Origin of the sequence: Sphingomonas sp., assembly GCF_036402235.1 — a bacterium.
Classification (GTDB): domain Bacteria; phylum Pseudomonadota; class Alphaproteobacteria; order Sphingomonadales; family Sphingomonadaceae; genus Sphingomonas.
The window spans coordinates 1-55,155 of sequence record NZ_DASWTG010000031.1 but is presented as its reverse complement, the minus strand read 5'-3'; the positions used below and the strand labels follow the sequence as shown (position 1 = coordinate 55,155).

Here is a 55,155-nt window from a genome sequence, read left to right as displayed (position 1 = left end):
GGGGTTTCGCCCGCTTCAAATCGCGGGGGGATGGCGCTTCGGCGAACGACTTGAGCGCTGGCTGGAGGCCGAGCGCGGGCAGATCGTGCTGTGGATTCCGGTGATGCTGGGCGCAGGAATCGCCGCATGGTTCGCACTGCCCGATGCGGGCCGGTGGAGCGCGGTGATGCTCGGCGGACTGGGGGTCGCCGCAGCCGGACTGGCGCTGGGCGGCGGCGGGCGTGCCGCGCGCTGCGCGGCGGTGGCCGGGCTGCTGGTGGCGCTGGGCTGCGCGCTGATCTGGTGGCGGGCCGAGCGGGTGGCTGCGCCGGTGCTGGCGCGCGCCGCGATCGTCGCGTTCCAGGGCAAGGTCGAGCGGGTCGAGCAATTGCCGGCGCGGGACATGGTGCGGGTGCGGATCGCGCCCGAGGCCGGGGCCGGCCTGCCCCCCGCGGTGCGTGTCAACCTCGATGCGAAGGACGTGCCCGCGGGCCTCACGCGCGGGGCGGTGGTGAAGCTGCGCGCGCGCCTGATGCCGCCCGCGCCGCCCGCGGTGCCCGGCGCCTATGATTTCGAGCGGGTGGCGTGGTTCGACCGGCTGGGGGCGAGCGGGCGCGGGTTCGCGCCGGTCGAGATCGTCACGCCGGGCGAGGCGAAGAGCGGGCTGCGCGAACGTCTGACGGCGCATGTCCAGCGCCAGATCGAGGGAAGCGCGGGCGGGATCGCGGCTTCGCTGGTCACCGGCGATCGCGGCGCGATCTCCGAAGCGGATGGCGAGGCGTTGCGGCGATCGGGGCTGGCGCACCTGCTGTCGGTGAGCGGGCTGCACGTCACCGCGGTGGTCGGCGCGACGATGCTGCTGGTGCTGCGGCTGCTCGCGCTCAGCCCCGCGCTCGCGCTGCGCTGGCCGCTGCCGGTGGTCGCGGCGGGCGCCGCGGGGGTCGCGGCGGTGGGCTACACGCTGCTGACCGGGGCGGAGGTGCCGACGGTGCGGTCGTGCATCGCCGCGCTGATGGTGCTGGCGGCGATGATGCTGGGGCGCGAGGCGATCACGTTGCGGCTGGTGGCGTTCGGCGCGCTGGCCGTGCTGCTGCTGTGGCCCGAGGCGCTGATGGGGCCGAGCTTCCAGATGAGCTTCGCCGCGGTGACCGCGATCGTCGCGCTGCATGAGAGCAGACGGGTGCGCGGCTGGTTCGAGCGGCGCGAGGAGGGATGGGGCCGGCGGTTCGCGCGCGGCGCCGGATCGCTGCTGCTGACGGGCCTTGTCGTCGAGATCGCGCTGACGCCGATCGCACTGTTCCACTTCCACAAGTCCGGCGTCTATGGCGCGCTGGCGAACATCGTCGCGATCCCGCTCACCACCTTCGTCATCATGCCGCTGGAGGCGGCGGCGCTGTTCCTCGACACGGCCGGGCTGGGCGCGCCCTTCTGGTGGCTGGCGGGGAAGGCGCTGGGGCTGCTGCTGTGGATCGCGCATGCCGCGGCGAACGCGCCCGGCGCGCTGGCGATGCTGCCGGGGATGCCGGGCGGCGCCTATGCGCTGATGGTGGCGGGGGGATTGTGGTTCGCGCTGTGGAAGACGCGGGTGCGGCTGGCGGGGCTGGTCCCTGCGGCGACGGGCGCGGCATGGGCGCTGGCGACGCCGATGCCCGACTTGCTGGTGACGGGGGATGGGCGTCACCTGGCCCTGCGCACCGCGGGCGGCGAGATCGCGCTGCTGCGGGATCGCGCGGGCGACTATGTGCGCGACATGCTGGCGGAGAATGGCGGGGTCGATGCCGAGCTCCCCGCGCTGGCGGAGCAGCAGGAGGCGCGATGCAGCCCGGACCTGTGCCTGATCGATGTCGAGCGTGAGGGGCGGCGCTGGCGGATCGCGGCGACGCGGAGCGGCTATCTGGTGCCGTGGCGCGAGATGATGGCGGTGTGCCGCTCGGCGGACATCGTCGTCGCGGACCGGAGGCTGCCGCCGGGTTGCCAGCCCAAATGGGTGAAGCTCGACCGTGCGATGCTGGCGCGAACGGGCGGGGTGGCGATCACGCTGGGCACGCCGCCGCAGGTGCGCACGGTGCGGCGGGCAGGCGCTCGGCATCCGTGGATCGAGGCGGAGCGGGTGGCAGCAAGGCGCGATTGAGCGAGCCAACGCCGGACGGTCCGAGAAGTTGACGATGTTACGCGAAACGCGATTCATTCTGTCAACTTGGTCGCCTCTGTGAGGCGGGTGTCAGGCAGGGCCGACCGCGCGGATCGACGACATCAAAGAGCGGCTGCGGGGCAGCCCGACGACGCAAGCAAATCAATTCCAACATTGCAAGCGGGCAGCTGTTGGATGGCTAGCGGGCATAAGTCCCTCTCCCTTTGGGAGAGGGAGGGAGCCGACGCAGTCGGCGGAAGGGCGAGGGCAGGGCGCTTGTCTCTCAACCTGCCCTCACCCTTCCCACCGCTTCGCGGCGGGCTCCTTCCCTTTCCCAAAGGAAGAGGGAAGCAACATCCGCTATGGGGTCGCGAGCTGGCGTTCCCCTTTATCCGCCATCTCGGGTCTCGCGCCGGGAGCTGCCCGGAGGCGATCTGGCGGCGCGAGGCGCTGCCGAGTCGTTCGCGGCACCGTGGATCCCGGCACAAGGCCGGGATGACGGGTCGTTTGCGATGCCGGCGACTTCTCCTCCGCTACCCCATCCCCGGATAGCGCGCGAACTCCGGCAGCGTATGCGCCTCCTTCATCCACTCAATGCGCTCGGCGACCTGGATATGCGCGCCGGCGGGCAGGGCGTCCGGGTCGTCGAGGGTCGCCGCCTGGGCATCGACGATGCCGGGCAGGTTCTGCGCATTGCGATAGAACAGGCCGGTGCCGCAGATACCGCAGAAATAGCGGCGGCCATGCTCGGACGAGGCATATTCGCGCGGCTCGCCCTGCGTCACGGTCAGCGCATCCTCCTGGAACATCGCCCAGCCGACCATCGGTGCGCCCGATGCGCGGCGGCAGTCGGTGCAATGGCACAGGGCATGGTGCATGGGATCGCCGTTGAGGGCGTAGCGGATCGCGCCGCAATGGCAGCCGCCTTCTAGGGTGGTCATGGCTCTCTCCTGTCGTTCGTTGCGGGACGAAGCACAGGATAGACGCGGCGCACATGCCCTCAATTACCGGTGAGGTAATCGCGCGCAACCATGCCACCCGGCACCGCCCGGCCCAACCATCAATGGAAAGGGCGGCCGGAGCCGCCCTTACTGGTTCAGTAGCGCCGCAGCAGCCCGGCGAGGCGGCCCTGCACCCGCACCTGATCGGGGCGGTAGCGCTGCGCGTCATAGGCGCGGTTCGCCGGATCGAGCCGGACCATGCTGCCCTCATTGCGGAAATATTTGAGCGTCGCCTCATTGTCCTCGATCAGCGCCACGACGATCTCGCCGTCGCGCGCGGTCTCCTGCCGGCGGATCAGCGCATAGTCGCCGTCGAAGATGCCGGCCTCGACCATCGAGTCACCCGCGACCTCGAGCGCATAATGCTCACCCGAGCCGAGCAGCGCAGCGGGGACGGGAAGCATCGTCGAGCCTTCCAGCGCCTCGATCGGCACGCCCGCGGCGATGCGGCCATGAAGGGGGATCTCGATCACGTCGTTCGCGGGCTGCGGCGCAGGGCGCTCGAGCGTCACAACGTTGCTCTTCGGCGCAGGCGCCGCCTTCTTCGGCTCGCCGCGCTCGGGCATCTTGAGCACTTCGAGCGCGCGTGCGCGATTGGGCAGGCGGCGCAGGAAGCCGCGCTCCTCGAGCGCCGAGATCAGCCGGTGGACGCCCGACTTCGACTTGAGATCGAGCGCGTCCTTCATCTCCTCGAACGAAGGCGACACGCCGGTATCGTTCAAGCGGTCGGCGATGAAGCAGATCAGCTCATGCTGCTTCTTCGTAAGCATCGGGGACGTCCTCCATCCAGAACAGACGCGGAACGTTTACGCCTTGTTCCACCTGTCTGTCAAGCGAGACGCGTTGGTGGTGGTGAGGCAGGTTGAAGCAGGCGCCTCACATTCCTGTTGGTCATTCCCGCGCGGGAATCCATTCATCCCAACGGCGCGGATCGAGCCTCGACGGCAGGACGAATGGATCCCCGCCTGCGCGGGGATGACGGGTAGGAGCGTCGATATCTCCCAAACTACGTGACCCGCCGCTTCGGTCGAGGGCGCCACCGCAGCCCACTCAAAAAAGCGCGAGGATTTCCACCAAGTCGCCGGGATTTGCCGCCGGGGCGTGGGGCGGGCGGACGATCAGGCAATCGGCGCGCGCGAGTGTGCGGAGCATCGAGCTGTCCTGGATCGCCGCCGCCACCACTCCGCCGCTGCGGTGCACCGCGCGCATGTAATCCGCGCGCGGGCCGTTGGCGGGAAGCGGCTCGGCCAGCCTGACGGGGCGGGACGCGGGCAGCGGATCGGCAGCGCCCGAGAGGTGCGCGACCAGCGGAAGCAGGAAGATCCGCGCGGTGACGAAGGCCGAGACCGGATTGCCGGGCAGGCCGAGCACGACCGTTTCGCCCAGCCGCCCGGCCATCATCGGCTTGCCGGGCCGGATCGCCACCTTCCAGAAATCGATGGAGGCGCCCGCCGCGAGAAGCGCGGGGCGGACGAGATCGTGGTCGCCGACCGAGGCGCCCCCGGTGGTGACGAGGATGTCGGCGGTGACGCGCGCGAACGCGGCCGCGAGCGCGTCGGGCCGGTCGGGCAGGATGCCCAGATCCTCGATCTCGACGGGCAATCCTGCCAGCATCGCGGCCAGCATCGCGCCGTTGCTCTCGGGGAGCTGGCCGGGAGCGAGCGGGTCGCCGGGCGCGCGGAGCTCGTCGCCGGTGGCGGCGATGGCGACGCGGATGCGGCGGCGGACGGGCAGCGCGGCATGGCCAGCGACCGCGGCGAGCGCGATGCGCGCGGGGGTCAGCCGGTCGCCGGGGGCGATCAGTAGCTCGCCTGCGCGGAAATCCAGGCCCGTGGCGCGGACGTTGCGGCCCTCGAACGCGGGGCCTTCGCCGGCGAGATGGAGACGGCGGCCGTCGCGCCGCGCCTCTTCCTGCACCAGCACGGTATCCGTTCCGGCTGGCAGCGCGGCGCCGGTGAAGATTCGCACCGCCTGATGCGCGGCGGCGGCGCCCGGGAAGGGGCGGCCGGCGGCGCTCTCCCCGATCACGTCCCACGGGCCGGGCAGGTCGGCGAAGCGGATCGCATAGCCGTCCATCGCCGACAAGGGCTGCCCGGGCTGCGTGCGCGCGGCCAGGACCTGCCCGGCGGCCCAGCGGTCCGTGGCCTCCCGCAGCGGCGCCGTCTCCGCCGCGAGCGCCGGCGCGAGCGCGAACAGGCGGCGCTGGGCATCGGCGACGGGAAGAAGATCGGCCATCGCCGCGGCGTTACCGCGCCGGGGCTCCGGGGTCGAGAGGATCAGCGCGGCGGGCGCGCCGCCTCGGCCAGCCGTGCCATCTCGTGCGGGCGCAGGGGGATGCGGAACTCGGCGACGTGGCGGGTGCCGTGGCACTCGATCACGCGGATCGGCCAGCCGCCGATCCCGGGCAGCGAGAGCCACAGCGAGGAAAGCGGGGTGAATTCGGTGTCGCTCTCGAATTCGACCAGCGTGCTGCTCAGCGTGTTGAGCTTGGCGTTCCACCAGTTGACGCCCGAGCGGACATGGGTGGCGATGTCGAGCCGCAGCGCATCCTTGACCGCGCCCAGCGCCGACGGGGCATGATCCTGCACCACCGCCAGCGCCGGGCCGCGCCGCTGGCTCGCGACCTTGCGCAGCCACGGCATCAGCAATTGCCAGCCAAGCTCCTCGGTAAAGGCGATGCCGGCCTGGCCCTTTTCGGCCCAGCGCACCTCGCCCTGGATCGGGCGCAGGCCGTCAAGGGTCAGCTCGACCTGGGCCCCCGTCGTCAGCAGCGCGCGCGTCTCGACGCCGATGCCGGAGGGGGAGAGGTTGCGCGTCCAGGCGAAATCGACCTGATCGCCATGCCGCACGCACAGCCGCTGGCGCAGCTCGATGCGCGGCATCTGGCGGCGCTCGGCGGGGAGGGCGGCGAGGCAGCGGGCGAGCGCGCCGACGACATCGAGCGGCTCATCGAAGCGGAAGGCGAGCGCGGCAGGGTCGCTGCCGACGATCGCGCCGTCGGCGACCAGCCCGAACGGCAGCTCGATCGTCGCGCGATCGCCATTGGTGATGGGGCCGGAAACGGTGAGCGTCGCGCCGGCGGAGGTGAGACGGTGCACGAAGCAGTTCCGCTCGCCCGCGCTGCCGAGCAGCAGCCGCCCGGGCGAGGCATCCTCGACCGCGCCCGGGGGCGCGTCGAGCTCGCCAGACAGCGAGAAGATCGCTGATCGTGCCGGAAGTGTCATCGGATCCCCACCCATTTGCGAGTGGGGAAGGTGCGCGCATGCCCTTCAAGAATGTCTGAGCGAGCAGGGTGGAGGGCGGGTTAACCTTCCGCGTTCACCCAATTCCCGGATTTGCCGCCGGTCTTGGAGAGCAGCCGGATCCCCTCGATCGTCATGGCTTTGTCGAGCGCCTTGGCCATGTCGTAGACGGTGAGCAGCGCGACGGAGACCGCGGTGAGCGCCTCCATCTCGACCCCCGTGCGGCCGGTGAGCGCGACGGTGGCGGTGGCGGTGACGCCGGAATCGCCGGGGATCAGCTCGAGCTCGATCCTGGTCAGCGCGAGCGGATGGCAGAGCGGGATCAGCTCGCTGGTCTTCTTCGCCGCCATGATTCCCGCGACGCGCGCCACGGCGAGGACGTCGCCCTTCTTGACCAGCCCGTCGCGGATCGCGGCGGCGGCTTCGGGCGACATGACGATGCGGCCGGTAGCGACCGCCTCGCGCTGCGTCTCGGCCTTGGCGCCGACATCGACCATGCGCGCTGCGCCGGTCTCGTCGAGATGGGTGAGGTTGGTCATCCCACCAGCGCCCGCGTTGCCGCCTCGACATCGTCCTGGCGCATCAGCGATTCGCCGATCAGGAAGCAGCGCACGCCATGCGCCGCCATGGCGTCGAGATCGGCGCGCGCGGTGAGGCCGGACTCGGCGACGAAGGTGCAGCCAGGGGGTGCGCGGCCGACAAGCTCATAGGTGCGGTCAAAAGAGACGGAGAAGTCCTTGAGATTACGGTTGTTGACCCCAATCAGCCGCGACTTGAGCGCGAGCGCGCGGTCGAGCTCGGCCGCGTCATGGACCTCGACCAGCACATCCATGCCGAGGCCGATCGCGGCATCCTCGATCTCGGCCATCTGCGCATCCTCGAGCGCGGCGACGATGATCAGGATCGCGTCGGCGCCGATGCTGCGCGCCTCCAGCGCCTGCCACGGATCGATCATGAAATCCTTGCGGATCACGGGCAGGCCACAGGCGGCGCGGGCGGCAATTAGATAGTCCTCATGCCCCTGGAAGAACTGCGTGTCGGTGAGCACCGACAGGCATGCGGCTCCACCTGCCGCGTAGGCGCGGGCATGGGCCGGCGGATCGAAATCGTCCCGAATCAATCCCTTGGAGGGTGATGCTTTCTTGATTTCTGCGATCAGGCCATAGCCCTGTGCCGCCTTTGCATCGAGCGCGGCGCGAAAGCCGCGCGGCGGCGTCTGGGCAAGCGCGCGCGCCTGAAGGTCGGCGAGCGAGGTCGCGGCCCTGCGCCCGGCGACTTCGCCGCGCTTTACCTCAAGGATCTTGTCGAGCGTGTTCATGCCGCGGCGATCCAGCAGTCGAGCAGCGCGTTGGCAAGCCCCTTGTCGATCGTCTCGGCGGCTTCCTCGGCGCCCTCGCGCAGATCGGCGGCCTCGCCCGCGACCACCAGCGCCGCGGCGGCATTGAGCAGCACCGCGTCGCGATAGGCGCCGTGCTCCCCCTGGAGCAGCTTGCGCAGCGCCACGGCGTTCTCGCGCGCATCGCCGCCGCGCAGGCTGGTCAGCGGGTGGGACGGCAGCCCGGCGTCGGCCGGGGTGATGCGTGCGGGCAGGCTGACATCGCCGATGCTCACCACCAGCGAGCCGCCTTCAGGCGAGAGCTCGTCCAGCCCTTCCTCGCCGGCGACGATCGCGGCGCCCTTCACGCCAAGCTGCTCGAGCGCCTCGGCATAGATCGGGGCATAATCGGGCCGGGCGATGCCGATCAGCTGACGCTGCACCCCGGCCGGATTGGCGAGCGGGCCCATCAGGTTGAAGATCGTCCGCCGCGCGATCCGGCGGCGCAGCGGGGCGATGCGTGCCATCGCGGGGTGGTGCTTGGCGGCGAAGAGAAAGGCGATGCCGAGGTCGTTGAGATGCGCCTCGGCATTGAGCGCGGCGCGCTCGAGGTCGAGGCCCAGCGCTTCGAGCGTGTCGGCCGCGCCCGATTTGGAGCTGGCGGCACGGTTGCCATGCTTGGCCACCGGCACGCCCGCCGCGGCGACGACGATCGCGACTGCGGTGGAGACGTTGAGCGTGTGGTGCCCATCGCCGCCGGTGCCGCACACGTCGATCGCATTGGCGGGCGCATTCACCGGGATGACCCGCTGGCGCATCGCGCGCGCCGCCTCGGCGATCTCGATGCTGGTCTCGCCGCGCTCGGAAAGCGCGATCAGGAATGCCTCGATCTCCGGTTCGGAGGCGGTGCCGTCGAGGATGTCGGCGAAGGCCTGCGCCGCGGATTCGCGCGCGAGCGGCGTGGAGGGATCGGGCAGGAGGCTCAAGCGGGTCACGCCGCCTCTATTGAGGGACGGGCGGAGCGAGTCGAGCAAATCCTGTTGCGCGCCGGACAAGCGCGGCTGGGGGCGGTGCATTTCGGCCGCGATGCGGCTATCTTCCCCGGATCAGAGCGGGGAGACCATCGATGGACCTTCGATCGACCGAGCCGGTCAGCTTCCTCTACGCCGCCGACCGCGACCGTGCGCTTGGCTTCTATTGCGATCAGCTGGGATTGACGCTGCGCAGCTCCGACCCGTTCGGGGATTTCATCGCAATGGACAATGCGGTGATCCGGCTGACGGTGATGCCCGATTTCAAGGCCGGGCAACACCCCGTGCTCGGCTGGAACGTAAGCGATATCCGCGCGACGGTTCACGCGCTGCGCGACAAGGGCGTCGCCTTCACCATCTATGACGGCATGGGCCAGGATGAAGACGGCATCTGGACCGCGCCGGGCGGCATGGCGAAGGTGGCCTGGTTCAGCGACCCCGATGGCAATGTGCTGAGCCTGTCGCAGGCCTAGGCCAGCGCCTTCGCCTCGGTCCCGGCGATCTCCGGGACGCGGTCCCGATCTTGCCCGCCGATCAGATCGTCAGCATATCGTAGACGATCACCTTGCGCCACAGATGCCCGCATTTGGCGATGAAATCCTGGTGGATCGGATGGTCCTGATACACCTTCTGGTCCGCGACATTGTCGAACACCATGAGCTCCGACACGTCGAAGCTCGCATCGACGACCTCACGCTGCTCGGTCGATGCGGGGACGCCGATCTGCACGCTGCGGATGACCGGGATCTTCGCGAGCGCCCGCAGGCCCGCGACCAATTGGTCGCGATCCGCCGTCGATCCGGGCCGCTTCAGCCAGAAGAAGACGTGGTGAACGATCCTGGCTTCCGGCGCGGGCGCTGCCGAGGCCGCGTCAGAGGCCATGGCAGCGCCACCCAGCGCAATTGCCTGCACGACATTCCTGCGATTGACTGGCATATCCTCGTCTCATCCTTTCCGGTGCCCCAGCGATCGCTATAGTCTCTGCGCGATGGCCCGGGTCAAGACGGCTGGGGCCTGCGAGAGGCGCCCCGCCTTCGCCCGGATGCCTCCCAGGGAACTCCTGAGGCGCGGGCGATGCCTGGGCAGCGGGCTGAGGCGAGTCAGGCCAGTGCCTTCGCCTCGATCCCGGCGATCTTCATGAAGTTCGCCAGCATCGCATGGCCATGCTCGGTGGCGATGCTCTCGGGGTGGAACTGGACCGAGTGGATCGGCAGCGTGGCATGCCGGAACGCCATGACGCTGCCGTCCTCGGCCGTGGCGTTGACCACCAGCACGTCGGGGATGTCGGTGACGATCAGCGAGTGATAGCGCGTCGCGGTGAAGGGTGAGGGCAGGCCTTCAAACAGCCCGGTGCCGTCATGACGCACGGGGCTGGTCTTGCCGTGCATCAGCCCGCCGCGCACGACCTGGCCGCCGAAATGCTGGCCAATCGACTGGTGGCCGAGGCAGACGCCGAGCAACGGCTTGCCTGCATCGGCGCAGGCGGCGACGAGGTCGAGGCTGATCCCTGCCTCGTTCGGCGTGCAGGGGCCGGGGGAGAGCAGGAAGGCCTGTGCGTTGCTCGCGATCGCTTCATTGGCGGTCAGCGCGTCGTTACGCACGACCTTCACCTCGGCGCCCAGCTCCATCAGATAATGGACCAGATTCCAGGTGAAGCTGTCGTAATTGTCGATGACGAGGATCATGATGGGGCGGGCTTAGCCGCGTCAGTAGCCCGCGTCGAGATCGACGACGTTCTTCATCGTGCGTCCGTCCATGAATGCGTGGGCATTTTCGAGGAACAGCGCGGCGGCGCGCATGAACATCTTGGTCTGCGAGCGGCCCGACAGATGCATCGTCAGGATGGCGTTGGGCGCGCTCCACAGGGGGTGGTCTGCGGGCAATGGCTCGGGATCGACGACGTCGAGGAACGCGCCGGCGATGCGGCGCTTCTCCAGCGCCGCGATCAGCGCGGGCTGATCGACCATGTCGCCGCGCGCGACGTTGATCAGCCACGCGCCGGGCTTCATCGCCGCCAGCTCCGCCGCGCCGATCAGGGCATGGGTATCCCCGGTCGAAGGCGCGGCGAGGACGATCCAGTCATGGTCGCCGATGCAGTCGCGCCACTGGTCCGGGGTGAGGGTGCCGTCACGGCCCGATCGGGTGACGCCGGTCACCTCGACGCCGAACGCCGTCAGCCGATCGCCGATCAGCCGGCCGATCGTGCCATAGCCGACGATCAGCGCCCGGGTTTCGTAGAGCTCGACCTTGCCCGGTGCGTCGGTCGGCCATTCGCGGCGGTCCGCGGTGCGCACCACCTGATCGAAGCGCTTGGCCGCGGCGAGCATCCCCATCACGGCATATTCGGCGACCGCGATGGCGTTGATCCCGACGCCGTTGGTGAGGATCGTGCCGCGTTGCTTGAGCAGGCCCGTGTCGAACGCATCGATCCCGGCATAGATGGTCGAGAGCCATTTGAGTCGCGTGCCCGCAGCGGCCGCCTCGCCGGTCCATTCCGGGCGCTGCATGTCGACCCAGGCGATGTCGGCGTCGGCGACGAGGGCGATCGCCTCCTCGCGGCTGGCGAACCAGTGCGGCTCGATCCCGGCGGGGAGGCCGGCTTCGATCAGCGGGCGGGCGAGGGCGGGCAGGACGGCTTTCATGGGGGCAGCGTAGGAAGAAGTTTTGGTTCACGCAAAGGCGCGAAGACGCTAAGAGAAGAAGAAGTGGGTTCGCGCAGAGGCGCGGAGAGCGCAGAGGTTTCAGTCTCTGCCGCGCCAGCGGCCTCAATCGCTACCGATAAGCAGGCGTCGCCTGTTGGAGTGAAGCGCTGCGCGCAAAGGAACCTCTGCGCTCTCCGCGCGAAACCACCTTCTTCTTCTCTTAGCGTCTTCGCGCCTTTGCGTGAATCAACCTTCTTCTCCACGCTCACGCATGAGCAGCTCTCAAAGCTCGATCTTCCAGTCCCAGCCGAGCGGGTCGCCGTCCATCACCTCGACCCCGGCGCCGAGCAGCTCGTCGCGAATCGCGTCGGAGCGGGCGAAGTCCTTCGCGGCGCGGGCGTCCTTGCGCTCGGCGAGGCGCGCTTCGATCTCGGCTTCGGTGACCAGCGCATCGGCGGGGCGGACGCGCAGGTCCGTGCGGCCGAGATCGAGCAGGTTGAGGCCGAGCGCGGTGTCGAACTGCGCCAGCGTCATCAGCCGGGCTTCCTGGCCGAGCTGCTTGTCGGCGAGCAGCTCTTCGAGCACCGGCAGCGCCTTGGGGGTGTTGAGGTCGTCCGACACCGCCGCGTCGAGCCGCTCGAGATAGCTGCCGGCATTGCCGCCGCCCTTGCCCTCGGTCGCGCGAAACTTCTCCGCCGCGAGGACGAGGCGGCGCAGGCGGACCAGCGCCGCCATCAGATTCTCGCCGCTGAACTCGAGCTCGCTGCGGTAATGCGCGCTGAGGCACATCAGGCGATAGGCGAGCGGGTGCACGCCCTTCGCCACCAGCGCGTCGAGCGTGGCGATGCCGCCCTTGGACTTCGACATCTTGCCGCCGCGGTCGACGAGGAAGTTGTTGTGCATCCACACCCGCGCGCCGCTGTCGCCGCAGCGGCAATGCGCCTGGTTCTGCGCGATCTCGTTGACGTGATGGATCTCGCGGTGATCGATCCCGCCGGTATGGATGTCGAAGGGCAGGCCGAGCAGCTCGGCGCTCATCACCGAGCATTCGAGGTGCCAGCCCGGCGCGCCGCGGCCCCAGGGCGAATCCCATTCCATCTGGCGCGTCTCGCCCGGCGGAGTGGTGCGCCAGATCGCGAAATCCTGCGGGTGGCGCTTGCCCTCGACGCTCTCGATCCGGCCCTCGCCGGCATCGTCCTGCCCGCCCGAGAGCTTGCCGTAATCGGGGACGGTCGAGCTGTCGAAATAGAGGCCGCTGTCGAGCTGGTAGCAGTTCGCCTCGGCAAAGCCCTTCGCGAACTCGATCATCTTGCCGACATAGTCGGTCGCCAGCGGCATGTGATCGGGCGTGCGGATGTTGAGATCGCGCAGATTGCGGCGGAACACGTCGGCATAGTGGCGCGAGATGTCCCACGCGCTCATCCCGCGCTTCTTCGCCGCCGCCTCCATCTTGTCCTCGCCCTCATCGGCGTCGGACGTCAGATGGCCGACATCAGTGATGTTGAGGACATGGGTGAGCGGATAGCCCTTCCAGCGCAGCACGCGGGAGAGCGTGTCGGTGAAGACATAGGCGCGCAGGTTGCCGAGATGCGGGTCGCTATAGACGGTGGGACCGCACGAATAGACGCGAACGCCCCTGGCGGGATCGATCGGCGCGAACGGCTCGAGCGAACGGGTCAGCGAGTTGTAGAGGGTGAGCGTGGCGCCAGTCATAGCGGCGCCATAGCGCGGCGGCGGCAGCGGTCAAACCGCCGCCGCGCGTTCGGAGCATTCAGGCGGCGAGGGTTTCGGGCCTGGTGCTGGTGTGGAACAGGCCCGCGCCGAACGTGCCGCCATTGTTGATCGGCAGCGCGGTCGCGCAGAAGGCGCATTCCGCGGTCATCCGCCCGACCCGCCAGTGCGATTGGCCGCAGCCGGGGCAGTGGTTGTGCTCGCCCGGGTGAAAGGCGATGCGGTAGCCGCTCTGGGCGGCGGTGAAGGCGTCGGTGTCGTAATACATCGTTTCGTCTCCAGACTTGCCCGGTTCGACGCACGGAATCGGCATTTGTTCCAAGCACGTTCCGAAACGGACCGCTGGTGTTGCCGATATGTTACTATTACGGGATCAGGCGAGCGGACGGATCCGGTCGAGAACGGTGTAGGCCATCACCGCGGTGGCGACCGCGGCGTTGAGGCTGTCGGCCTTGCCGAGCATCGGGATTTTCACCCGCAGATCACAGGCTTGCGCATAGGCGGGGGGAAGCCCCTGCGCCTCGTTGCCGGTGAGCAGGAAGACCGGGGCGGCGAAGTCCGGCGCGCGATAATCGACCGCACCTTCGAGCGCGAGCCCGACCAGCTGCCCTGGCCCGCCGCGCAGCCAGGCGTGGAACTCGTCCCACGGCGCACGCGCGATGGGAATGGTGAACAGCGCCCCCATGCTCGCGCGCACCGCCTCGACAGAGAACGGGTCGACGCATTCGTCGACCAGGATCAGCCCGCCCGCGCCGACCGCATCGGCGGTGCGCAGGATCGTGCCGAGATTGCCGGGGTCGCGCAGCCGCTCGGCCACCAGCCAGATCGGCGCCTTCGTGCGATCGAGCCGGGCGAGATCGGTGGGCAGCTCGCGATAGACGCCGACCACCGCACCGGGATTGTCCTTGCCCGAGAGCTTGGAAAGAATGTCGCTGTCGGTCGCGATGACCTCACCCCCTGCGGCTTCGGCCGCGGCGATCAGCTCTCCTGCGAGCGCGTGGGTGTCGTGGCCTTTCGCGAAGAACAGATAGTCGGGCAGATGCCCCGCTTCGCGCGCCTCGGTCAGGATGCGCAGCCCCTCGGCGAGGAACAGGCCCTCGTCGCGGCGGTGCTTCTTGTCGCGCAAGGATCGGACCCGCTTGACCAGCGGGTTGGAGAAGGCGGTTATTTCGCGGGGCACGTGCGGTTCAATCCTCGCCGAAGCGGTCCTCGACCAGCTCGACCAGCTTGAGCACCGCGTCCTCGGCGCCGTCGCCCGCGGCGCTGATCGTGATCGTGTCGCCCATCGCGGCGCCGAGCATCATCAGCCCCATGATCGAGGTGCCGGTGACCGAATTGCCGTCCTTCTCGACGGTCAGCTCGACCGGCTGGGAGGAGGCGAGGGTGACGAACTTGGCACTGGCACGGGCATGAAGGCCGCGGCGGTTGCCGATCAGGACGGTCCGGCTGACGCGGCTCAAGCGGCAGCCTCCCCGAGCACTTCGGATGCGACGGTGATGTATTTGCGGCCCGCCTCGCGCGCCGCGGCGACGGCTTCGGTCACCTTCATGGTCTTGCGTGCGCCGCCCAGGCGAATCAGCATGGGCAAGTTGATCCCCGCGATCACCTCGACCCGCCCTGCCTCCATCAGCGAAATGGCGAGGTTGGAGGGCGTTCCGCCGAACAGATCGGTCAGCACGATCACCCCCCGGCCCGCATCCACCTCGGCGATCGCCGCGGCGATGTCGGACCGGCGGCCTTCCATATCGTCCTCGGGGCCGATCGAGATGGTGGCGATTCGCTCCTGCTTGCCCACCACATGCTCCATCGCGACGACGAACTCCTCCGCGAGCCGCCCATGCGTCACGAGTACCAGACCGATCATTTCAATGCTTGTCCCATGCGGTTCATCTTGCGACCGGGGGGCCTTCTAGCGAGTCCTGCGGCGCGGTTTGCAAGTCACGATGCGTCACCGTGGGCGAAAATCCCGCGTCGCGCAACCGGGCAGCGACCCGTTCCGCGACATGGACCGACCGGTGTCTCCCGCCGGTACAGCCGAATGCGATGGTAACGTAGGATTTTCCCTCGGCGCGATAGCGCGGAATGAGCAGCTCGATCAGTCCCTCGATCCGTTCGAGCGCTTGCGGATAAGCGGGATCGCCGGCGACATAATCGGCGACGTCGCGGTCCTTGCCAGTGCCCGGGCGCAGCGAATCGACCCAGTGCGGGTTGCGCAGGAAGCGCATGTCGAACACCAGATCAGCGTTGCCGGGGATGCCGCGTGCGAAGCCGAACGACATCACCGACAGCGTGGGCTCGCCCTGTCCCTCGCCCGAAAGGGTCGCGCGGATCTTCTGTGCCAGCTCGTTGGCGGTCATGTTGCTGGTGTCGATCAGCCGGTTGGCCCAGCGGCGAAGCGGCTCCAGCAGTTCGCGCTCGCGCGCGATGCCCTGCCCGGCGGGGCGATCCTGCGCCAGCGGATGGCGCCGGCGCGTCTCGTTGTAGCGCCGCTCCAGCTCGGCGCCGGAGCAATCGAGATAGAGCGTGCCGATGTCGTAGCCGCGTTCGTCGCGCAGCTTCTTGATGCGGCGCACGATGCTGTCGGCATCGAAGCCGCGGGTGCGCGTGCCGATGCCCAGCGCGAGCGGGCGGTCGTCCCCGTCCGCGCCTTCGGGCGGCTCGGTGTCGAGCAGACGGTTGAGGAGGAGGAGGGGAAGGTTGTCCACCACCTCCCAGCCCAGATCCTCCAGCGTGCGCAGCACGGTCGACTTGCCCGCGCCCGACATGCCGGTGACGAGCAGGATCTGCTTGGTCCGGTGCTTGCTCACCGGGCGGGCGTCCAGCCGATATGCTTGAGCGCCAGCTCGACCTTGAGCGGTGCCGAGGGCTCGAGCGCGGCGAGCGCGACTTCGGGGATGTCGATCCCCGCGATGCGGCGCTTCCTGGGGTCCTCCGGCATGCGCGGCGGGGCCTCGAGGATCGTGACGAGCAGCGCGATCGGCATGCGGTCCTGATGCGGCATGTCGATCACGCCGATGCCGCGCACCTCGATCTTGCCGGCGATGTTGGCCGGCGCCGATCCCAGCAGCACGCCATCGGTGCGCGCGCAGACCGTATAGTCGTCGGACACCAGCACCGCGCCGCGATCGATCAGCCGCAGCGCCAGATCCGACTTGCCCTCGCCCGAACGCCCTTCGATCAGCACGGCGCGCCCGTCGATCGCGACGCACGATGCGTGGAGCGTTTCGGAGGAGATGACGGCCATGCGCTTCGTCCCGTTCTAGCTGGGCTGCACCAGGGGCAGGCGGACGACGAAACGCGCGCCGCGCATCCGGTCCTCGCGCGATTCGACCCCGATCGTGCCGCCATGGCCTTCAACGATGGTGCGGGCGATGGCAAGCCCCAGCCCCGAATGCTGGCCGAACGCCTCGCTGTCGGGACGCACCGAATGGAAGCGGCGGAAAACGGCCTCGCGCGCCTCTTCGGGAACGCCCGGCCCCTCATCCTCGACATGCACCTCCACCATCTCGCCGCTCGACGCGACCGAAAGGCTGACGAGCCCTGCGTCGGGCGAGAAGGAGATGGCGTTGTCGATCAGATTCTCGAACACCCGCTCCAGCCGCGCGCCTTCGCCCATCACGCGCGGGACGGGCCCGATCGGCTGATCGAAGCGCAACTGCACGCCGCGCGTCACGCCGCGGTCCGCGCGCTGGAGAATCAGCCCTTCGAGCATCGCAGCGATATCGACCGATTCGAACTTGGCGCGGCTGAGCTGTGCGTCGAGCCGTGAGGCTTCGGAAATGTCGCTGATCAGCCGGTCGAGCCGGTGGACGTCGTCGCGCACGATGGCCAGCAGACGCTCCTGCAACTCGGGGTCGCGGACATTGGCAAGCCCGTCCACCGCCGACCGGAGCGAGGCGAGGGGGTTCTTGAGCTCATGCGCGAGATCCGCGGCGAACGCTTCGGTCGCGTCGATGCGTGCGCGCAATGCCAGGCTCATGTCGGAGAGCGAGCGGGCGAGATGGCCGATCTCGTCGCGCCGCTCGGGCAGGCGCGGCACCACCACTTCGCGCGCACGGCCCAGCCTTACCCGCACCGCGGCGCGGGCGAGGCGGCGCAGCGGCCGCACGATCGTGCGCGCGAGGAACAGCGAGAGGAAGATCGACAGCCCCATCACCACCGCCAGCACCAGGCTGAGCCGGAAGCGCTCGATCCGCACCGTCTGGGTGATCTCGCGGGCGTTGTCGGTAGTAAACACCACGCCTTCGGGGCCATAGGAGGCGGCGGCGGTGATCACGGGAGTGCGGTCGGGTGCCCGCCACACGCTTGCGCTCGCCTCACCGGTGCGCAGCGCGGTCGCCAGGTCGGGCCAGTCCAGCCCCTTGTCCGCACCCCGTTCGCGGAACTGCGGCGCGCGGTCGGCGCCCGCGATCGTATCGATCGCCGCGTCGAGGAACCGCGCTGCGCTCTGCCCCCAGGGATCCTTGTCGGGATCGCGCAGCACGACGTTGTTGAGTCCCATCGCGCGCGTGTCGAGCGTCATCCTGCCGCTGCGGTCGTAGAGGCGGATGCGCAGGCGCGCCTCGGTCGCGACGCGCAGGACCAGGGCGCTCCGGTCCTGGGGCGGCGTCATCGCCACCGCCTGCGCGATCAGCCGCGCCTCGCGCCCCGCTTGCTCGACCTGATCGTCGACGATCCGTGCCCGGAAGCTGTCGAGATAGAAGAAGCCGCCGGCCAGCATCGCCAGCGCGAAGATATTGACCGCCAGGATGCGCGGGGTGAGGCTGAGCCGCGCCGACCAGCGAAGCGCAAGGTCGCGCTCGTCGCCCACGCCAGAATCCCTAGAACCGATCGACATTCACTATACCAATCCTCCCCCGCCAGGGGGGAGGTGGCAGGCACAGCCTGACGGAGGGGGAGGTTTGCGACCAACAGGCGGTAGGAGTCCTCCCCCTCCGACGCCTTCGGCGCCACCTCCCCCTGGCAGGGGAGGATTCATTCCGACCGACAGTCGCTGAATATCGATACGCGCTAGCCAACCGCCTTACTCGTCGGAAAATCGGTATCCGGCGCCATAGAGCGTCTCGATGGCGTCGAATTCGGGATCGACCTGGCGGAACTTGCGGCGGACGCGCTTGATGTGGCTGTCGATGGTGCGGTCATCGACATAGATGTCGTCCTGATACGCCGCGTCCATCAGCTGGTTGCGCGTCTTGACGATGCCGGGGCGCTGGGCGAGCGTCTCGAGGATCAGGAATTCGGTGACGGTCAGCGTGACGTTGCCGCCGTCCCACGTCACCTTGTGCCGCGCCGGATCCATGGTCAGGCGGCCGCGCTCGATCACCGGCTGCGGCTCCTCTTCGGTGCCGGCCTCGGCGGGCGCCGCCATCGCCTCGGTCCGCCGCAGGATCGCTCGGATGCGCGCGATCAGCAGCCGCTGGCTGAACGGCTTGGCGATATAGTCGTCCGCGCCCATCGCCAGGCCCAGCGCCTCGTCCAGCTCATCGTCCTTGCTGGTGAGGAAGATCACGGGAATGGCGCTCTTCTCGCGCAAGCGGCGCAGAAGCTCCAGCCCGTCTAGCCGCGGCATCTTGATGTCGAGCACCGCCAGGTCGGGCGGGTTCTCGAGCAGTGCCTTCAGCGCCGTCTCGCCGTCCGAATAGACGCGCGTCACAAAGCCTTCGGCTTGCAGCGCGATCGAGACCGAGGTCAGGATGTTCCGGTCGTCGTCAATCAGCGCGATCGTTGCGGTCATGGCGCGTGGCGTAGCCCAATGCTGGCCGCCACTCAACCGCGCGGATTGCCGGAACGGTACCGAAACGGACGCCGGTGCTGCCAACGTTGTCGGATTGGCTCTTCCGGTCAGGTCAACGTTGTCGGGCGATTTGAATTGGTTAGCCCGCGCGATGACACCGGTTACTGGCATTGACCCCTTATGCCGCCGCTGCGATGCGCGACTCACGATACTAATAAAAGTAATGCCGCAGACCTTTTCAGGCGCGGCGATGAGGAGACCGATGTTGACTGACCGCAAGCCGGTAATCGGCCTCGACGCGCTTGGCGTCGGGGCTGACGCAACCATTCACTGGAACCTGCTGACCGCGCCGCTGGTCGAGCACGCCGTGCAGCGCGGCGAGGGCCGCCTTGCCAAGGACGGGCCGCTGGTAGTCGCCACCGGCAAGCACACCGGGCGCAGCGCCAAGGACAAGTTCATCGTCCGCGATGCGGAGACCGAGAACACCGTATGGTGGGGCGACACCAACCGCGGCATGACGCCCGAGCATTTCGCCGCGCTCAAGGCCGACTTTCTCGCGCATCTCGGCACCAAGGATACGCTGTTCGTGCAGGATCTGTACGGCGGATCGCAACCCGAGCACCGGGTCAAGGTGCGGGTGGTCAACGAGTTCGCCTGGCACAGCCTGTTCATCCGCACGCTGCTGGTTCGTCCGGAGGCGCACGAGCTGGCGGGCTTCGAGCATGAATATACGATCATCGATCTGCCGAGCTTCCGCGCCGATCCGGCGACACACGGCACGCGCAGCGAGACGGTGATCGCGGTCAACCTGACCGAGAAGCTGATCCTGATCGGCGGCACCGCCTATGCCGGCGAGATGAAGAAGAGCGTGTTCGGCCTGCTCAACTATCTGCTGCCGGTCGAGGGCATCATGCCAATGCACTGTTCGGCCAATATCGGCCCGAACGGCGACACCGCGGTCTTCTTCGGCCTGTCGGGCACCGGCAAGACCACGCTGTCGGCCGATGCGTCGCGCACCCTGATCGGCGACGACGAGCATGGCTGGTCGGACACGGCGGTCTTCAACTTCGAGGGCGGCTGCTACGCCAAGATGATCAACCTCTCGCCCGAGGCAGAGCCGGAAATTTTCGCGACGACGAAGCGGTTCGGCACGGTGCTCGAGAATGTCGTGATGGACGCGGAGACGCGCGAGCTCGACTTCAACGACAACAGCCTGGCCGAGAACAGCCGCGGTTCCTACCCGCTCGAGTTCATCCCGAACACGAGCGAGAAGAATCTTGGCCCCGTGCCCAGGAACATCATCTTCCTGACTGCGGACGCCTATGGCGTGCTGCCGCCGATCGCGAAGCTGACGCCCGAGCAGGCGATGTACCATTTCCTCTCGGGCTATACCGCGCGCGTCGCGGGCACCGAGATCGGCGTGACAGAGCCGACCGCGACCTTCTCGACCTGTTTCGGTGCGCCGTTCATGCCGCGCCACCCGTCGGTCTACGGCAATCTGCTCAAGGAGCGGATCGCCAAGGGCGGGGTCGATTGCTGGCTGGTCAACACCGGCTGGAGCGGCGGCAAGGCGACGATGCCCGGCATCAAACGGATGCCGATCAAGGTGACGCGCGCGTTGCTCAATGCGGCGCTCGACGGGTCGCTCAAGGACGCAGAGTTCCGCAAGGATCCCAATTTCGGCTTCATGGTGCCGGTCGCGGCGGGGGATATCGACCCGAACATGCTCGATCCGCGCGCGGCGTGGGAGAACAAGGCCGACTATGACGCGACCGCGGGCAAGCTGGTCGATGAATTCGTCGCCAATTTCGCCCAATTCGCGGACCATGTGGACGAAGGGGTGCGGCAAGCGGCACCGCAAAGCCGAGCTACTGAAACCGCCTGAACCGCCCGGTCATCGATCGGGCCTTCCCAGGAGAAAGCCCGATCGATGACCGACCATCCTATCCGTTTCTTTGCCGATGATGCCGCCATCGTCCGTCTGGGCGAGGGGCTGATCGCCTGCACGCTCGCGCGCGAGGAATGGACGCATGAAGCGCATCTCGCCGCATGCCTCTACCTGCTCGTGCGGCGCCCCGATGTCGATGTGGATGGCGAGATCGCCCGGCTCATCTCGCGCTTCAACGAGAGCGTGGGCGGGGTGAATGACGACCATAACGGCTATCACGACACGATCACGCGCACGTATGTCGCGGGCGTGCGCCGGTTCCTGGCAAAAGCCATCAATCCTCCCCCGGAGGGGGAGGTGCCATCGCGTAGCGATGACGGAGGGGTAGTTTCGGCAAGCGGTGTCGCGTGGGGAGAATACCCCTCCACCGCCTTCGGCGGTCCCACTCCCCCTCCGGGGGAGGAATTGGCGGGACTCGCAAACGCGCTGCTGGCGAGTGAGGTGGGCAGCCGCGATTGGCCGCTGCGCTTCTACAGTCGCGAGCTGCTCTTCTCGGTGCGGGCGCGGCGCGGGTTCGTGGAACCGGACCGCGCGCCGCTACCCTAGAGGTCTGAACTCAACCGTCAGTCGAGCATCGAGGCCGGAACCTTGCCGCCGTTCGCCGCGAGCTCCTGCATCACGCGCTTGTGCAGCCAGATGTTCATCTCGGCGCTGCCGTCCAGCGCGCCGGTATAGCCGAGCTCCTGTGCCAGCTCCTTGCGCTCAGCGAGGCTCGATTCGAGGCCGACCAGCTTCATCAGATCGACGATCGAGGTGCGCCAGTTGAGATTGCGGCCGTCGCTGCCGTCAAGCTCGACCAGGATCGCTTCGATATCCACTTCCCGCGGCTGCTCCGGCACGGGCTGGGGCGTAGGCTGCGCGGCGGCGATTTCGGGCTGCGGCGCGGTCTCGGGCGCCGGGGCCGCCTTGGCCTTGCCGAAGATCGCGTTCTTGATCGACGAGAAAATACCCATGGATACCTCCTGCAATGGCCGCACGAGTCGTGCAGCGGATCGTCCCCTCACCATGCTGGCGATTTTCGGCGACAACGCAATGACGCATGAAGCGGTGAAAAGTGCCGCCTGCGTATCGATTGTCGCGGCCGCACTCGCGCACTGCGGTGCGCCATGCTAGATCTGCGTCTCCCAAGCGTAGCAAGAGGATTTGCAGATGAGCATTCTCGACGGGATTCTGGGTCAGCTCGGCGGCGATGCCACGGTGACCAACCTGGCGGCGAAGGTCGGGCTGTCGCCCGAGCATGCCGAGTCGGCCATCCAGGCGCTGGCCAAATATCACCCGATGGAAGGGGACACCGCTGAAGGCGCGGCGGCCGCCACCGGCCTGCCTGTCGGCAAGCTGCAGGAGATCATCGGCCAGATCGGCGGCGAGGGTTCGCTGGGCCAGTTCGCGAGCCTGCTCCGGCAGGACGGCGCGGGCGGCATCCTCGGCGCGCTGGACAAGGATGGCGACGGCAACCCGCTCAACGACCTGACCGGCATCGCCTCGGGCTTCTTCGGCAAGAAGTAAGGCTATCGCGCCGTCCGCTTGACAGCGGGCGGACGGCGCGGTTTTGTATCAGGCGATGGGGGCGGCGATCCCCCCATGAGGCGTCAGCCGAAGTGTCGCGTCCGCAACTTCAAAGGACGCACCATGCCTGCACCCGATCTGATCTCCGTTTCGACCCTCGCCCGGCTCATTGGCGGACCCGACTCCCCGTACGTCGTCGATGTGCGCGAGCAGCCCGGCACGCACCGGATTCCCGCCGCGACCCGCCGCATGCCGGCTGCCGGCGATCGCCGGGCCGTGCTGGTGGACGATCGCGGCGGCGCTGCCGCGCACGCCGCCGCCGCCCGGCTGCGGCATGACGGGATCGCTGCGGAAGTGCTGGAGGGCGGGCAGGGAGCCTGGGAAACGGCGGGACTGCCGCTTGTGCCGGAGGATGCGCTGGTACGCGATGCCGAGGACCGCACGCTATGGGTCACGCGCAGCCGGCCCAAGGTCGATCGCATCGCCTGTCCCTGGCTGATCCGCCGCTTCGTCGATCCGAACGCGGTGATCCTGTTCGTGCCGCCGGGCGAGGTACAGGCGGTTGCCGCGCAAACCGGCGCCGCGCCGTTCGACATTGCGGCGGAGGGCGTCCGATGGACGCATCGCGGCGAGCTTTGCACCTTCGATGCGCTGGTCGAGGGGCTGGGCCTGGGCAGCATCGCGCCGCTCGCATTGCTCGCGCCGATCGTGCGGGGGGCGGACACTGCCCGGCCTGACCTTGCCCCCGAAGCGGCGGGGCTGCTCGCGGTCTCGCTCGGCCTGTCCCGGCTGCATGCCGATGACCACCGCCAGCTCGAAGCGGGGATGGCGGTCTATGATGCGCTCTACCGCTGGGCGCGCGACGCGCAGGACGAGAAGCACGACTGGACCTCGCACCAGCCGCGCGGGGCCAGGGCATGAGCCCCGAGGCGCTGGCGGGCACGCGGCCCGCACCCGTGACGCTGGGCGAGGCCGCCAAGGTCTGGGCGCGGATCGCCGCGCTCTCCTTTGGCGGGCCGGCGGGGCAGATCGCGGTGATGCATCGCATCCTGGTCGACGAGAAGCGCTGGATCGGCGAGCAGCGATTCCTCCACGCGCTCAACTTCTGCATGCTGCTGCCCGGGCCCGAGGCGCAGCAGCTCGCCACCTATATCGGCTGGCTGCTCCACAAGCGGCTGGGCGGGCTGATCGCAGGCGCGCTGTTCATCCTGCCCGGTGTCCTCGCGATCATGGCGCTGAGCTGGATCTATGTTCTCTATGGCAACACCGGGCTGATCGCGGGCCTGTTCCTTGGCTTGAAAGCCGCAGTGCTGGCGATCGTGCTGCAGGCGGTGATCCGCATCGGCGGGCGGGCACTGCGAAGCGGCGCCGCCAAGCTGCTCGCACTCGCTGCCTTTGTGATGATCTTCTTTCTGGCCGTACCGTTCCCGCTGATCGTGCTCGGCACAGCGCTGATCGGCTGGCTGGCGGGACGTGCAGGCAGCAACGCGTTCAGGGGGGGCGGGCATGGCGGGGCCGCGGACGGCGTCGCCGATGCGGAAACCTTGCTGGGGGAAGGGTTGCCCGATCACGCCCGGCCGCGCTGGCAGGGTGTCGTCTTCGACGTGAGCCTGTGGCTCGCGCTTTGGCTGCTGCCGATCGCCGCGCTGCTGATCGCGTTGGGCCCCGATCATGTGTTCGGCCAGATCGCGGTCTTCTTCGCCAAGATGGCGATGGTCACGTTCGGCGGCGCCTATGCGGTGCTCGCCTATGTCGCGCAGCAGGCGGTGGAGCATTACGGCTGGCTCAGCCCCCCAGAGATGCTCGACGGGCTGGGGATGGCGGAGACGACGCCGGGGCCACTGATCATGGTGCTCCAGTTCGTCGGCTTCCTCGGCGCCTATCGCGATCCCGGCATGCTTTCGCCGCTGATGGCCGGAACGCTGGGTGGATTGCTCGCGACCTGGGTCACCTTCGCGCCGTGCTTCCTGTGGATCTTTCTCGGCGCGCCGTTCATCGAGCGGATGCGCGGCAACGCGGCGCTGGCGGGGGCGCTCGCTGCGATTACCGCTGCGGTGGTGGGCGTGGTGCTCAACCTCGCACTCTGGTTCGCAATCCATGCCGTGTTTCGCCGGGTAGTGCCGGTGGAGGCGGGACCGGTGCGCTTCGACGCCCCGGTGCTGTCGAGCATCGATCCGTGGACCGCGGCGTTGACGCTGGCCGCGATCGTCGCGGTGTTCCGGCTTAAGCTCGGGACCTTCACCGTGCTCGCGGCTGCGGCGGCAGCCGGAGTTGCGCTCCGCCTCGCCTGGCTTGCCTGAATAGCCAGAAGGGCGCGTCGTCCACGGTGCACCTTTTGCAGGCCCAATACTAAGAGATTGTCCTAACTATTATCCTCCGCTATCGCCGCTGCATCACAGCGGCTGACGGAGTGAATCGATGTTCCCGGCGATGGCGCAGGGCAATGCAGGTACGCCGACCCCCGCGGCGATCGACGGCGTGTTTCGCGCGCTTGCCGATCCCAAGCGGCGCGACGTGCTAGAACGGCTCAACGCCGGGCCGGCCTCGGTCAGCGATCTCGCCGCGCCCTATCGCATGGCGCTGCCCTCGTTCGTCGAGCATCTCAAGATGCTCGAAGGCGCGGGGCTGGTGCGCTCGCGCAAGGCCGGACGAGTGCGGACCTATGAGCTGGTGCCCGAACGATTGCGGGTCGTCGACAATTGGCTGCGCCGCCAGCGCACGCTGTGGGAGGGTCGGCTCGATCGGCTCGACGCCTATCTGCTCGCAAAGAAGGAGAGACCCGAATGACCTCACCGCTCGTCACCCCCGATCCCAAGCTCGACCTGGTGCTGGAACGCGAGATCGATGTCCCCGTCGAGCTGGTCTGGGAGGCCTGGACCGATCCCGAAAGCATCAAGCACTGGTTTGTGCCCAAGCCGTGGGAGATCACCGAGTGCGAGATCGACCTGCGTCCTGGCGGCGTATTCCGATCGGTGATGCGTTCGCCCGACGGGCAGGAATTCCCCAACCTCGGCTGCTATCTGGACATCGTGCCGCTGCGGCGGCTGATCTTCACCGACGCGCTGTTGCCCGGTTTCCGCCCTGCGCCCAAGCCGTTCTTCACCGCAGGCCTCTATCTCGAGCCGACCGCGAACGGCGGCACGCGCTACACCGCGATCGCGGTCCACGGCAATGAGGAGACGCGCCAGACGCACGAGCAGATGGGCTTCCACGAGGGCTGGGGCACGGTGGTCGACCAGATGGTCGCGCACATCAAGGCATCGCTCAACTGACGTGCGGAACGTAGGGCGGGCGGCTCAGCCGAACAGGCTGCCGTCCGCCACTTCGCTATGCTCGACCTCGCGCGGGCGATCGAGGAGGAAGCGATCGTCCTCGGGATAATAGCGTGCGACGGCGATATCCGCGCCGGCAAAGGCACGGATATCGTCGAGCGACCGCCACCAGCTCATCGTCACCACCTCACTGGTGCCGTCGCCCAGGTCGCGGAACAGCATCTGCCAGCCGAGATTGCCGGGGGTGGCGGTGTAGTCCGTGCCGCCGGTGTCCGCGATATAGGCGCGGTACGCCTCGCGCTCGGCGGTGCGGATGACGCCACGCCAACGCCGCAGGATCATGTGCGGCGGCTCGCAATGTGGCGGTCGATGACGCTTTCCAGCACCGTCAGCGGGACGCTGCCGCCGAGGACGACCGCATCGTTGAATGCCTTGAAGTCATAACGCGGGCCTAGCGCCTCCCGTGTCTTGGTGCGCAGCGTGTTGATCTCGGTATGGCCGAGCTTGTAGCCGCATGCCTGGCCGGGCCAGGAGCAATAGCGGTCGACCTCGCCGCTGACTTCCTCGACCGACGATCCGTTGGCGGTGGCGAACCACTCGATCGCCTGCGCGCGCGTCCATTTCTTGGCGTGGAGGCCAGTGTCGACCACCAGGCGGCAGGCGCGGAAGGCGAGGGATTGGAGATAGCCGAGCCGCCCGATCGGATCTTCGTCATAGGCGCCCAGCTCGGCGCCCAGCTGCTCGGCATACAGCGCCCACCCCTCGGTATAGGCGTTGAACGACAGCAGCGAGCGGACCAGCGGCAGCTTGAAGGTGTATTCGCCCTGCCAGACATGGCCGGGGATGCCCTCGTGATAGGCCAGCGTTGGCAGGCTGAAGCGCGAATGGAGCGCGGTGGTGCGCAAATTGAGCCACACCTTGCCCGGCACCGTCCCGTCGATCGATCCCGCGCCGCCATAGGCTCCCGGCGCGCCCGGCTCCTCGGCGAGCGGCAGGCGCTTCACCTCGACATTGCCGGGCACCAGCGTGTGGAAGGCGCGCGGCATGCGGCTGCGCATGTCCATGATCCGGTTGGTCATGAACTTGAGGATCTCGGCGCGGCCGGCGTCATTGTCGGGGAACAGGAAGCGCGGGTCCTTGCCCAGCGCGGTCATCCGCTCGCCGACCGTGCCCTGGGTGAAGCCCTGTTTCCTGAGGATCACGTCCATCTCGGCCTGGAGCGCCTTCAGCTCCTCCTGCCCGGTGCGGTGCACCTCGTCCGGCGTCATCGTCGTGGTGGTGCCCGCGCGCAGCGCCCAGGTGTAGTACGCCTCGCCGTCGGGGAATTTCCACACGCCCGCATCCGTCGTCGCTCTGGCGCGGTGCCGCTTCAGCTCCGCGATCTGCCGGTCGAGCGCGGGCGCGATCTTGCCCGCCGCGATCTTCGCCGCCGCCGCCGCCTGATCGCCGGTGACGGGACGCTTGGTGGCATAGCTCGTCACCAGCTCCCACTTGCCGGGATCGGTGCCGCGGGTCAGCGCGATCTGCTTCAGGCATTTGTCGAGCAGGAAGTCCGGCGCGACGACGCCCTTGTCATAGGCGATCTTGAGCCGCTCGGTCTCGCCGTCGAGCAGCGCCGCATATTGATCGAACCGCGCGAGCCAGCTCGCCGCGTCGGCGGCGTTGTCGACCTTGTGCTCGGTATCGAGGAAGCGCGGGATGTCGAGATAGCCGCCGACATTCTGGACGACAACATAGGGCGAGTTACGCCAGCCACCGACCGCGACGTCGCCATAGGGGAAGGCCATGCCGTCGAGCGCGATCTCGAACGAGGTGCGCACTGCATCGACATTGGTGCGCATCACCGGGCTGAGCAACTTGGGATCGAGTGCCTTCAGCTCAGCCACGCGCTTGCGCAGCCCCTCGGCCACGCGCGCCTTGCCGGCGATGCTGCGGTCCTCGAGCTTCGAGCGCAGATGCGCGCGCTCGCCTTTGTCGATGCCGAGGCTGGTCGCGCCTTCCGGCCCGTTCTCCAGCAACTGCTCCGCGGCGGCGGCGAGCAACGGTTCCGCTGCCGCGTCCCCCGGCGCTGCAGCCTGGCCGCGCGCGCAGGCCGGCAGAACCGGCATCGCCGCGAGCGTGGCGGTGGTGGCAAGGAACTGGCGGCGAGTGGCGTGCATAGGGTCTCCGGAAACGCGGGAGGTGGTTACGGGTGAGACCTTAGGGGCGGCTGTTGCCCGGGGCAATTCCTCCCCCGACGGAGGAGGTGGCGCCGCGAAGCGGTGACGGAGGGGCGGCCGCGTAAGCGGCGGTGCTCGCGGCGAGGTTCCCCGCCGTCTTCGCGGCGGCCCCTCCACCGCCTTCGGCGGTCCCCCTCCCCGTGCCGGGGGGAGCTAAGAAGAACCGATCGCCTTCACCGCCTCGACCACCACCACGCCGCCGCGGACGCCGGCAATGCGCGCCTTCGCGCCCGCTGCGAGGTCAGGCCCCTCCGCCGGCCATTCGCCGTCGCCCACGCGCACGCGGCCGGTGCCGCCCTCGATCGCCTCGACCACCGTCACCGTCTGGCCGATCATGCGCGCCGCCCTGTTGTTGAGGTCGGGATCGCTGCTCGGCACCGGATTGGCGCCGTACCAGCGCTTGCCGACCAGCACGAACACCGTCGACCATGCCGCGAAGCTCACCAGCTGCCCCACCGGCCCAAGCTCGGGGAACAGCAGCGCCAGCACGCCGGTCACCGCCGCGCCCATCGCGACGAAGGTCAGGTACACGCCCGGCAGCATCAGCTCCGCGATCGCGAGGATCGCGGCGAGGATCAGCCAGATGAAGCCGCCCTGTTCGCTCCAGTTCATTCGCCGTCCTTCTGCACGAAGGGCGACTGGCGGACGCGTGCCGGAGCGGCCGGCGGCGCCGCGGGCGCGTCGAGCTTGCCCAGCGCATCCTTGGCCAGCTCGCCGATGCCGCCCAGCGTGCCGATCAGCTGAGTCGCCTCGACCGGGAACAGGATCGTCTTGGCATTGGGTGAGGTCGCGAACTTGCCGACCGCTTCCACATATTTCTGCGCGATGAAGTAGTTGAGTGACGCAGCGGAGCCGGATTCCACCGCCTGTGACACCAGCTCGGTCGCCTTGGCCTCGGCCTCGGCCGCGCGCTCGCGCGCCTCGGCGTCGCGGAAGGCCGATTCCTTGCGGCCCTCGGCCTCGAGGATGCGCGCCTGCTTCTGGCCCTCGGCGCGCAGGATCTCCGAGGCGCGCGAGCCTTCGGCCTCGAGGATGTTGGCGCGCTTCTCGCGCTCGGCCTTCATCTGGCGCGCCATCGCATTGACGATGTCGGCGGGGGGGCGGATGTCCTTGATCTCGACGCGGGTGATCTTGACGCCCCACGGCGTGGTTGCGTGATCGACTACCGACAGCAGCCGCGCGTTGATCTCGTCGCGCTTGGACAGCGTCTCGTCCAGGTCCATCGCGCCCATCACCGTGCGCAGGTTTGTGGTGACGAGGTTGAGCAGCGCGACATAGAGGTCACTGACCTCATAGGCCGCCTTGGCGGCGTCCAGCACCTGGAAGAACACCACGCCGTCGGTGGAGATCATGGCGTTGTCCTTGGTGATGATCTCCTGCCCCGGAATGTCGATCACCTGCTCCATCATGTTCACGCGGCGGCCGACGCGGTAGAAGAAGGCGGGGTAGAGATTGAACCCCGGCTTCGCGACCGTCGTGAAGCGGCCGAAATGCTCGATCGTATATTCATAGCCTTGCCGCACGATCTTGATGCTGGAGAAGAGGTACAGCAGCACCAGCAGCATGCCGACGAAGAAGGCGCCAACCGTCAGTTCCATGTCACTCCCCCGAAATCAGTCCGGCCTCGCAAAGCCCGCAGAACCCTAGCATAGAGCGCATATGAGCACAGTCCATTACATTGCCCCGCGCACCGCGCTGTTCCTGCCCGCATCGAACCCGCGCGCGATCGAGAAGGCGAGGGGGCTCGCCGCCGACATGATCATCCTCGATCTGGAGGATGCGGTGAAGGCGGAGGACAAGGCGCGCGCGCGGGAAGCTGCACAAACCGCAGAGGGGTTTGGCGATCGCCCGTTCGGCATCCGCGTCAACGCGCAGGACAGCGATCACTGGAAGGCGGATCTCAAGGCGGTCAAGAAATCCGCCGCCACCCATGTCGTCATCCCCAAGGTCGAGAAGCCCGAGACGATCATCTACGCCGCCGCCTATGCCGACCGGCCGGTGCTGGCGATGATCGAGACCGCCGCAGGAGTGATGAATGTCGGCCCGATCGCCAGCGCCACCGGCTGGGGGGTCGAGATGGCGGGGCTGATCGCCGGCACCAACGATCTCTCCGCGTCGCTCAGGCTTCCGCCCGCGGCGGGCCGCGCGCAGATTCAGCTCGCACTCCAGCTTATCGTGCTCGCCGCGCGCGGACGCGAGATCTGGGCGCTCGACGGCGTGTTCAACAAGCTCGACGATCCCGATGGGCTGGCCGCAGAGGCTGCCGAGGGCCGCTTGCTCGGCTTCGACGGCAAGAGCCTGATCCACCCCAACCAGATCGAGATCGCCCGCGCGGCATTCGACCCGTCACCGGCCGAGCTGGACGACGCCCGCGCACTCATTGCCGCCGCCTCGGGCGGGGCGGAGCGCTACAAGGACCGGCTGGTCGAGGACCTGCACGTCGAGCAGGCGAAGCTGCTGCTGGCGCGCGTGGGATAAGCACCTACCCATATTCCCCTCCACCCCGTACGCGGAACGTTTCGCCGATCGAATGATTGACGCCATGTACGCCGCACAGGCCATCGTCCCGATGCGGCGCGCGGAAGGAGGCGAGGGGTGCTGCTGGAGCTGAGGCGGGCGCATGACGTGCTGCTCTCCTGCCTGGATGAGCTGGAGAGGTTGACCCTGGATGACACGCTCGACCGGGCGAAGCTCGCGAACATCCGCTGGAAGCTGAGCAAGGCGAGTGCTGAACGGCGCAAGCGGGTGGATGCCGCGTGCGATTATCTGTCGATGCATAGCGCCACCTCGATCGACCGGGACCGCGTCGCTGCGTTGCGGGCGGACATTGCGGAAAACGTCGCCGCATCCTCAAGCCACGTCCGCCGCTGGTCGATGGATCAGGTGCTGATCGACTGGGACGGCTATCGCGCCGCCTCTGCCACGCTACGCAAGGCGATGCGGGGGCGTATCCTGCAGGAGCAACGGGCGCTCTATCCGCTGCTTGAGCGTGCCGCCGCCTGATGATGGGAGTCACCCCTAGCGCAGGCCGGTATCCACGGTTACATGGGCCGCCAACTTCCGACTCAGGACATTGGCGCGCTCATGGATATCCCTCTCGGCCTCACCTTCGACGACGTCCTTCTCTACCCGGGCGAGTCCGAGGTGCTGCCGAGCATGGCGGATACCCGCACGCATGTGACGCGCGACCTTGCGCTCAACATTCCGATCCTCTCCTCGGCGATGGATACGGTGACCGAAGCCGACATGGCGATCGTCATGGCGCAGCTCGGCGGCATCGGCGTGCTCCACCGCAACCTCACGATCGAGGAACAGGTCGAGGCGGTGCGCGCGGTCAAGCGCTTCGAGAGCGGCATGGTCGTCAACCCGATCACCATGGCCCCCACCGGCACGTTGGCCGAGGCGCAGGCGCTGATGGCGCGGCACAAGATCAGCGGCATCCCGATCACGGAGGAGAGCGGCAAGCTGGTCGGCATCCTCACCAACCGCGACGTGCGCTTCGCCGAGAACCCCAACCAGCCGGTCAGCGAGCTGATGACGCACGACAATCTCGCGACCGTCTCGATCGGCGTCGGGCAGGACGAGGCGCGGCGGCTGCTGCACCAGCGGCGGATCGAGAAGCTGCTGGTGGTCGATGCCGATTATCGCTGCGTCGGCCTGATCACCGTCAAGGATATCGAGAAGGCGGTCACCTATCCCGACGCCACCAAGGACGGCGCCGGCCGTCTCTGCGTTGCCGCGGCGACCACCGTTGGCGACAAGGGCTTCGAGCGGACCGAGGCGCTGGTCGATGCCGAGGTCGACCTGATCGTGATCGACACCGCGCATGGCCACAACAAGGATGTCGCGCGCGCCGTCGAGCGGGTGAAGAAGCTGTCCAACCGAGTCCAGGTGGTCGCCGGCAACGTCGCGACGGGCGAGGCGACCAAGGCACTGATCGGCGCGGGCGCGGATGGGGTGAAGGTCGGCATCGGCCCGGGCTCGATCTGCACCACGCGCGTCGTCGCGGGCGTCGGCGTGCCGCAGCTCACCGCCGTCATGGACAGCGCCAATGAGGCGGCGAAGTCGGGCGTGCCGGTGATCGCCGATGGCGGCCTGCGCACCTCGGGCGATCTTGCCAAGGCGCTGGCGGCGGGCGCCTCGACCTGCATGGTCGGCTCGCTGCTCGCGGGCACCGAGGAAGCGCCGGGCGAGACCTTCCTGTACCAGGGCCGCGCCTACAAGTCGTATCGCGGCATGGGCAGCGTCGGCGCGATGGGCCGCGGCTCGGCCGACCGCTATTTCCAGGGCGACATCAAGGATCAGCTCAAGCTCGTCCCCGAGGGGATCGAGGGGCAGGTGGCGTTCAAGGGCCCGGCCAAGGACGTGATCCATCAGTTAGTCGGCGGCATCAAGGCGGCGATGGGCTATACCGGCGCGGCGACGATTCCGGACCTGCAGAAGAAGGGCCGCTTCGTCCGCATTACCGGCGCCGGCCTGCGCGAGAGCCACGTCCACGACGTGACGATCACGCGCGAGGCGCCGAACTACCCCACGCGCTGAGATGCGACCGGCCCTTTAATTTCAAACACTAGCGCCGAACGGGAGCGTTCATTACCTTCGCGCGTTCGCACATCAGGGAGCACATCGTTACGCTTCCGGCGGACAAGGAGGCGCTGTGAGCACGTCAATCGGGACCGGATCGCAGCCACCACCCGATTTCCTGCTTGGAGGAGGTGAGATGGGGCGCCGCATCGCGGCGTTCGACTGGGCAGGCACCTCGGTCGGCCCGATCGACCAATGGTCACAGAGCCTGCGTGCGATCACCGCCTTCATCGTCAACTGCCCGGTGCCGCTGGTGATGTTGTGGGGCGCCGACGGCATCATGATCTATAATGACGGTTATTCGGTCTTCGCCGGGGACCGCCACCCGCGCCTGCTCGGCTCGAAGGTGCTCGAGGGCTGGCCCGAGGTCGCCGACTTCAACGCCAATGTCATGAAGGTCGGCCTGTCGGGCGGGACGCTTGCCTATCGCAATCACGTTCTTCGCCTCGATCGCACCGGCGTGTTCGAGGATGTCTGGCTCAATCTCGATTATTCGCCGGTCTATGACGATGCCGGGCAGCCTGCCGGCGTGCTCGCGGTGGTGGTCGAGACGACGGCTGCGGTTAAAGCCGAAAGCGCGCTGCGCGACAGCGAGGCGCGGCTCCGCTTCCTCGACGAGCTCGGCACGCAGGCGTCCGCCGCCAATGACCCGCAGGAGATCCTTGCGACGACGACGCGGATGCTCGCCGAGAAGCTCGGCGCATCGAACTGCGCCTATGCCGACATGGACGAGGACCAGGACGGGTTCACGATCCGTGGCGATTGGGCCCGCGAGGGATCGCCGTCGATCGTCGGCCATTACAGCCTGGCCGATTTCGGCGAGATGGCGGTGCGCAACCTGAGCGCGGGCCAGCCGCTCGTCATCAACGACAATCGTGAAGAGATCGCTGCGCACGAGGCCGCGACCTTTCAGGCGATCGGCATCGCCGCCACCGTGTGCATGCCGCTGGTCAAGAACGGCCGGCTCACCGCACTGATGGCGGCGCATCACAAGCTTCCGCATCATTGGACGCCCGAGGAACTGGCGCTGATCCGCGATGTTACCGAGCGGAGCTGGGCGCATGTCGAGCGGGTCGGCGTCGAGGCCGAGCTGCGCCGCACCGCGGCGCGGCTGCGCGAGCTGAATGAGGTCTTGGCGAGCCGCGCGGTCGAGAGCCAGACCCAGTTCCGCCTGCTGGTGCAGGGCGTCACCGACTATGCGATCTACATGCTCGACACAGCCGGCGTCGTGTCGAGCTGGAACGCAGGCGCGCAGCGGATCAAGGGATATGCCCCCGACGAGATCGTCGGCCGCCATTTTTCGACCTTCTATGCCGAGGAGGATCGCGACCGGGGCGAGCCGCAGCGCGCGCTGGAGACTGCACGCCGGCACGGCCGCTTTGCCGCGGAAGGCTGGCGCGTACGTAAGGACGGCACCCGCTTCCGCGCCAGCGTGGTGATCGATGCGATCAAGGACGATGACGGCCATCTGATCGGCTTCGCCAAGATCACGCGCGACGTGACCGAGCGGGAAGAGGCGCAGCGCGAGCTGGAAATGGCGCGCGAGGCGCTGTTCCAGTCGCAGAAAATCGAAGCGATCGGGCAGCTGACCGGCGGGGTCGCGCATGATTTCAACAACCTGCTGATGGCGATCACCAGCGGCCTGACGCTGCTGCGCAAACGCGTGCCCGACGATCCGCAGATAGAACGGCTGATCGAGAATTCGCTGCAGGCCGCGGAACGCGGCGCCGCGCTGACCCAGCGCATGCTCGCCTTTGCCCGTCGCCAGGAACTCAAGCCCGAGCGGATCGATGTCATTGCGCTGGTCGCCGACATGCGCGGGCTCTTGCAGCGCACGATCGGGCCCGAATGGACGATCGATCTCGGTTTCCCCATGAATCTCCCGATGGTGTCGGCTGACGCCAACCAGCTCGAGATGGCATTGCTCAACCTCACGGTGAACGCGCGCGATGCGATGCCCGGCGGCGGGCGCATCCGGATCGAGGCGGTCGAGCAGCAAGTGATCGGGACGGTGGGTGATCTTTCGGAGGGCTTCTATGTCCGCCTGACGGTGCGCGACGAGGGAAGCGGGATGGATGCCGAAACGCTCGCGCGTGCCACCGAGCCGTTCTTCACCACCAAGGGCGTCGGCAAGGGCACCGGGCTGGGCCTGTCGATGATACATGGCTTTGCGCGGCAGAATGGCGGTATCCTGCAACTGGAAAGCGAGCCCGGGCGGGGCACGGCGGCGCATATCTGGCTGCCGGTCGACCAGGGCGTCGCGGACGTACGCGCGCCGCGCGTCGAAGATTCGCCGGTCAGCCGGACCGAGCCGCTCGTCGTGCTGGCGGTGGACGATGATGCGCTGGTCCTGATGAATACCGGCGCGCTGCTCGAGGATCTCGGCCATACGGTGATCGAGGCTTCTTCCGGTGCCGAGGCGCTCGACGTGCTGCGCGCGCGGCCCGACATTGCGCTGCTGATTACCGATCAGGCGATGCCGGGGCTGACGGGCAGTCAGTTGATCGCTGCCGCACGCGAGTTGCGCCCGACGATGCCCGTGATCCTGGCGACGGGCTATGGCGAGACCCCGGCGGATCTGACGGCGCACATGGTGCGGCTCAACAAGCCCTTTACCCAGTCCGAGCTCAATCGCGCGGTCGCCGAATCCGCACTCGAGCTCTGCTGAGCGGCAGCGGAGGGGACGCCGCAGCGCCCCCTCCCGGCCATTCAGCCCTCGACTTCCCTGGCCAGCGCCTCGAGCAGCTCACGGCAACCCTGCTCGCGCATCGTGCCGTCGTCGCGGCCGTCGAGATAGGCGCCCTGCTCGGTCTGCACGAGCAGCGTCCCGCCGTCCTGCGCCACCAGCTCGATCGTGGTGAGCGAGGCCGACATTGGCTCACCCGCCATCGCCATGCGATAGCAATAGACCAGCCGCTCGCCCGGAACGATGTCCTGGTAGATGGTCTCGTTGAGGATCTCCGGTCCGCCCTGATAGGCGAAGCGCGAACGCTCATGGCCGCCGATCTCGAAGGCGGGGGAGTATTCGAAGATCTCCCATCCTTCCCCCTCGATCAGCCAGCGGCGCTTGGCATTGGGGTCGGAAAAGGCCCCGAACACGCGGTCGGGCGTTGCGTTGTAGAAGCGCTCGAGGCGGAAGGTGCTATGCACGGCGGGCTTGGTTTCGGTATCGGTCATGGCTTGTCTCCGGTTTCGTTGAGAAAGGCGGCCAGCCGGTCGAGCTTGCGTTCGGACGGATGGCGCCGGGCTTCGATCCACAGGGCGAGCGCGTCCATGCCTTCCGGCTCCAGCCGGCAGATGCGGGAACGCCCGACCTTCTCGCTTGCGATGATCCCCGCCGCCTCCAGCACCTGCAGATGCTGCATGACCGCCGCGAGCGACATGTCATAGGGCTTGGCCAGCTCCCCGACCGCAGCCGGGGCGTTGCTCAATCGCTCGATGATCGACCGACGGGTCGGTTCGGCCAAAGCGCGAAGCAGGGTATCGACGTCTTGATGCTTAAGCATGCGCTTAACTAATGACTCGAGTTGATATTAGTCAAGTGAAAACTTAAGTATCGAATCGGAGCCTTCAGCAGGTGCCGGTTGCGAGCCTTTTTCCCTCCATGCGGGAATTTCCGCGCCGCGCCCACAGCACCATGACGAGGCCGATCGCTGAGGTCGCCGCACCCGCCAGCGACACCGCCGGATAGCCGAGCCCGCCCGCGATCACCGCGCCGCCCAGCGCCGCGCCGATCGCGTTGCCGAGGTTGAACGCGCCGATATTCACCGACGAGGCGAGGTTGGGCGCGTCGTGCGCCGCGGCCATCACCCGAACCTGCAGCGGTGGCACCAGCGCGAAGCTCGCCACGCCCCACAGGAACACGAGTACAGCAACCGGCGCGTGGAACGGCATCAGCACCGCAAAGGCGATCAGCACCGCCGAGAGCGAGGCGAGGGTGACGATCAACGTGCGGTCGACCGACCTGTCGGCGAACTTGCCGCCCAGCCAGTTGCCCACGGTCAGCCCGACGCCATAGACCACCAGCATCGCCGTCACGAACGCCAGCGGGGCGTGGGTCTGCGTCTGCAGGATCGGGGTGATGTAGGTGAAGACGGTGAACATCGCGCTCGACCCGATCACGGTGAGGCCGAGCGCCGCGAGCACCGGCTTGCGCGCCAGCACGCGCAGCTCGTCGGCGACATTGCCGCTTGCCGGCGCGGGCATCGCGGGCAGGGTGAAGCGCAGCGCCGTCATCGTCACCACGCCCAGCCCCGCAATCGCCCAGAAGGACGCGCGCCAGCCGAGATGCTCGCCCGCCCAGGTGGCGAGCGGCACGCCGACGATCGTCGCTACCGTCAGCCCCATGAACATAGCCGCGACCGCGCCGGCCTTGCGCTCGGGCGGGACCAGGCTCGCCGCGACGATCGATCCGACGCCGAAGAACGCGCCGTGGTTGAGCGAGGTGATGATCCGCGCACCTAGCAGCATCCAGTAGCCGTCGGCGATGGCGGAAAGCAGGTTGCCGAGCGTGAAGATCGCGGCGAGCCCGATCAGCAAGGTCCGTCGCGGCACTCGTCCGGTGGTCAGCGTCATCAGCGGCGCGCCGATCAGCACGCCCAGCGCATAGGCGCTGACCAGCAGCCCGGCGGCTGGGATCGAGACGCCCAGATCACTGGCGATCACGGGCAGCAGGCCCATCGGCGCGAACTCGGTCACGCCGATGCCGAAGGCGCCCGCGGCGAGCGCGAGCAACGGGGGATTGAGCTTCATGTCGGTTCTTCCGGTTCAGACCAGCGGCGGATTGAGGCGGGCAAAGCCCTCCTGCTGCCGATAGGGGGTGTGGGGGTAGGGCGGCAGCACGTCGCTCGCGGCGTCGAGCACGGCGACCTGCGCGCGGGTGAGTGACCAGCCGACGGCGCCGAGGTTCTGCCGAAGCTGCTCCTCGTTGCGCGCGCCGATGATCACCGAGGACACGGTCGGGCGCTGGAGCAGCCAGTTGATCGCGACCTGAGGCACGGTCTTGCCGGTTTCCGCGGCGACAGCCTCGATCGTGTCGATCACCTTGTAGAGATGCTCGTCCTCGACCGACGGTGCGAACTGCTCGGTATCGTGCAGGCGGCTGCCTTCGGGCACGGGCCGGTCGCGGCCGATCTTGCCGGTCAGGCGACCCCAGCCGAGCGGGCTCCACACCAGCGCGCCCACGCCCTGATCGGCGGCGAGCGGCATCAGATCCGCCTCGTACGCGCGGCCGATCAGCGAATAATAGGCCTGGTGCGCCACGAAGCGGGGCCAGCCATGCCGGTCGGCGGCGGCGAGCGCCTTCATCAGCTGCCAGCCGGGATAGTTGGAGACGCCGGCATAGCGCAGCTTGCCCTGGGCGATCAGCGTGTCGAGCGTCGCGAGCAGCTCCTCGACCGGGGTGTGCGCGTCGAAGGCGTGAAGCTGGAGCAAGTCGATATGATCGGTCCCCAGCCGCTTCAGCGACGCATCGACCGCAGCGATCAGCCGCGCGCGCGACACGCCCCAGTCGGCGGGCCCGTTGCCCATCGGCAGCCCGGTCTTGGTCGAGATCAGCACCTGATCCCGCCGCCCCTTGATCGCCTCGCCCAGCACTTCCTCCGAAGCGCCGTTCGAATAGACGTCCGCCGTGTCGAACAGATTGACCCCGGCATCGAGGCAGATGTCGATCAGCCGCCGCGCTTCAGCCGCGTCGCTGGTGCCCCATGCGCCGAACAGCGGCCCGGTGCCGCCAAAGGTGCCGGTGCCGAAGCTCAGCACGGGGACGCGCAGTCCGGAGGCACCCAGTTGCCGGTATTCCATCATATCCTCCTGATCCGCGTTCGACGCACAGATGGACGGCGAGGCCCAACCCTTGTAGGGGGCGCTCACGCGAAGGATTTTTGCAATGGACGCAAAGATGGATGGCGGCGCGGATCGCGCCCGCTCACTCGAAGTGTTCGCGGCAGTCGCCGCGCAGGGGAGCTTCTCGGCGGCTGGCCGGGTGCTCGGGCTCACCCCTTCCGCGGTCAGCCGCACCGTCGACCGGATCGAGGCGCGGCTCGGCGTGCGCCTGTTGCTGCGCACCACGCGCGCGCTCACGCTGACCGCTGAGGGGCAGGCCTATCTGGGTGCGGCCCGCCGCATCCTTACCGATCTCGACGACGCCGAGCAGGCGATCGCCGATCAGGGCGCGCCGCGCGGCCGGCTGCGGGTCAGCGCGGCGCTGTCGCACGGTCGGCTGTGCATCGTCCCGCTGCTCGGCGAGTTCGCGCGCCTCTATCCGCACATCCTGATCGACATCAGCCTCAGCGACGCGATCGTCGACGTCGCTGCGGGGCAGGCGGATGTCGCGATCCGCTTCGGCCCGCTCGCCGACAGCGGCCTTACCGCGCGCAAGCTGGGCGAGACGCGCCGCGTGATCGTCGCCTCGCCGGCCTATCTCGCGCGTCACGGCACGCCGCGCGTGCCGGAGGATCTGCACGACCATAATTGCCTCAACTTCAACTTCCGCCGAGCCGAGCCGGTCTGGCCCTTCTGCGACGGGCAAAGCGATTATGCGATGACCGTCACCGGCAACATCGAGGCGAACAATGGCGAGACGCTGGGCCAGCTCGCCGCCGCGGGGGTGGGCATCACCAGGGTCGGCGCGTTCAGCGTCGTGGACGAGATTGCCGACGGCCGGCTGATGCCCCTGCTCGAGGACTATAATCCGGGCGACATCGAGGTGATCCATGCCGTCTTCGTCGGGGGCGCCAACACCCCGGCGCGCGTCCGCGCCTTCGTCGATTTCCTTGCGGATCGCCTGCGCTGAATCCGACATGTTTTGGTCGCAAAGCCATCCTACCCAATCGCCCTCACCGGCACTCCACGTCTTTGTTCCGAGGTTCATTGTCCCAGCCGGATTCCCCAGCACCCTCAATGATCGAGCGCCTGCGCGGCCGTTTCGGCACACGCACGCGCGGCATCGCGCTCGCGCTGCTGGTCGAGCTTCTGGTCGTGCTGATGATCTTCACGCTGGCACCGGATATTGTCGGGCGCGAGGATGGCGATGCCGGGATGACGGTGTTCGGGGTGACGCCCGAGCCCGAGCCGGAAGCTGAGACCGAGGAAGCGCCCGCGCCCAGCGCCGCGCCGAACCCGGCCCGCGTCCAACCCGCCGAAACCCCGCCCGATCCCACGCCGCCGGCGCCGCAGCCGCCCGCGACGCCGGCCGAGCCGCAGCCGCCGGTGCTGCTCAACATCCCGCTTGGCCGCATGCCCGATATCGCCACGCTGCCCCGGCAGCCTGCCGCTCCAGCGGCGCCGCGCCGGTCGGCCGGCCCGCCCAATCTCGCCAGCCTGCCGGGCGACACGCCGCGCGTGGAGGGCAGGGGACCGCGCGGCGAGCCGCTCTATGCCGCAGCCTGGTATCGCGAGCCGTACGACAGCGAGCTGTCCGGCTACCTTTCCACCGCGCGCGGGCCGGGCTGGGGTCTGATCGCCTGCCGGACCGTGCCTGACTTCCGGGTCGAGGATTGCATCATGCTCGACGAATATCCCGAGGGGTCGAACATCGCGCGGGCGGTGCTTGCCGCCGCCTGGCAATTCCGCGTCCGCCCCCCGCGGCTGGGCGGCCAGCCCAAGATCGGTGAATGGGTGCGGATCCGGATCGATTACGGGATCAGGCGGCAGCCTCCACCCTGACGCCGCGGGCCGCCATCGTTGCCCGCACCGCTACCGCCGCCACCGCAAGCGCCGCGATCGCCTCCAGCGCCGGGAACGCAAATGGCAGCGCGATGATCGCCGCGGCGAACGCCGGCAGCACCCATCGCGCGGCGCCGTGCAGCGCGAACCGGTCGCGCACCAGCCATAGCGCCAGGAAATAGATGCCGAGCGGGATCGCCACGGCGAGATCGCCCGCGCGAATGCCGATCCTGGAATGGCCGGAGAGGATCTCGACCAGCACCGCGAACCCGGCGCCCACCGCGGCGCCGGAAGCGAAAACGATCAGATGGCCATAGCCCCATTGCAGCGCGCGGCCGAGCTTGTTGCTCGAAAGTTGCGGCTCGCGCGCAAAATAGAGCCACCACATCGCGAAGGTGATGACGAGAGCGGAGATGGCGGTGTGCACCAGCCGCACGTCGAAGCTGCCGTCCCATGCCTTTTCCAGCGCCATGGTCGCCGCGAGCAGCACTTCGCCCAGCACGATGATCGTCAGCAGGCCATAGCGCTCGACGATATGGTGCCGGTGCCACGGCGTCATGCCGGCGCGCTCGGCGATGGCCGGCACGGCGAGCTCGATCAGCCAGCCGAGCAGGATCAGCCCGACGAACGCGGGTACTTGCGGATCGCCGAGGAAATAGAGGCCGATCCAGTAGATCTGGGCGATCGCGATCCCTGCCGCGTAGCGCAGCGCGCAGGCCCGCCGCGCCGGATCATGCCAGGCCGCGCGCAGCCATAGCGCGATCATCGCCACGCGCATCACCGCATAGCCCGCCACGACCAGGCTGATGTCGAGATGATTGGAGAAACGCTCGGTCCCTGCGGCGATCAGCAGTGCGCCGCCCATGATCACCATCGTCAAGAGCCGGGTGAGCGCGTCGTCATTGTCATAGGCCGATGCGAACCAGGTGAAGTTCATCCACGCCCACCAGATCGCGAAGAAGGTGAACAGGTAACGTACGACGCCTTCCGCCGCATGATCGGCGGCGATCCCATGATGCAGCGATGCCGCGGCGGCGGCGATGGCGATCACCGTCACCAGATCGAACAGCAGCTCCAGCGGAGTCGCGGCGCGGTGCGGCTCGTGCGGGTCGCGCGGCGTCATCGGCCGGATCGCTGCGTGTCCTGCGGTCATGCTTCCCCCTTCCAATGTTGGAACCCATCTGCTTTGCCGTTGCGCGATGCGTTCCGAAACTTCCTTGCCGACGCCCCGCGCGATGCGCGCCGCCGATGCGGTCAGAACAGGTGCATTGCGTCACCTTTGTCAATCTGCGTGTCGCACGGGGGGGCACGCATGACTCCAGCCGCGCGCACCCAGGCAGCGATCGAGCTGCTTGATCAGATCATCCTTGCCGCCCGCGACGGCGGCGCCTCGGCCGATGTGCTGATCCAGCGCGGGTTCGCCGCGCGGCGCTATGCTGGCTCCAAGGATCGCCGCGCGATCCGCGCACTGGTCTACGACGCGATCCGGCTGTGCGGGGAGCGGCCCGAGAGCGGGCGCGCCGCGCTGCTGGCGCTCGCGGCCGGCGATCCGGCGCTGGCTTCGACCTTCGATGACTCGCCTTACGGCCCGCCGCCGATGGTGGTTGGAGAACCCGTGGCGGACACCGGAATCGCGCCGGCATGGCTGATCGCGGCGCTCGCCCTTTCGGGTATCGACACGGATCAGGCCGCCGCGCTGCTCGATCGCGCGCCGCTCGACCTCCGGGTCAACACGCTCAAGGCAGATGTGGCGCAGGTTCGTGCCGCCCTGCCCGAAGCGCTGCCGATCGATGGCATCGGCGCCGCGCTCCGCTTGCCGCCCGATACACCAGTCGAGAAGACCCAGCCCTATCGCGATGGCTGGATCGAGGTGCAGGACGCGGGCAGCCAGATCGTCACGTTGGCCGCGGGTGCGCAGCCCGGGATGCGCGTGGTCGATCTGTGCGCGGGCGGCGGAGGCAAGACGCTCGCGCTCGCCGCGGCGATGGCGAACCGGGGGGATCTGCTCGCCACCGATTCCGATCGGCCGCGACTCTCACGCCTATTGCCCCGCGCCGAGCGGGCAGGTGTGTCCACCGTCGAGACCCGCCTGCTCGATCCGGGCCGCGAAGCGGAGCCGCTGGCCGACTGGGCCGGCGCCGCGGACGTGGTGCTGATCGACGCTCCTTGCTCGGGCACCGGCACCTGGCGGCGCAATCCCGAGGCGCGCTGGCGGCTGACCCCGGCGCGGCTGGCGAAGCTGGTCGAGACGCAGGCGCGGTTGCTCGATGTCGGCGCCGCGCTGGTCCGGCCGGGCGGCACGCTGGTTCATATCGTCTGCTCGCTGCTCGATGCCGAGGGTGCCGGGCAAGTGGAGGCCTTCCTCGCGCGTCACCCCTGCTGGGCAGCCGCGCCGCTTGCGCTTCCGCTTGGAACCCCGCATGGGTCGGGCATGCGCCTTACCCCGCTGTCCCACTCGACCGACGGCTTTTTTGTCGCGAAGCTCGTGCGCGCATGATAGCCGTGCGCTTTCCACGTCCGGAGTCCCTGATGCGTATCACCTTGGTGTCTGCCGCCGCTGCGCTCGCGCTGCTCAGCGTCTCGACCTCGCTCTACGGCCAGCGTGCCGACGATCAGATCGATGCCCGCTCGGTGGCGCTGCTCGAAAGGGGCAAGGCGGCGCGTGCCGCCGGCAATCTCGACGGCGCCAACGACCTGATCGAGAGCGCGCTCGCAGTCGATCCGCGCAACCGCCAGGCATTCATCGTGCTGGCGGAGATCGCGCGGACGCAGGGCCTGCCCGGCAAGGCGATCCGCTTCTATCGCGAGGCGCTGACGCTCGAGCCCAACGACGTCGTCGCGCTGCGCGGGCAGGGCGAGGCGATGGTGCAGAAGGGCGCGGTCGAGCGGGCCAAGGAGAATCTCGCGCGGGTGAAGACGCTGTGCGGCACTGGCTGCGCGGACGCGAACCAACTCGCCGCCGCGATCGCCAAGGGTCCGCCCGCGACCGCCACCGCGCAGGCCATCCCGCCTGCGGCGGGCGAAACGAAGAAGAACTAGGCCGAAAGCGCCCGGGCGAGGGCGACGAACTCGTCCACGCTCACCGTCTCGGCGCGCCGCGTCGAATCGATTCCCAGCCCCTCGGCCGCCTCGACCGCGCCCGGAACGGCCTTGAGGCTCTGGCGCAGCATCTTGCGCCGCTGCCCGAACGCTGCCGCGGTCAGCTTCTCGAGCACCGCGAGCTTCACGCCCGGCGGTTCGGCGCCTGGCACGATGTGCACCACCGCCGACATCACCTTGGGCGGCGGAGTGAAGGCGGAGCGGTGGACCGGCATCGCGATCCTGGCCGAGCTGCGCCACTGCGCCAGTACCGCCAGCCGCCCATAGGCGCCGGTTCCCGGTGCCGCGACGATCCGCTCGGCGACCTCCTTCTGGAACATGAGCGTGAGGCTCGCCCACCAGGGCTGCCAGTCCGCCGACAGCCAGCCCACCGTCAGCGCGGTGCCTACATTGTAGGGCAGGTTGGAGGCGATGTGCGGCCTGCCCTTGAACAATGCCGGCGCATCCACGTCTAGCGCGTCGCCCTCGATCACTATGAGCTTGCCCGGAAACGCCTCGCCCAGCTCGGCCAGCGCCGGAATGCAGCGCCGGTCGCGCTCCACCGCGGTCACCGTCGCACCGGCCTGCAGCAGCGCGCGGGTCAGGCCACCCGGTCCCGGGCCCACCTCGAACACCTCCTGCCCGTTCAGGTCGCCCGGCACGCGCGCGATCCGGTCGAGCAGCTGCGAATCGAACAGGAAATTCTGCCCCAGCGCCTTGCTGGCGCTCAGCCCGTGGTTGCGGATGACCTCACGAAGCGGGGGAAGGGCGGTCACGCGCCAACGTCTGTCAGGGTGGCCAGCGCGCGCTTCTCGGCCGCCTGACCGGCCATGCGGATCGCCGCGACCATCGCCCCGGGCTCGGCCTGGTCCTGCCCGGCGATGCCGAAGGCGGTGCCGTGGTCGGGAGAGGTGCGCACGATCGGCAGCCCCAGCGTCATGTTGACGCCCTCATCGAAATGCAGCGTCTTGAGCGGCACCAGCGCCTGATCGTGATAGAGGCAGATCGCAGCGTCATAGGTCGCGCGCGCGCGTGCGTGGAACATCGTGTCGGCGGCCAGCGGCCCGACCGCGTCGACCCCCTCAGCCTGCAACTGGCGGATGGCGGGCTCCAGGATGTCGATTTCTTCCCGCCCGATCGCGCCGCCTTCACCGGCATGCGGGTTGAGCCCCGCAAAGGCGAGCCGCGGCGCCTCTATCCCGAAATTGCGGGTCAGCCCGCGCGCCGTGACCCGCGCCTTGGCGACGATCAGCTCGACGGAGATCGCTTGCGGCACGTCGGCCAACGGGACATGCGTGGTCACCGGCACCACCCGCAGCGTCGGCCCGGCGAGCATCATCACCGTATTCTCGGGCGCGATGCCGCAACGCTCCGCGACGAACTCGGTCTGCCCCGGATGGGTGAAGCCGATCCGGTACAGTTGCGCCTTGGACACTGGCCCCGTCACGACCGCGCCGGCGGCACCCGACCGGGTCAGCCCGGTGGCGAGCTCGAGGCTGTCGAGCGCGCAGCGGGCGCCGGCGTCGTCGGGCTGGCCGGGAACGATCGCCTCGGAATCGGCGACGGCGAGCACCGGAAGCGCCTCGTCGAACAGGTGGCGTGCCTCGTCGGGAGTCGCGATCGTCGCCACAGGGCCGTCCCACACCGCCGCAATCGCGCGCGGATCACCCACCGCGAAAAACAGCGGCAGCGCCTGTAGCGTGCGGTCCCGCCACGCCTTGGCGACGATCTCCGGCCCGATCCCGGCGGGATCGCCCAGAGCGACCGCAAGCGGGTGGACCGGAATGCTCATCGCTCAGCGATAGTCGATGATGGCGTCGCGGCGCAGATCACGCAGATAGCGCTGGGCGCGAAGGTTGGTGCGATTCTCCTCGATCCCCTCGCGAATCTGGTCGGGGCTGGGCAATGCGGCGGTCTTGGGGTCGTCGCGACCGCATAGCACCAGCGCACGAACGCCCTCTTCGGGAGAGCCGAAGGGCGGCGTGGATTCGCCGATCTGGAGCTTGAGCACGATGTCCTGCAGCTGCGGCGGCAGATCGCGCGCGCGCACCGAATCATTGTCCACGACCTCGGCGCCCAGCGTCTCGGCCGCCTTGCCCACCGCGCCGCAGCCAGCGGTCGATTTCAGCACCGTCGCGAACTCCGCGGCCTTTGTCTGCGCCTGTGCCTGGGTGGTGCCGGCAGGGAATTTGACGGTGAGCTGACGCAGGCTGAGCTTGGCGTCGCGCGGATCGGCCGTCAGCACCTGGCGCTTGTCCACCAGATACAGGACCGAGAAACCCCCCGGCACCTCGATCGGGCCGGCGACCTGGCCGACCTGCATCTGCTGCGCGGCTTGCGCAAGCTGCTGCGGCAACATCGCCGCGCGCACCCAGCCAAGGTCGCCACCCTGGGCACGCGTGGTCGCTTCGGAGAAGCGCGCGAAATACTCGAACGGACGGCCCTGCTGCATCTGCTGGATCATCTGCTGCATCGCCTGGAACACCTCGCCCTGCCGCTCGGGCGTGGCGGAGATGTAGATTTCGCGAAGCTGGAACTCGTCCGTCCCCTGCGCTTCCTTGAGGCGGTCGATGATCGACTTCACCTCTTCGTCACCGACGTTGATGAAGGCGCCGACTTTGCGCTGGATGACGCGCTGCCAGGCGATCTCGCCTTCGATCTGGCGCTTGAACGAGCGCTCGGACGAGCCCACTTCGCGCAGCCAGGCGCGCATCTGGTCGGGCGTGCGCTGGTAGCGGCTGGCGATCGACGCGAAGCTGCGGTCGATCTGGTCGGCGCCGATGGTGATGTCGTTCGCCTTGGCTTCCTGGATCTGGATCGTCTCGTCGGTCAGCAGGCGCAGCACCTGAAGGCGCAGCCGATCCTGCTCCTCCGCGGTCAGCTTGAGCTGGTTGAGCGCGACGAACAGCGCAAAGCGCTGGTCGATGTCGGTGCGGGTGATGACGTAGCCGTTCACGATCGCGGTCGGCTTGCGCACATTGGGATCGGGCTTGGCGAGGAGCTGGATTTCCTTCGGCAGATCGAGATTGGCGGCACTCGACGGTGTCCCCTGCTCCGCGTCGGGCGCCGGCGGCGCGGTCTGCGCGCCGATGGCGGCGCTGCCGGCAATGCCAATGATCAGAGCTGCCGAACGGCAGAACATTACGACCTTTGAAGTCATCTTCACCCGTACCTGAAGTTTGTTCCCGTTGCGGGAGTGCGGCGTTTAATCGCCAATTGTGCCTGAACTGGGGCTTAGCGTCCCAAATTCTTGAGCGCCAGCGTCAACAGGTAGCTGTTGCCGCGGCGCGCGTCGCCTGTGGTCTGGTAATCACGCTTCCAGGTGATGCCGAGACGCAGGCAATCATCCTCATATTCGACGCCCAGGCGATGCCGGATCGGCTCGAACCCGTCGGCGAGCGAGGTCGGATCCTCCTCGCCGTCGGTCAGGTCGATCACCGCCGATCCGAACACCGACCAGAAGCGCGCGACCTTCACCCGCGCGCCGACGCGCGCTTCCTCACGGTCCTGCAGATCCTCGAGCGCGAAGTCGACGTTCCGGTTGAGCCGCAGATAGCCGATCGTCGCGAAGGTATCGCGCGAGCCGACCGTCGCGTCGATCTCGTTGCGGCGCACAGCGAAATTGTCCTTGTCGAGCCGGTAGCGATGCGTGAAGGTCAGGAAATCCTTGTAGCGCACCACTGTCCGTCCGACGATGTCGGAGAGGCGATCGGTCATCCCTGTGCCGTCGGGCAGGATCGTCGGGCGGGAATCGAGGCGATAGCTCTGGCCGATATTGGCTTCGACCGACAGGCCGGGCAGATAAAGCGCGTAATCGAGCCCGAAGGTGAAGCGCGTCGAATCCTCGAACCGGTCGTAGCCGGGGAAGCGATTGAGCGCGAACAGGTTCGAATCCTCGAGATCGACCGACCGCGCGTCCTCGTTCGGGATCTCGAAATTCTTGAGCCGCGGCGCCGCGACCACCTGGAAGCGCGGCGTGATCCGTTGCACCCCGCCGAACGCCTCGCCGATCAGCGGCCATTTCATGTCGAGCGCGAGCGCGCCGATCGCGCGGCCGCGAAACCCTTCCAGCCCGCGATAGCTGATCTGGCTGGTCGAGGCGACGTCGCGCGTATTGTAGAGATCGCCGCGGCCATAGGCGGTGAGCGTGATCTCCTGGCCCCAGGCGGTGAGCTTGCGCAGGTCGTAGCGCAGCGAGGCGAAGGCGCGCTGCGTGTCCTGGCCGCTCGACCGGCTGATCGCCAGGCTGTTGACCTGAAGCTCGAACCGCCCGCCCTCGAGCAGCGACTGGCCGAAGCGGAGGCGATAGTCGATCTCGGGCAGCGCGATCGGCTGGAGGCCCTGATCTTCGGTCGGGCGCAGCGTCTGCACCGCCCAGCCGTTGATCGACAGCATCGAATTGCGGTCGATCCGCTCGACACGGATGTTGTTGCGCAGCCGGTCGTCGCTGGAGATGTCGTAGCGCCGCAGGAAGGTGCGGTCGCTGGCGACGCGGAACGATCCGCTCACGCTCCAGTTGGGATCGAGCTGGTAGCGCCCCGCCGCGTCGAGATAGCCGCGGAAGGCATATTCGCTCGACACGCTCGGCGTCGGCGAGACGAAGTCGTCGCTGCGGCGGCTGTAGGTGCCATAGCCGGTGACGCGGAAGGCGCCATTGCCGGTGAGCTGGCGGTATTCGGCCTGCACCATCGGCAGCGCACCGGTGAAGATGTGCGGCGTGACGGTGACGTCGCGATTGGGGCCGAGGCTGAAATAATAGGGCAGGGCGACTTCAAACCCGTTCACCGCGTCAAGGCGGATCGCGGGGGCGAGCAGGCCGCTGGCATTGCCCGCACCGATCGAATGGCTGAACACCGGCAGCGGCAGCGTCGCGAAGCCGAACAGCGAGACGCGCGCACCCTTGTAGCGCATGCGCTTGCGCGCGGGATCATAGACCACGCGCACCGCCGTGATCTTCCACGACGGTTCCTTGGGGCAGTTGCTGGCATCGACCACCGCGCACGGGGTATAGGCCGCGCGCTCGACATTGATCACGCCATTGGCGTCGCGCGTGCCGCGCTCGGCGGCGAGGCGGCCGCCCTGCTCGAGCACCACCAGCATGTTCTCGATCGCGCCGTCCTTGAGCGAATCGGTCAGCTCGATGCGGTCGCCATAGGCGGTGTCGCCTTCGGGGTTGGTGACGGCGATGTTGCCGGTGGCGAGGACCTGCCCGGTCTTGCGGTTCCACACCACCTTGTCGGCGCGCAGCCGGTTGCCCTCGCGGAACAGCCGCACGTCGCCGCTGACGGTGACGACGTCGCCGTCGGAATCATATTCGGCGAGATCGGCGGAGAACTGGATCTGGTCGGGGTCGTCCGGCAGCGGGCTTTCCGACGGCGGCGGCGGATCGACCGGGCGGTCCTGCAGATCCTGCGCCGCGGCACCGGGCGCGATGCACAGCGCGATCGGCAGAATCCCGGCGAGTAGCAGAGCCTTGCGCGTCACGTCCGAACCACACCCCTTTAACGCCGACCCGGCACCCGCGCCCGTTGCGCACTTACCCGCCAACCCTATTGCACCGCGCGCGCGGCTTCGCAATCACCGGGCTTTGCCGTTCGCCGCGCACTGGCCTAGAGAGGCCTCAAACCGCCAAAGAACGACAACGATCCACAGGAACAGGAAGCTTCATGCACGTAACATTCGCCGCCGCTCGCCCCGTTGACGCGGGCGTCATCGCTCTGCCGGTCGAGAAGGACGGGCTCGATCGCGTTCCCGCCGGGGTGCTGGACGATGCGACGCTGGCGCTGGCGCGCGGCGCGGCGAGGGCCGGCCGGTTCGAGGGCGAGGCAGGATCGATCGTGGAGATTTTCGTGCCCGGCGGGGAGGGCGCCAACCGCGTCTTGCTGCTGGGCGTCGGCGCGGGCGGCGAAGCGGATTACGAGCGCGCGGGCGGCGCGCTGACCGCGCGGTTCCTGACCTCGGGCGTCACGTCGATCGCCGTCGATTTCGCCAGCCTGGGCGGTGCGCCCAATGCGCGCGCGGCCGCGCGCCTCGCCGCGGCGGCAGTGCAACGCGGCTGGCGCCACGACGTCTATCGCACGCGCCTGACCGACAAGCAGAAGCCGACGCTGGAGGAGATCGTCCTCGCCAATGCGGGCGATGGCAGCGAGGCGGCCTATGCCGAGCAGGCTGCGGTCACCGAGGGACTCGAGCTGACCCGTGGCCTTGTCTCCGATCCGCCCAACATCGTCTATCCCGAGACCTTCGTCGAGCGCTGCCGTCACCTGACCGAGCTGGGCGTCGAGATCGAGGTGCTCGACCGCGCTGCGATGGAGAAGCTGGGCATGGGCGCGTTGCTCGGCGTGGCACAGGGATCGGTGCGCGAGGCGCGGCTGCTGGCGATGCGCTGGAACGGCAAGGGTGAAGGCCCAGAGTCCGACAGCGTCGACCTCGCGCTGGTCGGCAAGGGCGTGACCTTCGACACCGGCGGCATCTCGATCAAACCGGCCGCGGGCATGGAGGACATGAAGTGGGACATGGGCGGGGCCGGCGCCGTCGCGGGCGCGATGAAGGCGCTCGCCACCCGCAAGGCCAAGGCCAACGTCATCGGCGTGTGCGGGCTGGTCGAGAACATGCCCGACGGCAATGCGCAGCGCCCGGGCGACATCGTGACGTCGATGTCGGGCCAGACGATCGAGGTGATCAACACCGACGCCGAGGGCCGTCTGGTGCTTTGCGACGCGATCACCTGGGTTCAGAGGGTGCATGCGCCCAAGACGATCGTCGATCTCGCCACGCTGACCGGCGCGATGATCATCAGCCTGGGCAGCGAGCATGGCGGCCTGTTCGCCAATGACGACGGGCTTGCCGACGAACTGCTCGCCGCCGGCCGCGCGACGGGCGACCTGCTGTGGCGCTTCCCGCTCGGCGACGCCTACAACAAGCTGATCGACAGCCCGATCGCGGACATGAAGAATGTCGGCCCCCGCGGCGCCGGATCGATCACCGCCGCGCAGTTCATCCAGCGCTTCGTCGATGAGGGCGTGCGCTGGGCGCATCTCGACATCGCCGGCATGGTGTGGGCGGACAAGCCGGGCAGCACCTATGACAAGGGTGCCACCGGCTATGGCGTGCGCCTGCTCGACCGTTTCGTTCGCGACAATTTCGAGCGCTGAGGCCGAAGTTGCAGGTCGATTTCTACCATCTCACCGTGACGCCGCTGGAGCGGGCGCTCCCCGGCATCGCGGTGAAGGTGGTGGAGAGCGGCCAGCGGCTGCTGATCGTCTCCGCCGACGCGCACCAGCGCCAGCGGATCGACGGATCGCTCTGGACCTGGCAGGCCGAGAGCTTCTTGCCCCATGCGCAGGCCGGGGCCGGGCACGACAAGGTGCAGCCGGTGCTGATCGCGGGCGAGGTGGCGCCCGCCAACGGCGCGCGCTTCGTCGCGCTGATCGATGGCGAATGGCGCGATGCGGCGCTGGAGTTCGACCGGGCCTTCCACTTCTTCGACGGCGACAAGATCATCGAGGCGCGCGCGGCGTGGAAGGGGCTGGCCGACCGCGAAGGGGTCGAGCGGCGCTACTGGAAGCAAGACGAAAACGGCCGCTGGGGGCGAGCAGCTTAGACTCTTCAATCCTCCCCCTGGCGGGGAGGATTGATAAGCTGAATATCTAGGCGCCCGTCCGCAGCGGCACCCGGCACAGCTGGTCCGAAGCGGTGATGAACAGGCTGTTCCCGCCCTCGCCGACGCAGGCGTTGGCGATCGGCTTGCCCGTGCCGATGATGCCGAGCAACTCGCCGTCGGGCGAGAGGATGTGGATGCCGCCGGGGCCGCTTGCGAACAGATGCCCGTTCGGAGCGACGTCCATGCCGTCCGGAGCGCCCGGCAGCCCCGCATCCTGCTCGCGGCGCATATCGCGGAACACGCGCACGCCCTCCTGCATGCCGCGTGCGTCGAGCGCATAAGCCAGGATGTGCGGCCGATCGCGGTCCGACAGCGCCAGATAGAGCGTGCGCTCGTCAGGCGAGAGGCCGACCCCGTTCGGCTTGCGCTGCGTGCGGTCGAGCACGGTCAGCGTGCCGTCGGGGTCCAGCCGGTACAGTCCGGCAAAGTCGAGTTCGCGCACCGGCGATTCGTCCATGCCTTCCAGCCCATAGGTCGGATCGGTGAAGTAGATCGCGCCGGACCTGGTCACCACCAGATCGTTGGGGCTGTTGAATCGCTTTCCCTCGAACCGGTCGGCCAACACCGTACGCCGCCTGGTGGCGAGATCGACCCGGACCAGCGCGCGCGAGCCGCTGTCGGCGAGCAGCAGCCGGCCCTGCCGGTCGAGCGCAAGCCCGTTGGCACCGGGCTCGCGGATCGTCGCCGGCACGACGCCTTGGAAGCCGGAGGGCGACAGGAACGGCTTCGCACCGTTCGTGCGATCCCAACGGTGCACGACATTCTTGGGCACGTCGGAAAACAGCAGATAGTCGCCCTGCGGCACCCATAGCGGCCCCTCGCTCCAGGTGTAGCCGCCCGCCAGCACCTCGATCCTTGCAGTCGGGGGAATGATGCGGTCGAGCCGCGGGTCGAGCCGGGTGATGCCTGCGCTCTTTGCGGCCGGCAGCTGCGCCAGCCCCGCGGAGCAGGCGAGCCCGGCCCCAAGTCCAGCGACGACGGCGCGACGGCCGGGATTGTGCATGCGCTTCCCCTGCATTGGTTCGGCCGGGACGATAGGGTCGCCGCCGCGCCGGGGCAATGTCCGCCGCCGGTGCCGCTTCCCCTTGCCACCGCCGCCGCGCCCGACTAGAGGCCCGCGCAATCCCCACCCCCAAATACAGGAGCCGCACGGCCATGGCCGCGAACCGGACCTTTTCGATCATCAAGCCCGACGCCACCCGCCGCAACCTGACCGGCGCGGTCACCAAGATGCTGGAGGAAGCCGGCCTGCGCGTCGTCGCCTCGAAGCGCATCCAGATGACCCGCGAGCAGGCCGAGGGCTTCTACGGCGTCCACCGCGAGCGCCCCTTCTTCAACGACCTGGTCGAGTTCATGATCTCGGGCCCGGTGGTCGTGCAGGTGCTGGAAGGCGAGAACGCCGTGCAGCGCAACCGCGACATCATGGGCGCGACCAACCCGGCCAATGCCGAGCCGGGCACGATCCGCAAGGAGCTGGCCGAATCGATCGAGGCGAACTCGGTCCACGGTTCGGACTCGGACGAGAATGCGGCGATCGAGATCGCGTTCTTCTTCAAGCCGGAAGAAATCGTCGGCTGATTTCGGGCGCAAGCCTGAATGACAAGGGCAGGCCTCTCCCCGTGCGGGAGGGGCCTTTCTCTTTTGGCTCAGGCGGGCCGCTTGAGGCGCGCGGCTTCCTGCGCCCATAGCGCGTCGATGCGCGCCAGGTCGCCGCCGCGCTCGCGGATCCGTGCGGCTTCGATGCGCAGCTCGCGGCCCTTGAGCATACGGCCGCTGGTGCGCCACACCAGCTCGACGATCGCGCGGTCCTGCCGGGTCGCGTCGCCGGCGCGGTAGCTGACGGTCACCAGCACCGGCAACCGCCCTTCGCGCTCGTCCGCGCCCTTGTCGGTCGCGGCCAGCACCGCGTCGCTGAACCAGTCCGCTTCGATCCGCGGCAGCACCGGCGCCTGCGCGCCGACGCCGAGCGCCTTGGGAAAGGCGATGGCGGTATCTAGGATCTCGTGCGCGGGGTCGCTCAGCGCGGCCTGGCGCCCGCCTTCGGCCACGCTGGCGCGCAGGTCGAGCCGGGTCTCGGCCGCCTTGGCCGTGCTGGCTTCGGTTGCCTTGCGGCTCGCCTCGTCGCGCTTGTCGGCCCAGCTCAGCCACAGCGAGACGCCGGCGATGACCACGCCTGCCACGGCCACCAGCTCGCCGATCGTCAGCCAGCGGCGGCGGATCGCGCGGGCCTCGGCTTCTTCCGCAGGAGTCTCGTTCATGCCCCGCTGCATATCGTCCGGGGCGGGCAGAGTCACCGCCGCGGCAGCGTGATCGTGGCGGAGAGGCCGCCGCCCTCGCGGTTGGCCAGCGCGATGTCGCCCCCCGCCTCGCGCACGATCGCACGGGCGAGGGTGAGGCCGAGGCCGACGCCGCCGGTGGTGCGGTTGCGCGAAGGGTCGAGCCGGGTGAAGGGATCGAACACCGCGGCGATCTGGTCCGCCGGAATGCCGGGGCCGCGATCGGCGACCTCGATCCGCACCGTATCGGGATCGGCGGTCAGCGCCACCTCGCCCGCGCCGCCATATTTGACCGCGTTCTCGATCAGGTTGCGCACCGCGCGGCGCATCAGCGCGGGCCGCAGGCGGACGATCAGCCGCTGGCCGTCCTGATAGGCGACGGCGTGGCCGAGGTCACGGAAATCGTCGACCACCGCGTCGATCAGCGCCGACAGGTCGGTCTCGGTCGGCGGCTCGCTCGGGCGGCCGAGACGCGCGAGGCTGAGGATGTCGTCGAGCGTGCGGTTCATCTCGTCGATCGTGTCGGCCATGCGTGCGCGATCCTCGTCGTCGTCGACCGATTCGATGCGCACGCGCAGCGCGGCAAGGGGGGTGCGCAGGTCGTGCCCGATCGCGCCGAGCATCTGGTCCTTCTCATCGAGCATCGCGGTCACGCGCTGGCCGAGCGCGTTATAGGCGCCGATCACCGCGCGCACGTCGCTGGGACCCGCCTCCGCCACCGGTTCCGCCTCGACCCCCGGCCGGAACCGCCGCGCTGCGCCGGCAAGGGCATGCAGGGGACGCGAGATCCGGCGGGTGGCCCAGAGCACCGGCAGCAGCATGATGACGTAGAGGATGAGGGTCTGGCCGGCGAGCAGCCAGAACAGGCGCCGCGGGCTGCCTTCCCATGGTGCGATGGTGGTCACCCAGCCTTTGCCGGGCAGCTCGATGGCGATCAGCAAGGTCGGGGACGGGCGCTTGTTGCGCAGCCGGCGGCGATCCTCGAAGGGCAGCGGCTCGTCCGAGACCGGGCGCAGGCCGGTATCGATGCGCCCCGCGGTCACGCCCTGCTCCGCGAGCTGGCGGCGCAGTTCCTCCTGCACCTCGGGTCGGCGCTCGAGATGGGGCGGAATGGGGTTGCCCGGCGCGCGGCGGATCCGCCCGCGGTCCTGCGGGATCGGGCGGCCGTTCTGCGCCTCGCGCTCGAGCGCATCGGCGACGCGCGTCGCGACCGGCCGGGTCGCCTGGGCCAGCCGGAAACTGGCGCGGTCGCGCAGCGCGAGGCCGAAATTGAGCGCCTGCGCCAGGAACAGCGCCAGCGCGACCACCAGCGCCATCTGCCCCATCATGCTGCGGGGCCAAAGGCTGATGCGCTTCATAGCCGGGTGACGTCGCTCGCCAGCGTGTATCCGCCGCCCCATACGGTCTTGATCAGCGTGGGGTTCTTCGCGTCCGGCTCGATCTTCTTGCGCAACCGGCTGACCTGATTGTCGATCGCGCGATCGAACGCCGCCGCCTCGCGCCCCTGCGTCAGGTCGAGCAGCTGGTCGCGGGTCAGCACCGCGCGCGGGCGCATCACCAGCGCGAGCAGCAGGTTGTACTCGCCCGTGGAGAGCGGGACGGACACGCCGTCGCGGTCGACCAGCGCGCGCTCGCCGGTCTTGAGCACCCAGCCGGAAAAGGCGAAGCTGCCGCTTTCGGGCGCGTGCTGGCGTGTGCCGCCCGCCTGCATCCGGCGCAGCACCACCTTGATCCGCGCCGCCAGCTCGCGCGGGCTGAACGGCTTCACGACATAGTCGTCCGCGCCCATCTCCAGCCCCACGATCCGGTCGGTCTCCTCGCTTTTGGCGGTGAGCAGGATCACCGGCGTCTCGCTGGTCGCGCGGATATGGCGGCAAAGGCTGAGGCCGTCCTCGCCCGGCATCATGATGTCGAGCACGACCAGGTCGATCGAATAGGCCGAGAGCCGCGCGCGGGCAGCTTCCGCGTCGCCCACCTGGGTGACGCGAAAATTCTGCTTGGTGAGATATTGCGCCAGCGGCTCGCGGATCGAACGCTCGTCGTCGACGAGCAGCAAATGCGGGGTCTCTGCGGTCATCTCTGCATCGGTAGCAGATTCGCTGGGCACCGGAAGTGGCCGGCGGGCGGCACCGAGGAGG

Annotated in this window: 57 protein-coding genes (1 of these 57 only partly in view); 20 read left to right on the top strand and 37 right to left on the bottom strand. The window is 68.5% G+C overall.

The window, feature by feature from the left end; translation table 11 throughout:
• A protein-coding gene (locus VGD28_RS06515) for a ComEC/Rec2 family competence protein (protein WP_414714473.1) crosses the window boundary here: on the top strand, positions 1–2,110 show its 3' portion. 32 nt of this gene lie to the left of the window's left edge; only the last 2,110 of its 2,142 coding nucleotides appear in the window; the start codon falls outside the window, past its left edge; its stop codon occupies positions 2,108–2,110.
• A 533-nt stretch (positions 2,111–2,643) separates the two neighbouring features.
• On the opposite strand, the gene VGD28_RS06510 is transcribed toward VGD28_RS06515, so the two are convergent.
• From VGD28_RS06510 to trpD, 7 genes are all read right to left on the bottom strand, one after another.
• The gene (locus tag VGD28_RS06510) at positions 2,644–3,051 is read right to left on the bottom strand and encodes a GFA family protein (protein ID WP_331027522.1); all 408 of its coding nucleotides are present in this window, start codon (positions 3,049–3,051) and stop codon (positions 2,644–2,646) included.
• Between the two features lie 155 nt (positions 3,052–3,206).
• Positions 3,207–3,881, bottom strand: coding sequence for a transcriptional repressor LexA (gene lexA, locus VGD28_RS06505; protein ID WP_331027521.1), 675 nt, complete (start codon positions 3,879–3,881; stop codon positions 3,207–3,209).
• A 280-nt stretch (positions 3,882–4,161) separates the two neighbouring features.
• Positions 4,162–5,346 (bottom strand): molybdopterin molybdotransferase MoeA, encoded by a 1,185-nt coding sequence (locus VGD28_RS06500; RefSeq protein WP_331027520.1) that lies wholly within the window; start codon positions 5,344–5,346, stop codon positions 4,162–4,164.
• A gap of 41 nt (positions 5,347–5,387) precedes the next feature.
• Positions 5,388–6,335, bottom strand: coding sequence for a PilZ domain-containing protein (locus VGD28_RS06495; protein WP_331027519.1), 948 nt, complete (start codon positions 6,333–6,335; stop codon positions 5,388–5,390).
• An 80-nt stretch (positions 6,336–6,415) separates the two neighbouring features.
• Complete coding sequence (gene moaC, locus VGD28_RS06490; protein ID WP_331027518.1) at positions 6,416–6,892, bottom strand: cyclic pyranopterin monophosphate synthase MoaC; 477 nt, start codon at positions 6,890–6,892, stop codon at positions 6,416–6,418.
• A complete protein-coding gene (gene trpC / locus VGD28_RS06485; protein WP_331027517.1) occupies positions 6,889–7,671 on the bottom strand; it encodes an indole-3-glycerol phosphate synthase TrpC in 783 nt (260 codons plus the stop codon). Before trpC ends, moaC begins: the two co-directional genes overlap by 4 nt.
• On the bottom strand, positions 7,668–8,663 hold the full coding sequence (gene trpD / locus VGD28_RS06480) for an anthranilate phosphoribosyltransferase (RefSeq protein WP_331027516.1): 996 nt from the start codon (positions 8,661–8,663) through the stop codon (positions 7,668–7,670). The genes trpC and trpD overlap by 4 nt, the downstream gene beginning before the upstream one ends.
• Positions 8,664–8,794: 131 nt before the next feature.
• On the opposite strand from trpD, the gene VGD28_RS06475 reads away from it, so the two are divergent.
• A complete protein-coding gene (locus VGD28_RS06475) occupies positions 8,795–9,172 on the top strand; it encodes a VOC family protein (protein WP_331027515.1) in 378 nt (125 codons plus the stop codon).
• A 61-nt stretch (positions 9,173–9,233) separates the two neighbouring features.
• On the opposite strand, the gene VGD28_RS06470 is transcribed toward VGD28_RS06475, so the two are convergent.
• The 12 genes from VGD28_RS06470 to VGD28_RS06415 form a co-directional block, all read right to left on the bottom strand.
• Positions 9,234–9,581, bottom strand: coding sequence for a Dabb family protein (locus tag VGD28_RS06470; RefSeq protein WP_331027514.1), 348 nt, complete (start codon positions 9,579–9,581; stop codon positions 9,234–9,236).
• A 218-nt stretch (positions 9,582–9,799) separates the two neighbouring features.
• A complete protein-coding gene (locus tag VGD28_RS06465) occupies positions 9,800–10,384 on the bottom strand; it encodes an aminodeoxychorismate/anthranilate synthase component II (RefSeq protein WP_331027513.1) in 585 nt (194 codons plus the stop codon).
• Positions 10,385–10,405: 21 nt separating this feature from the next.
• Positions 10,406–11,341: a D-2-hydroxyacid dehydrogenase gene (locus tag VGD28_RS06460; RefSeq protein ID WP_331027512.1), complete on the bottom strand. Its 936-nt coding sequence runs from the start codon at positions 11,339–11,341 to the stop codon at positions 10,406–10,408.
• 282 nt (positions 11,342–11,623) lie between these two features.
• The gene (cysS, locus tag VGD28_RS06455; RefSeq protein ID WP_331027511.1) at positions 11,624–13,054 is read right to left on the bottom strand and encodes a cysteine--tRNA ligase; all 1,431 of its coding nucleotides are present in this window, start codon (positions 13,052–13,054) and stop codon (positions 11,624–11,626) included.
• Between the two features lie 58 nt (positions 13,055–13,112).
• Complete coding sequence (locus VGD28_RS06450) at positions 13,113–13,340, bottom strand: hypothetical protein (protein ID WP_331027510.1); 228 nt, start codon at positions 13,338–13,340, stop codon at positions 13,113–13,115.
• A gap of 105 nt (positions 13,341–13,445) precedes the next feature.
• Positions 13,446–14,252, bottom strand: coding sequence for an RNA methyltransferase (locus VGD28_RS06445; protein ID WP_331027509.1), 807 nt, complete (start codon positions 14,250–14,252; stop codon positions 13,446–13,448).
• A gap of 7 nt (positions 14,253–14,259) precedes the next feature.
• Positions 14,260–14,532 carry an HPr family phosphocarrier protein gene (locus VGD28_RS06440; protein ID WP_331027508.1) on the bottom strand — a complete coding sequence of 91 codons (273 nt, stop codon included), beginning with the start codon at positions 14,530–14,532 and terminating at the stop codon, positions 14,260–14,262.
• Entirely contained in the window at positions 14,529–14,936 is a 408-nt protein-coding gene (locus tag VGD28_RS06435; protein WP_331027507.1) for a PTS sugar transporter subunit IIA, read from the bottom strand. The genes VGD28_RS06440 and VGD28_RS06435 overlap by 4 nt, the downstream gene beginning before the upstream one ends.
• 22 nt (positions 14,937–14,958) lie before the next feature.
• Positions 14,959–15,879 carry an RNase adapter RapZ gene (gene rapZ, locus VGD28_RS06430; RefSeq protein WP_331027506.1) on the bottom strand — a complete coding sequence of 307 codons (921 nt, stop codon included), beginning with the start codon at positions 15,877–15,879 and terminating at the stop codon, positions 14,959–14,961.
• A complete protein-coding gene (locus tag VGD28_RS06425; protein WP_331027505.1) occupies positions 15,876–16,316 on the bottom strand; it encodes an aldolase in 441 nt (146 codons plus the stop codon). Before VGD28_RS06425 ends, rapZ begins: the two co-directional genes overlap by 4 nt.
• Positions 16,317–16,331: 15 nt before the next feature.
• On the bottom strand, positions 16,332–17,909 hold the full coding sequence (locus VGD28_RS06420; RefSeq protein ID WP_331027504.1) for a sensor histidine kinase: 1,578 nt from the start codon (positions 17,907–17,909) through the stop codon (positions 16,332–16,334).
• Positions 17,910–18,095: 186 nt separating this feature from the next.
• Positions 18,096–18,806, bottom strand: coding sequence for a response regulator transcription factor (locus VGD28_RS06415; protein WP_331027503.1), 711 nt, complete (start codon positions 18,804–18,806; stop codon positions 18,096–18,098).
• Between the two features lie 265 nt (positions 18,807–19,071).
• Between VGD28_RS06415 and VGD28_RS06410 the strand changes: the two genes are divergently transcribed.
• Both VGD28_RS06410 and VGD28_RS06405 read left to right on the top strand, forming a co-directional pair.
• The gene (locus tag VGD28_RS06410; RefSeq protein ID WP_414714472.1) at positions 19,072–20,691 is read left to right on the top strand and encodes a phosphoenolpyruvate carboxykinase; all 1,620 of its coding nucleotides are present in this window, start codon (positions 19,072–19,074) and stop codon (positions 20,689–20,691) included.
• Between the two features lie 45 nt (positions 20,692–20,736).
• On the top strand, positions 20,737–21,300 hold the full coding sequence (locus VGD28_RS06405; protein WP_331027501.1) for a hypothetical protein: 564 nt from the start codon (positions 20,737–20,739) through the stop codon (positions 21,298–21,300).
• A 17-nt stretch (positions 21,301–21,317) separates the two neighbouring features.
• On the opposite strand, the gene VGD28_RS06400 is transcribed toward VGD28_RS06405, so the two are convergent.
• On the bottom strand, positions 21,318–21,707 hold the full coding sequence (locus tag VGD28_RS06400) for a DUF3597 domain-containing protein (protein WP_331027500.1): 390 nt from the start codon (positions 21,705–21,707) through the stop codon (positions 21,318–21,320).
• A 196-nt stretch (positions 21,708–21,903) separates the two neighbouring features.
• Between VGD28_RS06400 and VGD28_RS06395 the strand changes: the two genes are divergently transcribed.
• From VGD28_RS06395 to VGD28_RS06375, 5 genes are all read left to right on the top strand, one after another.
• On the top strand, positions 21,904–22,260 hold the full coding sequence (locus VGD28_RS06395; protein WP_331027499.1) for a hypothetical protein: 357 nt from the start codon (positions 21,904–21,906) through the stop codon (positions 22,258–22,260).
• Positions 22,261–22,383: 123 nt separating this feature from the next.
• Complete coding sequence (locus tag VGD28_RS06390) at positions 22,384–23,181, top strand: chromate resistance protein ChrB domain-containing protein (RefSeq protein WP_331027498.1); 798 nt, start codon at positions 22,384–22,386, stop codon at positions 23,179–23,181.
• Positions 23,178–24,560, top strand: coding sequence for a chromate efflux transporter (gene chrA / locus VGD28_RS06385; RefSeq protein ID WP_331027497.1), 1,383 nt, complete (start codon positions 23,178–23,180; stop codon positions 24,558–24,560). Before VGD28_RS06390 ends, chrA begins: the two co-directional genes overlap by 4 nt.
• A 118-nt stretch (positions 24,561–24,678) precedes the next feature.
• On the top strand, positions 24,679–25,047 hold the full coding sequence (locus VGD28_RS06380) for a metalloregulator ArsR/SmtB family transcription factor (RefSeq protein WP_331027496.1): 369 nt from the start codon (positions 24,679–24,681) through the stop codon (positions 25,045–25,047).
• On the top strand, positions 25,044–25,532 hold the full coding sequence (locus tag VGD28_RS06375; RefSeq protein WP_331027495.1) for an SRPBCC family protein: 489 nt from the start codon (positions 25,044–25,046) through the stop codon (positions 25,530–25,532). Before VGD28_RS06380 ends, VGD28_RS06375 begins: the two co-directional genes overlap by 4 nt.
• 24 nt (positions 25,533–25,556) lie before the next feature.
• Here VGD28_RS06375 and VGD28_RS06370 read toward each other — a convergent pair whose 3' ends face one another.
• From VGD28_RS06370 to VGD28_RS06355, 4 genes are all read right to left on the bottom strand, one after another.
• Positions 25,557–25,874: a hypothetical protein gene (locus tag VGD28_RS06370; RefSeq protein ID WP_331027494.1), complete on the bottom strand. Its 318-nt coding sequence runs from the start codon at positions 25,872–25,874 to the stop codon at positions 25,557–25,559.
• On the bottom strand, positions 25,871–27,691 hold the full coding sequence (locus VGD28_RS06365) for a DUF885 domain-containing protein (protein WP_331027493.1): 1,821 nt from the start codon (positions 27,689–27,691) through the stop codon (positions 25,871–25,873). Before VGD28_RS06365 ends, VGD28_RS06370 begins: the two co-directional genes overlap by 4 nt.
• A 213-nt stretch (positions 27,692–27,904) precedes the next feature.
• Positions 27,905–28,363 carry an NfeD family protein gene (locus VGD28_RS06360; protein ID WP_331027492.1) on the bottom strand — a complete coding sequence of 153 codons (459 nt, stop codon included), beginning with the start codon at positions 28,361–28,363 and terminating at the stop codon, positions 27,905–27,907.
• Positions 28,360–29,349: an SPFH domain-containing protein gene (locus tag VGD28_RS06355; protein WP_331027491.1), complete on the bottom strand. Its 990-nt coding sequence runs from the start codon at positions 29,347–29,349 to the stop codon at positions 28,360–28,362. Before VGD28_RS06355 ends, VGD28_RS06360 begins: the two co-directional genes overlap by 4 nt.
• Before the next feature lie 61 nt (positions 29,350–29,410).
• Here VGD28_RS06355 and VGD28_RS06350 point away from each other — a divergent pair, with 61 nt between their 5' ends.
• From VGD28_RS06350 to VGD28_RS06335, 4 genes are all read left to right on the top strand, one after another.
• The gene (locus VGD28_RS06350) at positions 29,411–30,229 is read left to right on the top strand and encodes a CoA ester lyase (protein ID WP_331027490.1); all 819 of its coding nucleotides are present in this window, start codon (positions 29,411–29,413) and stop codon (positions 30,227–30,229) included.
• A gap of 117 nt (positions 30,230–30,346) precedes the next feature.
• Positions 30,347–30,754 (top strand): hypothetical protein, encoded by a 408-nt coding sequence (locus tag VGD28_RS06345; RefSeq protein ID WP_331027489.1) that lies wholly within the window; start codon positions 30,347–30,349, stop codon positions 30,752–30,754.
• An 81-nt stretch (positions 30,755–30,835) separates the two neighbouring features.
• Positions 30,836–32,293, top strand: coding sequence for an IMP dehydrogenase (gene guaB / locus VGD28_RS06340; protein WP_331027488.1), 1,458 nt, complete (start codon positions 30,836–30,838; stop codon positions 32,291–32,293).
• A gap of 178 nt (positions 32,294–32,471) precedes the next feature.
• Entirely contained in the window at positions 32,472–35,003 is a 2,532-nt protein-coding gene (locus VGD28_RS06335) for a PAS domain S-box protein (RefSeq protein ID WP_331027487.1), read from the top strand.
• 41 nt (positions 35,004–35,044) lie between these two features.
• Here the strand turns inward: VGD28_RS06335 and VGD28_RS06330 are convergent, their stop codons facing one another.
• The 4 genes from VGD28_RS06330 to VGD28_RS06315 all read right to left on the bottom strand — a co-directional run bounded on the left by VGD28_RS06330 (position 35,045) and on the right by VGD28_RS06315 (position 38,137).
• Complete coding sequence (locus VGD28_RS06330; RefSeq protein WP_331027486.1) at positions 35,045–35,512, bottom strand: SRPBCC family protein; 468 nt, start codon at positions 35,510–35,512, stop codon at positions 35,045–35,047.
• Complete coding sequence (locus VGD28_RS06325) at positions 35,509–35,841, bottom strand: ArsR/SmtB family transcription factor (RefSeq protein ID WP_066577774.1); 333 nt, start codon at positions 35,839–35,841, stop codon at positions 35,509–35,511. The genes VGD28_RS06330 and VGD28_RS06325 overlap by 4 nt, the downstream gene beginning before the upstream one ends.
• Positions 35,842–35,905: 64 nt before the next feature.
• On the bottom strand, positions 35,906–37,087 hold the full coding sequence (locus tag VGD28_RS06320) for an MFS transporter (protein ID WP_331027485.1): 1,182 nt from the start codon (positions 37,085–37,087) through the stop codon (positions 35,906–35,908).
• 15 nt (positions 37,088–37,102) lie between these two features.
• Positions 37,103–38,137 carry an aldo/keto reductase gene (locus tag VGD28_RS06315; protein WP_331027484.1) on the bottom strand — a complete coding sequence of 345 codons (1,035 nt, stop codon included), beginning with the start codon at positions 38,135–38,137 and terminating at the stop codon, positions 37,103–37,105.
• Between the two features lie 85 nt (positions 38,138–38,222).
• Here VGD28_RS06315 and VGD28_RS06310 point away from each other — a divergent pair, with 85 nt between their 5' ends.
• Together VGD28_RS06310 and VGD28_RS06305 are read left to right on the top strand one after the other, a co-directional pair.
• The gene (locus VGD28_RS06310) at positions 38,223–39,128 is read left to right on the top strand and encodes a LysR family transcriptional regulator (protein ID WP_331027483.1); all 906 of its coding nucleotides are present in this window, start codon (positions 38,223–38,225) and stop codon (positions 39,126–39,128) included.
• A gap of 107 nt (positions 39,129–39,235) precedes the next feature.
• The gene (locus VGD28_RS06305; RefSeq protein WP_331027482.1) at positions 39,236–40,000 is read left to right on the top strand and encodes a hypothetical protein; all 765 of its coding nucleotides are present in this window, start codon (positions 39,236–39,238) and stop codon (positions 39,998–40,000) included.
• On the opposite strand, the gene VGD28_RS06300 is transcribed toward VGD28_RS06305, so the two are convergent.
• Positions 39,978–41,153 (bottom strand): low temperature requirement protein A, encoded by a 1,176-nt coding sequence (locus tag VGD28_RS06300; protein ID WP_331027481.1) that lies wholly within the window; start codon positions 41,151–41,153, stop codon positions 39,978–39,980. The genes VGD28_RS06305 and VGD28_RS06300 overlap by 23 nt on opposite strands.
• Positions 41,154–41,312: 159 nt before the next feature.
• Here VGD28_RS06300 and VGD28_RS06295 point away from each other — a divergent pair, with 159 nt between their 5' ends.
• Positions 41,313–42,497, top strand: a complete 1,185-nt coding sequence (locus VGD28_RS06295) for an RsmB/NOP family class I SAM-dependent RNA methyltransferase (protein ID WP_331027480.1) — start codon at positions 41,313–41,315, stop codon at positions 42,495–42,497.
• A gap of 32 nt (positions 42,498–42,529) precedes the next feature.
• A complete protein-coding gene (locus VGD28_RS06290) occupies positions 42,530–43,039 on the top strand; it encodes a tetratricopeptide repeat protein (RefSeq protein ID WP_331027479.1) in 510 nt (169 codons plus the stop codon).
• Here VGD28_RS06290 and rsmA read toward each other — a convergent pair.
• The 4 genes from rsmA to VGD28_RS06270 form a co-directional block, all read right to left on the bottom strand.
• Positions 43,036–43,854: a 16S rRNA (adenine(1518)-N(6)/adenine(1519)-N(6))-dimethyltransferase RsmA gene (gene rsmA, locus VGD28_RS06285; protein ID WP_331027478.1), complete on the bottom strand. Its 819-nt coding sequence runs from the start codon at positions 43,852–43,854 to the stop codon at positions 43,036–43,038. The two genes, VGD28_RS06290 and rsmA, sit on opposite strands and share 4 nt — an antisense overlap.
• The gene (gene pdxA, locus VGD28_RS06280; RefSeq protein ID WP_331027477.1) at positions 43,851–44,870 is read right to left on the bottom strand and encodes a 4-hydroxythreonine-4-phosphate dehydrogenase PdxA; all 1,020 of its coding nucleotides are present in this window, start codon (positions 44,868–44,870) and stop codon (positions 43,851–43,853) included. The genes rsmA and pdxA overlap by 4 nt, the downstream gene beginning before the upstream one ends.
• A 3-nt stretch (positions 44,871–44,873) precedes the next feature.
• On the bottom strand, positions 44,874–46,220 hold the full coding sequence (locus tag VGD28_RS06275; protein ID WP_331027476.1) for a peptidylprolyl isomerase: 1,347 nt from the start codon (positions 46,218–46,220) through the stop codon (positions 44,874–44,876).
• Positions 46,221–46,312: 92 nt separating this feature from the next.
• Positions 46,313–48,562: an LPS-assembly protein LptD gene (locus VGD28_RS06270; protein ID WP_331027475.1), complete on the bottom strand. Its 2,250-nt coding sequence runs from the start codon at positions 48,560–48,562 to the stop codon at positions 46,313–46,315.
• A 182-nt stretch (positions 48,563–48,744) separates the two neighbouring features.
• Here VGD28_RS06270 and VGD28_RS06265 point away from each other — a divergent pair, with 182 nt between their 5' ends.
• Complete coding sequence (locus VGD28_RS06265; protein WP_331027474.1) at positions 48,745–50,232, top strand: leucyl aminopeptidase; 1,488 nt, start codon at positions 48,745–48,747, stop codon at positions 50,230–50,232.
• A gap of 8 nt (positions 50,233–50,240) precedes the next feature.
• The gene (locus VGD28_RS06260) at positions 50,241–50,681 is read left to right on the top strand and encodes a DNA polymerase III subunit chi (RefSeq protein ID WP_331027473.1); all 441 of its coding nucleotides are present in this window, start codon (positions 50,241–50,243) and stop codon (positions 50,679–50,681) included.
• Between the two features lie 46 nt (positions 50,682–50,727).
• On the opposite strand, the gene VGD28_RS06255 is transcribed toward VGD28_RS06260, so the two are convergent.
• Positions 50,728–51,744, bottom strand: coding sequence for an SMP-30/gluconolactonase/LRE family protein (locus VGD28_RS06255; protein ID WP_331027472.1), 1,017 nt, complete (start codon positions 51,742–51,744; stop codon positions 50,728–50,730).
• Between the two features lie 152 nt (positions 51,745–51,896).
• Here VGD28_RS06255 and ndk point away from each other — a divergent pair, with 152 nt between their 5' ends.
• A complete protein-coding gene (gene ndk, locus VGD28_RS06250; RefSeq protein WP_331027471.1) occupies positions 51,897–52,319 on the top strand; it encodes a nucleoside-diphosphate kinase in 423 nt (140 codons plus the stop codon).
• Positions 52,320–52,387: 68 nt separating this feature from the next.
• Here ndk and VGD28_RS06245 read toward each other — a convergent pair whose 3' ends face one another.
• The 3 genes from VGD28_RS06245 to VGD28_RS06235 are packed head-to-tail and all read right to left on the bottom strand — an operon-like array spanning position 52,388 to position 55,094.
• On the bottom strand, positions 52,388–52,999 hold the full coding sequence (locus VGD28_RS06245; RefSeq protein WP_331027470.1) for a hypothetical protein: 612 nt from the start codon (positions 52,997–52,999) through the stop codon (positions 52,388–52,390).
• A 32-nt stretch (positions 53,000–53,031) separates the two neighbouring features.
• A complete protein-coding gene (locus VGD28_RS06240; protein WP_331027469.1) occupies positions 53,032–54,375 on the bottom strand; it encodes a HAMP domain-containing sensor histidine kinase in 1,344 nt (447 codons plus the stop codon).
• Positions 54,372–55,094, bottom strand: coding sequence for a response regulator (locus tag VGD28_RS06235; RefSeq protein WP_331027468.1), 723 nt, complete (start codon positions 55,092–55,094; stop codon positions 54,372–54,374). The genes VGD28_RS06240 and VGD28_RS06235 overlap by 4 nt, the downstream gene beginning before the upstream one ends.
• Positions 55,095–55,155 lie beyond the last annotated feature (61 nt).

Coding starts and splice junctions, on each gene's coding strand:
- VGD28_RS06365 (WP_331027493.1), bottom strand. CDS start 27,691: ATGCACGCCACTCGCCGCCAGTTCCTTGCCACCACCGCCACGCTCGCG.
- lexA (WP_331027521.1), bottom strand. CDS start 3,881: ATGCTTACGAAGAAGCAGCATGAGCTGATCTGCTTCATCGCCGACCGC.
- VGD28_RS06295 (WP_331027480.1), top strand. CDS start 41,313: ATGACTCCAGCCGCGCGCACCCAGGCAGCGATCGAGCTGCTTGATCAG.
- VGD28_RS06255 (WP_331027472.1), bottom strand. CDS start 51,744: ATGCACAATCCCGGCCGTCGCGCCGTCGTCGCTGGACTTGGGGCCGGG.
- VGD28_RS06495 (WP_331027519.1), bottom strand. CDS start 6,335: ATGACACTTCCGGCACGATCAGCGATCTTCTCGCTGTCTGGCGAGCTC.
- VGD28_RS06315 (WP_331027484.1), bottom strand. CDS start 38,137: ATGGAATACCGGCAACTGGGTGCCTCCGGACTGCGCGTCCCCGTGCTG.
- VGD28_RS06265 (WP_331027474.1), top strand. CDS start 48,745: ATGCACGTAACATTCGCCGCCGCTCGCCCCGTTGACGCGGGCGTCATC.
- guaB (WP_331027488.1), top strand. CDS start 30,836: ATGGATATCCCTCTCGGCCTCACCTTCGACGACGTCCTTCTCTACCCG.
- VGD28_RS06405 (WP_331027501.1), top strand. CDS start 20,737: ATGACCGACCATCCTATCCGTTTCTTTGCCGATGATGCCGCCATCGTC.
- VGD28_RS06235 (WP_331027468.1), bottom strand. CDS start 55,094: ATGACCGCAGAGACCCCGCATTTGCTGCTCGTCGACGACGAGCGTTCG.
- VGD28_RS06425 (WP_331027505.1), bottom strand. CDS start 16,316: ATGGCCGTCATCTCCTCCGAAACGCTCCACGCATCGTGCGTCGCGATC.
- VGD28_RS06245 (WP_331027470.1), bottom strand. CDS start 52,999: ATGAACGAGACTCCTGCGGAAGAAGCCGAGGCCCGCGCGATCCGCCGC.
- VGD28_RS06415 (WP_331027503.1), bottom strand. CDS start 18,806: ATGACCGCAACGATCGCGCTGATTGACGACGACCGGAACATCCTGACC.
- VGD28_RS06435 (WP_331027507.1), bottom strand. CDS start 14,936: ATGATCGGTCTGGTACTCGTGACGCATGGGCGGCTCGCGGAGGAGTTC.
- VGD28_RS06310 (WP_331027483.1), top strand. CDS start 38,223: ATGGACGCAAAGATGGATGGCGGCGCGGATCGCGCCCGCTCACTCGAA.
- VGD28_RS06380 (WP_331027496.1), top strand. CDS start 24,679: ATGTTCCCGGCGATGGCGCAGGGCAATGCAGGTACGCCGACCCCCGCG.
- VGD28_RS06460 (WP_331027512.1), bottom strand. CDS start 11,341: ATGAAAGCCGTCCTGCCCGCCCTCGCCCGCCCGCTGATCGAAGCCGGC.
- chrA (WP_331027497.1), top strand. CDS start 23,178: ATGAGCCCCGAGGCGCTGGCGGGCACGCGGCCCGCACCCGTGACGCTG.
- VGD28_RS06390 (WP_331027498.1), top strand. CDS start 22,384: ATGCCTGCACCCGATCTGATCTCCGTTTCGACCCTCGCCCGGCTCATT.
- VGD28_RS06325 (WP_066577774.1), bottom strand. CDS start 35,841: ATGCTTAAGCATCAAGACGTCGATACCCTGCTTCGCGCTTTGGCCGAA.
- VGD28_RS06355 (WP_331027491.1), bottom strand. CDS start 29,349: ATGGAACTGACGGTTGGCGCCTTCTTCGTCGGCATGCTGCTGGTGCTG.
- VGD28_RS06400 (WP_331027500.1), bottom strand. CDS start 21,707: ATGGGTATTTTCTCGTCGATCAAGAACGCGATCTTCGGCAAGGCCAAG.
- VGD28_RS06360 (WP_331027492.1), bottom strand. CDS start 28,363: ATGAACTGGAGCGAACAGGGCGGCTTCATCTGGCTGATCCTCGCCGCG.
- VGD28_RS06290 (WP_331027479.1), top strand. CDS start 42,530: ATGCGTATCACCTTGGTGTCTGCCGCCGCTGCGCTCGCGCTGCTCAGC.
- VGD28_RS06395 (WP_331027499.1), top strand. CDS start 21,904: ATGAGCATTCTCGACGGGATTCTGGGTCAGCTCGGCGGCGATGCCACG.
- VGD28_RS06320 (WP_331027485.1), bottom strand. CDS start 37,087: ATGAAGCTCAATCCCCCGTTGCTCGCGCTCGCCGCGGGCGCCTTCGGC.
- moaC (WP_331027518.1), bottom strand. CDS start 6,892: ATGACCAACCTCACCCATCTCGACGAGACCGGCGCAGCGCGCATGGTC.
- VGD28_RS06370 (WP_331027494.1), bottom strand. CDS start 25,874: ATGATCCTGCGGCGTTGGCGTGGCGTCATCCGCACCGCCGAGCGCGAG.
- VGD28_RS06450 (WP_331027510.1), bottom strand. CDS start 13,340: ATGTATTACGACACCGACGCCTTCACCGCCGCCCAGAGCGGCTACCGC.
- VGD28_RS06510 (WP_331027522.1), bottom strand. CDS start 3,051: ATGACCACCCTAGAAGGCGGCTGCCATTGCGGCGCGATCCGCTACGCC.
- VGD28_RS06240 (WP_331027469.1), bottom strand. CDS start 54,375: ATGAAGCGCATCAGCCTTTGGCCCCGCAGCATGATGGGGCAGATGGCG.
- VGD28_RS06275 (WP_331027476.1), bottom strand. CDS start 46,220: ATGTTCTGCCGTTCGGCAGCTCTGATCATTGGCATTGCCGGCAGCGCC.
- VGD28_RS06475 (WP_331027515.1), top strand. CDS start 8,795: ATGGACCTTCGATCGACCGAGCCGGTCAGCTTCCTCTACGCCGCCGAC.
- cysS (WP_331027511.1), bottom strand. CDS start 13,054: ATGACTGGCGCCACGCTCACCCTCTACAACTCGCTGACCCGTTCGCTC.
- VGD28_RS06305 (WP_331027482.1), top strand. CDS start 39,236: ATGATCGAGCGCCTGCGCGGCCGTTTCGGCACACGCACGCGCGGCATC.
- VGD28_RS06420 (WP_331027504.1), bottom strand. CDS start 17,909: ATGTCGATCGGTTCTAGGGATTCTGGCGTGGGCGACGAGCGCGACCTT.
- trpC (WP_331027517.1), bottom strand. CDS start 7,671: ATGAACACGCTCGACAAGATCCTTGAGGTAAAGCGCGGCGAAGTCGCC.
- VGD28_RS06470 (WP_331027514.1), bottom strand. CDS start 9,581: ATGGCCTCTGACGCGGCCTCGGCAGCGCCCGCGCCGGAAGCCAGGATC.
- VGD28_RS06375 (WP_331027495.1), top strand. CDS start 25,044: ATGACCTCACCGCTCGTCACCCCCGATCCCAAGCTCGACCTGGTGCTG.
- VGD28_RS06500 (WP_331027520.1), bottom strand. CDS start 5,346: ATGGCCGATCTTCTTCCCGTCGCCGATGCCCAGCGCCGCCTGTTCGCG.
- VGD28_RS06350 (WP_331027490.1), top strand. CDS start 29,411: ATGAGCACAGTCCATTACATTGCCCCGCGCACCGCGCTGTTCCTGCCC.
- pdxA (WP_331027477.1), bottom strand. CDS start 44,870: ATGAGCATTCCGGTCCACCCGCTTGCGGTCGCTCTGGGCGATCCCGCC.
- ndk (WP_331027471.1), top strand. CDS start 51,897: ATGGCCGCGAACCGGACCTTTTCGATCATCAAGCCCGACGCCACCCGC.
- VGD28_RS06300 (WP_331027481.1), bottom strand. CDS start 41,153: ATGACCGCAGGACACGCAGCGATCCGGCCGATGACGCCGCGCGACCCG.
- VGD28_RS06330 (WP_331027486.1), bottom strand. CDS start 35,512: ATGACCGATACCGAAACCAAGCCCGCCGTGCATAGCACCTTCCGCCTC.
- VGD28_RS06335 (WP_331027487.1), top strand. CDS start 32,472: ATGGGGCGCCGCATCGCGGCGTTCGACTGGGCAGGCACCTCGGTCGGC.
- VGD28_RS06465 (WP_331027513.1), bottom strand. CDS start 10,384: ATGATCCTCGTCATCGACAATTACGACAGCTTCACCTGGAATCTGGTC.